The sequence below is a fragment of the Micromonospora sp. NPDC005291 genome, assembly GCF_040607415.1.
Lineage (GTDB): Bacteria > Actinomycetota > Actinomycetes > Mycobacteriales > Micromonosporaceae > Micromonospora.
On sequence record NZ_JBEXGR010000035.1, the window covers coordinates 1 to 47,133 of the forward strand.

Below are 47,133 nucleotides of genomic sequence, written 5' to 3' on the forward strand. Positions count from 1 at the left end.
TGGGGTGCACGACGCTGGTGGTGTTCGCCCTGTTCGGCCCGGTGAACTGGACGGCCGTCGCGGTGGTCGCGCCGACCCGCTCCGATCAGCGGATGCCCGCCTCGCGTAGCAGTTCTCCGGTCAGCGTCCCGGGATCGACCTGCTCGGCGGGCAGGCCCCGTGCCGCGAACCAGGCGCCGACCACCCGCACATCGCGGGCCAGGAACTCCGGCCCCTGCGGGTTCGCCACCACGTCGACCACCTGCGGCAGGTCGATCACGACCAGCCGACCCTGGTGCACGAGCAGGTTGTACGGCGACAGGTCGCCGTGCGCATAGCCGGCCCGGGCCAGCACGCGCAGCGCCTCCACCAACTGGGCCCACAGGTCGCGCAGCTCGGCCGGGCCGGGTCGCAGCTGGGCCAGGCGGGGCGCCGCCTGCCCCGACTCGGCGTCACCGACGAACTCCAGCATCAGCTCGGTGCCCCGTAGCTGCACCGGGTACGGCACGGCGATCCGGTCGTGCCCGGCGCCGATCTCCCAGAGCCGGGCCAGGGCGTCGAACTCGGCCGCGGCCCACTGCCCGGCGATCATCTGCCGGCCGAACGCCGTCCGGCCCTCCATCGCCCGGTTCTCCCGGGACCGGCGCACCCGGCGGCCCTCCAGGTAGCCGGCGTCCCGGTGGAACAGCCGGTGCTCAGGAGCGCGGTAACGCTTGACCGCCAGCAGGCAGGACCGGTCGGTGTCGGGCACCGCCCGACGGACCAGGTGGACGTCCGCCTCCTTGCCGGTCTTCAGCACACCCAGCTCGGTGTCCTTGGCGGCCAACTCGGTGATCAGCCAGTCCGGGTGTGGCTGCGGCCCGTGCACGGCGTCATCCCAGGACGACCAGCGCTCGCCGGTGTCCGGGTCAGGTTGACTGTCCGGGTCTGCGGGCGGCTCGGTGGGCCGCCCGCGCTTCAGAAACTGTGGTTCGTCGTCGTCGAAGCGGCTCTTGCCGCGGCTCCGGCGCTCCAGCGCCGGAAGGTCATGATCACGCACTGTGGTGAGGTTCCCTTGGTCGAGGCTGAGAAAGGCGGCTGGAAGCGACCTGCGGAGACGGCCATGACCGACCCCCTCTCCTCGACCGGGCACACGCCCGGGATGCACCATGCGCCGACAATGCTCGCCGCCCCACGGCAGCCGGTCAACCGATTTACCGAGCCGCCGTCCGAACAGCGGCGAGACCTGGCGAGCGACAGCCAGCCAGCCAGCGAACCCTCAGCGGGCGAGCACGGTGGCGACCGCGGCGATCAGCCCGTCCACGGTGTGGCTCGGCGCGAACCGGTCGTCCGACCAGGTGCGCCCCCGGTGCAGCCAGACGCTGGGCAACCCGACCGCGGCGGCGCCGCCGATGTCCGCCTCCGGGCTGTCGCCGACCACCCAGGCGCCGCGCAGCGGCATCCGGACCCGCTGGGCGGCGAGCGCGAAGATCCGCGGATTGGGCTTGCTGACGCCGGCCTCCTCGGAGATCACCCAGTCGGCGACGTAGCGGTCCAGGCCGGTCCTGCGGATCTTGGTGTCCTCGACGCGTACCGTGCCGTTACAGACCACCACCGGCACCCAGCCGGCGTCGTCGGCGATCCGCAACGCGCAGGCGATCAGGGGGTCGAGCCGGGTCTGTGCCACCACCCCGTCGTGCAGCTCCTCCACCAGGTCGATCGAGGGGATGCGCAGCTCGTAGCGGTCCCGGATCGCGTCGGCGAGATCCCAACGGTCGGTCAACCCGTCGGCGTCGATCGAAACCAGCCAGTCGATGTCGGTGGGGGGCGCGCCGATGCCGTCCAGGAAGCGCTCACCCCAGCGGCGGAACGGCCCGGCCCGATCCAGCAGGGTGTTGTCCAGGTCCAGCAGGAGCAGTGGCACTCGGGCACCCTACGGGACCGACGTGTCCGCCAACAGATCCGGCGGGTATCGACCTGACGACGGGGCTCAGCCGGACATCGACACCCGAGGACCGCCCTGGTCCGGCAGCCGATCGGCGAGCATCGAATGGGCCGCCCGGGTAGCCGCGAGCGCTGCCGGGTCCAGCGTCGCCACCAGCACCGCCGTGCCGTCGTCGGCGCCCCGAGCCAGCACCCGTCCCTGCGGATCGTAGATCGCCGCGCCGCCGTTGAACCGCCACGGGTCGACACCGCCGACGGCGTTGGAGAACACCACGAACATCGTGTTGTCGAGGGCTCGCGCGGCGTAGTAGAGATCCCGGCGGTGCTCAGAGCCGGCCAGGTAGCCGCTGGGGCACAGGTAACCGTGCGCGCCGTCGAGGGCGGCGGCCCGGCCGTGCTCCGGGAAACAGCCGTCGTAGCAGATGCCGAGCCCGAGCCGCCAGTCGTCGACGAGCAGCGTGGCACCCCGACCGCCGGCGCTGAACAGCTCGCGTTCGTCGCCCCACAGCTGCTGCTTGTCGTACCCGACCCGGACCGTGCCGGCCCGGTCGACCACCAGCGCGGCGATGGTCCGCCGGCCGTCCGGGTGCCGGGCGGCGGCGCCGACCAACGCGGTGACGCCGGCCTCACGCGCCGCGGCGCGCAGCGGGTCGAGCCGGGGATCCGCGACCGTCCCGTCCGGGTCGGCCGCGAAGTCGGTGCCGGTCGGGTCGGCGGCGAGGGCCGGCGGGTGGTACGCGCAGAGGAACAACTCCGGCAGGACGGCAACCCGGGCGCCCAGCTCACCAGCCTGGCGGATCAGGTCGGCGGCGGCGACCGCGTTGCCGGCGACGTCACCCGGCGTCGGCGTGGCCTGAACGGTGGCCACGGTCAGCGGGGCGCTGGGCACGGTACGGGGCAGGGTCACCGGGCGATGGTAGTCGGCGACAACCAAGCCGTACGTACGGTTTGCATGCCCCGGGGTGACCTGCAACGATCGACGCGTGCCCAGAGTAAGCCAGGACCAGCTCGACGCGCGCCGGCAGGAGATCCTCGCCGCCGCGCGGGCGTGTTTCGCCCGGCTCGGTTACGAGGGGGCGACCGTACGCCGCCTCGAGGAGGCCACCGGCCTGTCCCGCGGCGCCATCTTCCACCACTTCCGCGACAAGGACTCGCTCTTCCTGGCCGTCGCCGAGGACGACGCCGCGGCCATGGTCGAGACGGTGGCCCGCAACGGTCTCGTGCAGGTGATGCGCGACCTGCTCGCCCGCGCCGTCTCCCCGGACACCACCGGCTGGCTGGGCAGCCAACTGGAGGTCTCCCGCCGCCTGCGCACCGACCCGGCGTTCGCCAGGCGCTGGGCGGAGCGGTCCGCCGCGATCGCCGAGGCGACCCGCGACCGACTGGCCCGCCAACGCGACGCTGGCGTGCTACGCGAGGACGTACCGATCGACGTGCTGGCCCAGTTCCTGGAGTTGGCCTACGACGGCCTGGTGCTGCACCTGGCCATGGGCCGACCGGCCGGTGACCTGGGCCCGGTGCTCGACCTGGTCGAGGAGGCGGTCCGCCGCCGCTGAGCGGTCCCCCGCACACCGGTACGCCGACCGTGGCGAGGCTGCTCCACAATGGGGCCGCCGATCCCTCCGGCGACAGGAGCAGTCGATGACCGTCTACGCCGCGTCGGGCGACACCTGGGGCATCCCGGGCCCGACCTTCATCCGGTACTACCTCCTGACGGCCGCGGTGGTGGTGGCGATCGCGGTGTACCACCGGATCCGTCTCGCGGCCGGACCCGCGGCTGCCACGGCCGACCCACTCGGGCCGGAGCAGGTCGCGTACCTCAACGGTGGGCCTCAACTCGCCGTGCACGCCGCGCTCGGCGGGCTGCGCGGTAGCGGCGCGATCGGCGTGCGACCGGACCGCCGGCTGACCACCGTCGGTCCCGCGCCGACCGGGCTCACCCCGCTGGAGCAGGCCATCCTCTGGGCCGCCCACCAGCACTCGCGGGTCCGGGACCTGCCGCAGGACGAGCGCGTACGCGTCGCGCTGCACCAGACCCGCTACGGCCTTGAGCAGCGCGGGTTGCTGACGAACGACACGCAGCGCGCACGCGCCCGCTTCTGGGGCACGATCCTGATCGCCCTGCTGGGTCTCGGTGTGCTCCGGTTGGTCTCCGGCCTGTTCAGCGGTCACCCGGTCGGTTACCTGCTGCTGACCCTGGCCGCGCTCCTGTGCCCCACGCTGGTGCTGCGCCGGGCGCCCCTGCTCACCCGGGCCGGCCGGGCCGCGCTGCGCGGCCTGCGCCGCGAGCACTCCCACCTCGCGCCGGCCTCCACGCCGGCCTACGCCACCTACGGAGCGGCCGGCGCGGCGATGGGTGTGGCCCTGTACGGCACCGCCTCGCTCTGGGTGCTCGACCCGGGCTTCGCCGAGCAGGCCGAGATCCAGCGCCAGGCGGCGTCCGGCAGCGGCTGGTCGGGTGGCTCCGACGGCTCGTCGGGTGGCGGAGGCGACAGCTCCGGCGGAGACGGCGGCAGCTCCTGCGGCGGTGGAGGTGGCTGCGGCGGCGGGGGGTGCGGCGGATGACCGGGCCATCCGGGGTCGGCATCGGCTGGCGTCCGGAGATCGCCGGGTTCGTGGCCGACCTGCCCGGCTTGCGCTTCGTCGAGGTGGTGGCCGAGGCGGTGCCCGCGTCCGGGCCGCTCCCGCCGGGCCTGGCGCAGCTGCGCGAGCGCGCGGTGACGGTCGTACCGCACGGGGTACGGCTCTCCCTCGGCGGCGCCGAGCCGGTCGACCCCGCCCGGATCGCCCACCTGGCCGCGGTGGCGCAACGCGTCGACGCCCCGCTGGTCAGCGAACACATCGCGTTCGTCCGGGCCGGCGGCCTGGAGGCCGGGCACCTGCTGCCGCTGCCCCGCAGCCGGGAGGCCGTCGACGCGGTCTGCGCCAATGTGGCACGGGCCCAGGCCGAGCTGCCGGTGCCGATCGCGCTGGAACCGATCGCCGCGCTGGTCGACTGGCCCGACGACGAGTTGGACGAGGCGGACTTCCTCACCGAGATCCTCGACCGGACCGGGGCGCTGTTGCTGCTGGATGTGGCCAACGTGCACGCCAACGCCCGCAACCGGGGCACCGACCCGCTCGCGTTGCTGGACCGTCTGCCGCTGGAGCGGGTCGCGTACGCCCACGTGGCCGGCGGTGCGGAGCACGGCGGTTTCTACCACGACACCCACACCGACCCGGTGCCGGCGGCGGTGCTGGAGCTGGTGGGCGCGCTCTGCGCCCGACAGCGACCACCGGCGCTGCTGCTGGAACGCGACGGCCACTATCCACCGGCGGCCGAGCTCCGCGCCGAACTGGACGCCCTGGCCGCCGCCGCGGGCTTCCCGGCCGTGACATGACCGCCCCCTCGGCCGGAGCCCCGGTGGGCAGCACCGCCCCGAGCGACGATGCCGGCACGCCTCCATCCGGCGCTCTCGCGGGGCTCGCCGAACGCCAGGCGGAGCTGGTCGCGACGCTGGTCGCCGGAGGACCACCACCGCCGGGGTTCGCACCGGCCCAGCTGGCCGTCACCCGGGCGGCCCTGCTGCGCAAACGTGCCGGCGAGGTGGCCCGGCACTGGCCGCTGCTCGCCGCCGGCCTGGGTGCCAGGTGGTCGACGACGTTCGCCGACTGGGCCGCCCAGCGACCAACCGCAGGGTCACTGCGCGACGGTTGGGACCTGGCCCGCGCACTGCACGAACAGCGTGCGCTGCCTCCGCCGGGCGCCGAGGAGTTGGCCGTCCGGGAGGCCCGACTGCGCTACGACGGGCTTCGGGAGCCGCGTCCGCGTCGGTTGCCGGCGGTGGGCCGCGCCGGCGGCGCCGTCGCGGTGCAGATCGCCGGGCGGGTACGCCTGCTGCGCCCCGCCCCGCGTCCCCCGACGGCGTCCACCGTTGGTGGCGACGGCATCCCGGATGCGGCAGGATCGGCCTCATGGATCTCGGACTGACCGACCGCGTGTACGTCCTCACCGGCGCCTCCCGCGGTCTGGGTTACGCGACCGCGCAGTGCCTGGTCGCCGACGGGGCGCGGGTGGTGCTCTCGGCCCGGGACCCGGACGCTGTGGCCGCCGCCGCCCAGCGGCTGGGTGGCCCGGAGCGGGCCGTCGGGCTGACCGCCGACCTGACCGACCCGGAGACCCCGGGGCAGCTCGTCGCCGCGGCCCAGAAGCACTTCGGCCGGCTCGACGGCGCACTGATCTCGGTCGGCGGGCCACCGCCGGGCAACGCGGCGGCGATCACCGACGAGCAGTGGCGGCTCTCCTTCGAGACCGTCTTCCTGGGCACCATCCGCGCGGTACGCACCATCGCCGGCGCGCTGCCCGAGGGTGGCGCGATCGGGCTGGTGCTCTCCACCTCGGCCCGCGGCCCGGTGCCCGGCCTCGGCATCTCCAACGGTCTACGGCCCGGTCTGGTCGGGGCCGCCAAGGACATCGCCGACGACTACGGCCCGCGCGGGGTCCGGGTGGTCGGTCTGCTGCCCGGCCGGATCCTGACCGACCGCAACCGGGAGCTCTTCGCCGCCACCGGCGACCCGGAGCGGGCCCGCGCCGAGGCGGAGGCCGGTATTCCGCTGCGCCGCATCGGCGACCCGGCCGAGTTCGGCCGGGTGGCCGCGTTCGTGCTCTCCCCCGCCGCGAGCTACCTGACCGGTCTCACCGTGCCGGTCGACGGCGGCGCGCTGCGCGGGCTGTGACACCCGACCCGGCCCGAGATGCCCCTGCGGTGCTGCCCGAGAAGGCCGGACGTGCCCGTGCTGCTGCCGGGCATCCGCGGCCGACCCGGGCGGAGTTGGCGGCGGCCGCTGACCGGAGGATCCCCGACGTCCTCGCGCCGGGGTTGACGGTGCTCTTCGTCGGCATCAACCCGGGCCTCTGGTCGGCCGCGACGGGCTGGCACTTCGCCCGGCCCGGCAACCGGTTCTGGCCCGCACTGCACCGGGGCGGGTTCACTCCCCGACTGCTGCACCCCAGCGAACAGGACGAGCTGCCCGCCCTCGGGCTCGGCATCACCAACATGGCCGCCCGGGCCAGCGCCCGCGCGGACGAGTTGAGCACCGAGGAACTCCTCGACGGTGCCGCGATCCTGACCGACAAGGTGGCCCGGTACCGGCCGCGCTGGGTGGCGGTGGTGGGGGTGACCGCGTACCGGATCGGTTTTCGCCGGCCGAAGGCCACCTTCGGGCCGCAACCGGAGTCGCTGGCCGGCGCCCGACTGTGGGTGCTGCCCAACCCGAGCGGCCTGAACGCGCACTTCACTCCGGTCACCCTGGGCCTGGCGTTCGACGAGTTGCGGGTGGCAGCGTTCTGACCGGTGGTCAGCGACAGGCTTGTCCCGCGGCACGGGCGTATCTACCCTCATCCGCAGACCGCGACCACGGCACACCGGAGTGACCATGACGGATGTACCCGCCACGACCCAGGGTCCGGCCTACGAGACCAGCCACGCCCAGTCGTCCACTGGGCCGGTCCGTTCGCTCGTCGCCGTCCAGCTGTACACCGTGGCGGCCTACCTCGCCGCAGCCGTCATCCCCTACCTGTGGGCTCCCCGGCCGTACCCGCCGACCTGGACCTGGATCGTGCCCGGCTGGCTGCTCGGCGTGCCGGGCTTCTTCATCACCCTGCTCGGGCCGGTGCCCGGCATCCTGCTCGCGGTCGTCGGGGTCGGTGTGCTGGTGACGACACGCCGCCGCCCCCCGACCCGACTGCGTCGATGGTTGGTCGCCTCCACCGCTCTCGCCGCCGCCTACGGTCTGTTCGCCTGCACGCCGTTGGCCAGCACGATCGCGGCTTTCGTGGCCGACTGATCCGAGATCAGTCCGGTGTCGACCGCCCGGCCGCTGAGCGTCAGTTGGCAGCGGCGGGCGGCAGCACCTCGTCGGCGCGGTAGGTGCCGAGCGGCATGACCACCGGCTCGGGGCCGGTCGCGTCGACGAACGGGGTGGGCGAGTCGGCAACCGCGAACTGGGTCCGGTACAGCTCGGCGTAGAGCCCGCCGACGGCGACCAGCTCGTCGTGCCGCCCCCGTTCGACGATCCGCCCACCGTCGAGGACCAGGATCTGGTCGGCGTCGCGGACCGTGGAGAGCCGGTGTGCGATCACCAGCGCCGTCCGCCCGGTCAGCGCCACGGACAGCGCCCGTTGCACCGCCGCCTCGCTCTCCGAGTCGAGGTGTGCGGTCGCCTCGTCGAGGATCACGATCGACGGGGCCTTGAGCAGCAGCCGGGCGATCGCGATGCGCTGCTTCTCGCCGCCGGAGAACCGGTAACCACGCTCCCCCACCGTGGTGTCCAACCCGTCGGGCAGCGACCGGACCAAATCGGCGACCTGAGCGCCGGCCAGCGCGGCCCAGATCTCGTCGTCGGTGGCGTCCGGCTTGGCGTAGCGCAGGTTCTCGGCGATCGTCTCGTGGAACAGGTGCGAATCCTGGGTGACCACACCGATCTCGTCGCGCAGGGAGGCGAGCGTCGCGTCGCGCACGTCGACCCCACCGACCAGCACCTGCCCGTCGGTGACGTCGTAGATCCGGGAGATCAGCATCGACAGTGTCGACTTGCCGGCGCCGGACGGGCCGACCAGCGCGACCATCTGCCCAGGCTCCACGCTGAACGAGACTCCCTTGAGCACCGGCTCGTTGACGGTCCGGTCGAGCGTGGCGACCTCCTCCAGGGAGGCGAGGGAGACCTCGGCGGCGCTCGGGTAGCGGAATCGCACATCGCGGAAGTCGACCCGGCCGGTGCCCCGGGGCACCGCCACCGCGTCGGGCTTCTCCACGATGCCCGGCTTCAGGTCGAGCACCTCGAAGACCCGATCGAAGGAGACGAGCGCGCTCATCACGTCCACCCGGACGTTGGAGAGCGCGGTGAGCGGGCCGTACAGGCGGGTGAGCAGCAGCGCGAGCGTCACCACGGTGCCCGCGCTGACGCCGCCGGTCACCGCGAGCCAGCCACCGAGACCGTAGGTGAGCGCCTGCGCGAGCGAGGCGACCAGCAGCATCGCCACGAAGAACGTGCGGGAGTACATCGCGGACTCGATGCCGATGTCGCGGACCCGCTCGGCCCGGCCGGCGAACCGACGGGCCTCGATGTCGGGCTGACCGAAGAGCTTCACCAGCAGCGCACCGGCCACCCCGAACCGCTCGGTCATGGTCGCGTTCATCTTGGCGTCGAGGTTGTACGCCTCGCGGGTGATGTCGGCCAGCCGTCGACCGACCCGGCGGGCCGGAATGATGAAGATCGGCAACAGCACCAACGAGAGCGCGGTGATCTGCCAGGAGAGGGTGAACATCACGGCCGCGGTGAGCACCAGCTGGATGACGTTGCTGACCACACCGGACAGCGTGGAGGTGAACGCCCGCTGGGCACCGAGCACGTCGTTGTTCAGCCTGCTGACCAGGGCGCCGGTCTGGGTACGGGTGAAGAACTGCAACGGCATCCGCTGCACGTGGTCGTAGACCCGGGTGCGCAGGTTGAGGATGATGCCCTCGCCGATCCGGGCGGAATACCAGCGTTGGGCCAGCGACAGCAGTGCGTCGGCGACCGCCAGCGCGGCGATGAACAGGGCCAGCCGCACCACCAGTCGGCCCGCCTCGGTGCCGCCCCGATTGATCGCGTTGATCACGTCACCCGCGAGCACCGGGGTGGCCACGCCGATGATGGCGGCCAACACCACGGTGGCCAGGAAGACGACGATGTCGCGCCGGTAGGGCTGGGCGAAGGCCACGATGCGCCGCGCCACCCCGCGCTTGAGCCGGTGGCCGGCGACCTCGTCGCGGTTGCGCATCGACCGGAGCATGCTCCATCCGGCCATGCCACCGCCGGACATCGGGTTGGACACCGCTCACCTCCGGGTCATCGGGCAGACCGCACCGTCAGGTCAATTCTCCCGACGACTGTGACAACCTCGGTCGTAACCCGGATCTTCCCGTGCGGTCCTTACCTATTCTCCCCGGCCAGCCAGGTCACGCAGCCGGCGGGTCTGCGCCTCCCGCTCGGCGCGCTGCTGGTCGGCATGCGACCGCCCGGCCGCTCCGGCGAGCAACGCCTTGATCTCCACCACCGCGTCGCGGGCCCCGGAGAGCAGGCCAGCGGTCAGGTCCTGGACCGCGCCGTCCAGCTCGGCGGGTGGCACGACAAGGGTAGCCAGCCCGATCCGGTCCGCCTCGGCGGCGTCCAGCCGGCGGCCGGTGGCGCAGATCTCCAGCGCCCGTGCGTAGCCGACCAACTCGACGAGGCGTTTCGTGCCGGCCAGGTCGGGCACCAGACCGAGGGTCACCTCAGCCATCGACAGCTTCGCGTCCGCGGACAGCACTCGCAGGTCACAGGCGAGCGCGAGCTGGAAGCCCGCGCCGATCGCATGGCCCTGCACGGCCGCGACGGAGATGACGTCCGGCCGGTGCAGCCAGGTGAAGCCGCCCTGGAACTCCGCGATGCGCTCCGCACACTCCTGCTCGGGCAGTGTGGCCAGCTCCGCGAAGGAACCCGGGCCGGAAGCGCCAGCAACCGCGAGGTCGAGGCCGGCAGAGAACGCACGCCCCTCGCCCCGCACCACCACCACCCGCACGTCGCCGGGCAGGTCGCGGGAGAAGTCGCTCATCGCTCGCCACATCGCGGGCGTCTGAGCATTGAGCACGTCGGGCCGGCACAACGTCACCGTGGCAACCGGCCCGTCGCAGGCGAGCCGAACCCCGGTCGCCTCGGCGGTCACCGGGCGGCCCGGGGCGCGGCGCTGATGGACGACGCTGGGGGGCGGGTCACGCCTTCTTGCGGCGCCGGGCACCGCCGCGCTGACGCAGCTGCACCCCGGACTCGGTGAGCACTCGGTGGATGAACCCGTAGGAACGGCCGGTCGAGGCCGCCAACGCGCGGATGCTCTCCCCCGAGGTGTACCGCTTTACCAGGTCCTTGGCGAGCGTCTGACGCTCGGCTCCGACGATCCGGCGACCCTTCTCAGTGCTGGTGGCTGTGCCAGTGGCTGCCATGCTGTGTCCTCACGTCCCAGACTGTGCGGTTCGGATACGGTCCCACCTATTAGACCGCCTCGAACGATCATGCGCCAGATATCAACTCTTCGCCAACCGACACGCTATGCAATGTCAGCTTCCCGATAGAGTGATCCTGGCGATCGGCCGCGCGGCGACGTCCAGGCGTACCACTGCCGTGCGCTGGCTGTTGCCAACGACCCGTAGCCTTCGGTCGTGATCGACCTGCTGGGCACCGCGGCCGGAGGTGCCGTGGTCTTCGCCGCCACCGACATCGACGACATCGTCATCCTGACGCTGTTCTTCGTCGCGGCCCGCACCACCGGCCGACCCCGCACCTGGCAGATTGTCGGCGGTCAATACCTCGGCATCGGCGCGCTCGTGCTGGCCAGCGCGGTGGTCGCGGCCGGGCTTCTGGTGGTGCCGGACCCGTGGACGGGGCTACTCGGTCTGCTGCCGATCGCGCTGGGCGTACGCGCGCTGCGGAGCTCCGACGAGGACGAGGCCCCGGCGGTCGTCACCGGGATGCTCGGTGTGGCCGGGGTGACCATCGCCAACGGCGCCGACAACGTGGCCGTCTACGTACCCGTGTTCCGGGCCCTCGGCGTGGCCGACAGCGCGGTGTTCCTGCTGGTCTTCGTGCTGCTCATCGCATTGTGGTGCGCCGCCGGGGCCTGGCTGGGCGGGCGCCCCCAGGTGGTCCGGCTGGTCGAGCGCGCCGGCCACTGGCTGGTGCCGACGATCTTCATCGGCATCGGCCTGGTGATCCTGGTCAGCTCCGGCGTGCTCGGCCGGCTGGTCGACCTGCTCGGCTGAGAACGGGCCGAGCGGCCCGTCCGGACGCGATCAGGCCAGCTCGACCAGCTCGAGCAGGTCGTCGCTCCAGGCGTCCTCGTCGCCGTCGGGCAACAGGATGGCGCGGTCCGGCTTGAGCGCCAGCACCGCGCCCGGGTCGTGGGTGACCAGGACGATCGCCCCCGGGTAGTTCGCGATGGCGTCGAGCACCTGCTCCCGGCTGACCGGGTCGAGGTTGTTCGTCGGCTCGTCGAGCAGCAGCACGTTGGCGCCGGAACAGACCAGGGTGGACAGGGCCAACCGGGTCTTCTCGCCGCCGGAGAGCACCCCGGCCGGCTTGTTCACGTCGTCACCGGAGAAGAGGAACGCGCCGAGGATCTTGCGCAGGTCGGTGTCGGACTGCTCGACGGCGGCGGCGCGCATGTTCTCCAGCACGGTCCGCTCCACGTCCAGCGTCTCGTGCTCCTGGGCGTAGTAGCCCAACCGCAGGCCGTGCCCAGCGTGCACCTCGCCGGTGTCCGGGGTGAGCAGCCCGCCGAGCATCCGCAGCAGCGTCGTCTTGCCGGCACCGTTGAGCCCGAGGATGGCCACCCGGGAGCCCCGGTCCACCGCGACGTTGACGTCGGTGAAGATCTCCAGCGAGCCGTACGACTTGGACAGGCCGGTCGCGGTGAGCGGGGTCTTGCCGCACGGCGCGGGGTTGGGGAAGCGCACCTTGGCCACCCGGTCGGAGACCCGCACCTCCTCCAGGCCGGAGATGAGCTTCTCGGCCCGGCGGGCCATGTTCTGCGCGGCGACGGTCTTGGTTGCCTTGGCCCGCATCTTGTCGGCCTGCGCCATCAACGCGCCGGCCTTCTTCTCCGCGTTGGCCCGCTCCCGGCGGCGGCGCCGCTCGTCGGTCTCGCGCGCCTCCAGGTACGCCTTCCAGCCCAGGTTGTACACGTCGACCACGGACCGGGTGGCGTCGAGGAACCAGACCTTGTTGACCACCGACTGCAGCAGCGCGCCATCGTGGGAGATCACGATCAGGCCGCCCTTGTGGTTGGCGAGGAAGCCGCGGAGCCAGGTGATCGAGTCGGCGTCGAGGTGGTTCGTCGGCTCGTCGAGCAGCAGGATGCCACCGCCGTTCTCACCGGCGTCCCGGAACAGGATCCGGGCCAGCTCGATGCGTCGGCGCTGACCACCGGAGAGAGTGCCGATGGTCTGCGCGAGCGCCCGGTCCGGTAGGCCGAGGTTGGCGCAGATCCGGGCGGCCTCAGCCTCGGCGGCGTACCCGCCCAGGGCGGCGAACTGGTCCTCCAGCGCGCCGTACCGGCGGACCAGCTTCTCGTCGGTGTCCTCGGCGAGCCGGGCCTCAAGCTCCTGCATCTGGGACATCAGCACGTCCAGGCCGCGTGCGGAGAGCACCCGGTCGCGGCCGGTGACCTCCAGGTCGCCGGTACGCGGGTCCTGCGGGAGGTAGCCGATGGCGCTGCGCTGGTCGATCTGCCCGCCGTACGGCTGCCCCTCGCCGGCGAGCACCTTCAGCGTGGTGGTCTTGCCGGCACCGTTGCGGCCGACGAGGCCGATCCGATCACCGGGCTGCACGCGCAGCGTGGTGTCGGACAGCAGGATCCGGGAGCCGGCACGCAACTCCAGGCCGGTGGCAGTGATCATGTTTTCGGGCTCGCTCTCGGGGTCTGAAGGCTGACTCGGGGCACGCGAAACGGCCGGCGGGCTCAAGGGGCCCGACGGCGCGGGGCGGTTCAGCCTTCGCAGCGCAGCACCCGACAAGTGTACCGGGCGCCGCCGGACGGCCCGCCCGGATTACCAGCCAAGATCATCGGGTATCGCTAACGGCGATCCGGACCCCCTCCGGCTATCAGGCGACACAACGACATTCACATGACAATCACCGGCATACGGCGATCGGGGTCAGCATGGAACTCAACGAGCGGGCCGAACTCGACACCTCCCAGGTCAACGACCGGGGCCGAGGCGGTGGGGCGGGCGGTGGCATGGGCATCCCGCTGCCCGGCGGCGGTGGTCGCGGCGGGCTGATCGGCATCGTGGTGGCCGTGCTGGTCGCGCTGCTGGGCGGCGGGTTCGGCCTGAACGCGATGACCAACGGCGACGAGGGCGGGCAGGCCGGCGGCACCGACCTGGAGCAGCTGTGCTCGCGTGACAACGCCCAGCGCTTCGACGACGTACGTTGCCGCAACCTGCTCTTCGTCAACAGCATCCAGGGCTACTGGGAGAAGGCGTACCCGGAGCTGGGCAAGGGCAAGTACGAGCCGACCGACACCAACTACTTCCAGGCCGCCGTGAACACCGGCTGTGGCCAGGCCGACTCGGGCGTCGGCCCGTTCTACTGCCCGGCCGACCGGCAGGTGTACATCGACCTGAGCTTCTACGACGAGCTGGCCTCCCGGTTCGGCGCCAAGGGCGAGTTCGCCCAGCCCTACGTGCTCGCCCACGAGTACGGCCACCACGTCCAGAACCTGCTCGGCACGAACGAGAAGGCCGGCCAGGGCGACCAGAGTGGCCCCCGCTCCGCGTCCGTCCGGCTGGAGTTGCAGGCCGACTGCTACGCCGGTGCCTGGGCCAAGCACGCCACCGAGAGCAAGGACAAGTCCGGCCAGGAGCCGCTCTTCACGTCAATCACCCAGACCGACATCAATGAGGCGCTCAAGGCCGCCGAGGCGATCGGCGACGACAGCATCCAGGAACGCTCCGGTGGACAGGTCAACCCCGACTCCTTCACCCACGGCACCTCCGCGCAGCGCCAGCGCTGGTTCCAGCAGGGCTTCAACGGCGGCGACCCAAAGACCTGCGACACCTTCGCCACCAACCAGCTCTAAGCCCCCTCACCCCCACCCCCACCCTCACCCTCACCCCCGTCAGCGTCGATCATGGAGTTGTGGTTCCCGGTTTAGGACGGTAAGCGGTCTTCGTCCACCACCACAACTCCATGATCGACGCGCCGGTCCGAGTCAGTCGGGCCGCGAGACTTGGTAGTGACCGATGAGCCAGGCGCCATTGGCACGCCGCACGATCACGCCGAGGTGGACGGTGAGCGTCGGCCGGTCGGTGAAGCCGAAGTCGACCTCCAGATAGCCGAGGACCAGGTCGTCGGCGAGCCGCCGGGTCTCCCGAAGGTCGTACGTGGCGGTCAGGCCGAGCGGCTGGGCGGCGTAGTACGCGGCGACACCCGCACGGCCGACCGTGTACGGGTGCAGGCCCTGGAAGATCGCGTCGTCGGTGAAGCACGACGCGACGCGATCCGGCTCATGGGCGTCGACCGCGGACCGCCACCGGTCGAGGACGGTACGCAGGATCTCGGCCTCGGCGCTGGACATGATGAACTCCCTGGTCTTCGTCGGTCTCGGCCAGAGACGGCGTGGATCCCGTCGGACGAGCCCTTCCGGAGCTACCCGGAGGGGTCAACGGGATGACGGCCCATTCTCCGAGCGCCGGTCCGACCATGTCCCAGGAATCCTTGATATGGCGCGCGGTCGTCCGTCCGCCGACACTGCCCGACCGGCAGCGCCCGAGGTCAGTCGGCCCGGTCGGGCGCCGGATCACGCAACCGGATCCATACCGCCCGGGCCCCGCCCACCGCGGCGACCAGCACCGCGTGCCGAGGCTCCGGCACATCGAGCAGCCGCTCGGCACGCAGCGGCACGAGCGGGGCCAACCGCCGGTCGGTGAGCACCGTGTCGACCGCCCGCCGATCACCGCCGCAGACCACCGCCGCGAGAGCCGCCGCCTCCGGCAACAGCAGCCGTACGGCCAGCTCCGCCGCGTCCCCCATCGCCGCCTTGGCCTGGTTGTCGCGCCGACGGGCGAACCTTTGTTGCGACCATCCCCCCGCGGCGGTGCGCCCCTGCACGTACTGGCGGTCCACCTTGGACACGACGAGGTCGGGGCCCTCGGCCACGCCCACTGCCACCGCGCCCTTGCGGGCCAGCAGCAGGCCGATCCGGCGGGGCGCGACGGCGGAGGCCACGAACCCGGCGACGTCGACGCTGGCCGGCGACCCGGGTGGGGCGTGCAGTTCGGCGGTGGACCCGTCGGGGGCGGCGAGCAGTAGCCCGTACCCCTGGACGGTCGTGGTGGGCGAGCCGTGCCGGTCGGCGAAGCCCTCGACCCAGCGGCCGATACGGGCCGGGTCGACCTCGACCCACCGGCCGCCCCCGGCTGCGGGTCGACTGGTCACCGCCCGACCGTACGGCACGGCCGGCCCGGCAGGGCGGTCGGGCGGGGCCGGCACGGCCGGTCGGCGGGCGGGGACCGCTCAGCCCGGGCGGGGCCGGCACGGCCAGTCGGACGGGCGGGGATCGCTCAGCCCGGCAGCAACGCGACCACCGCCAGCGCGGCGATGAGCGCGCTGGAGACCAGGCCGGTGACCAGCCGGCCGCGCGGTCCAGTCAGCGCCCGGCCGACCATCGTGCCGCCGCCGGCGATGAACAGCTGCCAGCTCGCCGACGCCAGGAACACACCGGCCACGAAGAACGCCGCGGAGCCCGCGTCCGTGTCGGCGGTGTCCCGACGGCCGAGCACCAGCGCGGCGAAGTAGAGCACCGTCATCGGGTTCAGCAGGGTCAACCCGAGCAACGCGGCGTAGGCCCGCCCCGGAGTGCTCAGACCTCGACCGACGGGTGCCGTGGGCGTCTGCCGCGAGCGGTGGGCGCGCCAGGTCCGCCACAGGCCATGCGCGGCGAGACCCAGCAGGACCACGGCGGCGACCACCCGCAGCGGCCCGGCGACCGGCGTGATGATCCCGACCAGACCGGCACCGCCGAGCACAGCGACCGCCGCGTAGAGCCCGTCGGCCGTCGCCACCGCGAGCGCCGCGGCCGCACCGACCCGGAACGAGGTACGGGCACTGAGCCCCAGGATGAGGATCGCGATCGCGCCGACGGGGATGGCGACACCGTAGCCGGCCACCAGGCCGGCGAGGAACGCTCCGCTCACGACGACGGACGGCGAATCGAGGCCACCCCGGGCACGGTGCGCTGTCGACGCGCGGCGGTGGCCGCGCGGACAGAAACCTGTTTCGGGTACGCCTCAGTCACCCCGTCATCCTGGCCGCCGAAGCCTCACCCCCGCCACCAGATTTCCCGCGCCTCGCGCCCCGCGCCCCGCGCCCCGCGCCCCGCGCCCCGCGCCCCGCGCCCCACGCCCCACGCCCCACGCCCCACGCCCCACGCCCCACGCCCCACGCCCCAAGATCGTGCTCGATCCAGGATGTAGTGGTCTCACCGACGCGCCGATGCCACTCGATCCTGGATCGAGCACGATCTTGGGCCGGGCCGGGCCGGGCCGGGGCGCGGCGCGGCGCGGCGGGAGCTGGCGGGGTCGCGCGGTTGCGGCCAGCAACGCCCCGGGCGCGGTCGTCGGCGTCGGGTAGAGGCGCCTCCGGGGAGTGGGCGCTGTCGGCGTATGACGGGGGCCGCGTCGACAGCGAGCCGAATCCGGCACGCGCAAACCCACCCCACTCGACGCCACCGCATGTCCCGCGTTTGCCCACGTCATGATCGGGGCCGACCAGGTCTTTTCAGGCGGGCAGCCGGGGGTGGCGACCGAGGTAGCAGAGCAGGACACTGACCTCGTCAGCCTCCGGAGCGGGGTCGATCGCCGGGGCGTACACGCCGTAGGCCCGCAGTGGCTCGACGATCTGCCGGGCGACCACCAGCAGGGGGCGGGCCAGGTCGTCGCCGAGCGGGGACGGTTGGCCGGTGGCCGTGGCGATGTCCCAGGCGTGCACTGCCGCGTCGAGGGCGCACGCGACGGCACCAACGTGGGCCGGCAGCTTGCCCTGGGGCAGCGGCGTGGGCACCTCCGGGTCGTCGTCGGCGACACCTGCCCAGGCGCGGGCGGACGCGTCGAGGGCGGCGCGCAGGCCGACCAGCTTGTCACCCTCGATCCGCCCAGAGGGCGCGAACGGATCCTCCGACGGCCCCGGCCCGCCGACGATCATTGCCGCGTAGCCGATCTGGTCGCCGGTCGCGTGCTGAAGCACCTGAGTGACCGTCCACCGCTCGCACGGGGTGGGCCGCTCCCAGGCGTCGGCCGGGACACCCTCGACGGCCGTCCGGAGCGCCTTGTGCGCCTCGTCGAGCACGGTCCGCCACTGTCCCGCTGCCATCTCGCTCATCGTCCTGACCTCTCCGCCGATCCCGTCAAGTTAGCGACTCCGCCCACTTGGGGAGCGGAATATTCCGCTCCGTTGCTCTGGGTCAGGCTAGCAGACCGGAACGATCCGTTCCACTACTGATCCAGGTTTTGCTCACCACGACATCGAGCGCGGCACCCAAACGGGCGCCGCGCTCGATGTCGGTGGATCGGAGTCGGGTCAGACGTTGAAGCCGAGGGAGCGGAGCTGGTCCCGGCCCTCATCGGTGATCTTGTCCGGGCCCCACGGCGGGAGCCAGACCCAGTTGATTCGGATGTCGTTGACCAGGCCGCCGCCCGGGCCGGTGGTCAGCGCCTGCCGGGTCTGGTCCTCGATCACGTCGGTCAGTGGGCAGGCCGCCGACGTGAGCGTCATGTCCAGGGTCGCGACGTTCTCGTCGTCGACGTGCACCCCGTACACCAGGCCCAGGTCGACCACGTTGATGCCGAGCTCCGGATCGACGACGTCCTTCATCGCCTCTTCGACGTCGGCGATCATGGCCTTGGTGACGCCGCCCGCCGGGGTGACGGCGTCGCCGGCACCCGGCGTCGCGGCACCGTCGGTCGTCACGGCGTCGGTCTGCGGCGCCGCGGTGGCGTCACCGGTCTCCGGCGTCGCCGCGGTAGCGGTGTTCTCGCTCATGCCGTCCCTCCGCTTAGCTTCGTGATGCCACGAGGCACCACCGTGTCATTCGCTCGCTGACGCACGCTCACGCCTTCACCTCCGGGCTCACGCCCACACCGGCGCGTGCCGCGGCGTCCTTGAACGCCATCCACGGCAGCAGCGCGCACTTGACCCGGGCGGGGTAGCGGGCCACACCCGCGAAAGCCACCCCGTCACCGAGCACGTCCTCGTCCGGCGTGACCTGGCCACGCCCGGACATCAACTCCACGAACGCCTCGTGCACCTCGAAAGCTTCCCCGGCGCCCCGACCGCGCAGCAACTCGTGCAACACGCTCGCCGAGGCCTGGCTGATCGAGCAACCCATCCCGTCGTACGAGATGTCGTGCAGCACGTCGCCGTTCGTGGCCACCCGGACGGTGACCTCGTCACCACAGGTCGGGTTGACGTGGTGCGCTTCCGCGACCCGGTCGCCCGAGTCGTCGGCGTCACGCAGGCCACGTCCATGTGGGCGCTTGTAGTGGTCCAGGATGATCTCCTGGTAGAGCTGGTCGAGCTGCATCAGTCGAACACCTTCCGCACCTGCTCCAGACCGGCCACCAGAGCATCGATCTCCTCGGTGGTGGTGTAGAGGTAGAACGAGGCCCGGGTCGTCGCCGGGACGCCGAACCGGTTGCACACCGGCTTGGCACAGTGGTGGCCCACCCGCACCTGCACGCCGAGCGAGTCGAGCACCTGACCCACGTCGTGCGGGTGCACGTCACCCAACGCGAACGAGATGGTGCCACCCCGGCCCACCGGCACGGTCGGGCCGAAGATCCGCAGGTCCGGCACCGAGCCGAGGGCTTCCAGCGCGTACGCCGTCAGCTCCTTCTCGTGCCACTGGATGGCCCGCATCCCGATCCCGGTGAGGTAGTCCACCGCCGCTCCGAGCGCGACCGCCTCGGCGATCGGCGGGGTGCCCGCCTCGAATCGGGCCGGCGGCGCGGCGAACGTCGACCGGGCCATGGTGACCGTCTCGATCATCGAGCCGCCCCCGAAGACCGGCGGCATGGCCGCCAGCAGCTCGCCCCGGCCCCAGAGCACACCGATGCCGGTCGGGCCGCACATCTTGTGCCCGGTGAAGACGATGTAGTCGGCGTCGAGATCGACCACGTCGATGGGCAGGTGCGGCACCGACTGCGAGCAGTCCAGCAGCAGCAGCGCGCCCACCTCACGGACCCGCGCGGTGATCCGCGAGGTGGCGTTGATCGTGCCGAGGATGTTCGACATGTGCACCAGCGAAACGATCTTCGTCCGCTCGGTGACCAGGTCGTCCAGCCCGGACTCGTCGAGCCGGCCCTGATCGGTGACCGGGAACCAGCGCAGGGTCGCGCCGGTCCGCTCGCAGAGCAGCTGCCACGGGACGATGTTCGAGTGGTGCTCCATCTCGGAGATCACCACCTCGTCGCCCGGGCCCAGCCGGAACCGCGGGTCGGCGTCCGGACGCAGCGAGGCGTTGGAGAACGCGTACGCCACGATGTTGATCGCCTCGGTGGAGTTCTTGGTGAACACCACCTCGCCGGGGCTCGGCGCGTTGATGAACGCGGCGATCTTGGCCCGCGCCCCCTCGTACGCCTCGGTGGCCTCGGTGCCCAGGGTGTGCACGGAGCGCGACACGTTGGCGTTGTGCAGCGCGTAGTGCTCCCCCAGCACGTCGAGCACCTGGCGGGGTTTGTGCGAGGTGTTGGCGCTGTCAAGGTAGACCAGCGGGTGCCCGTTGATCTCCCGATCCAGGATCGGGAAGTCGGCGCGCACCCGGGCCACGTCGAAACGCGGCACGTCGTCGTACTGCGGCATCCCTGGTGGGATCGCGATGCTGGTCATCTCGGCAGCGCCTCTCTCGCTCAGGCCTGGGCCGTGCCGGCCCCGGCGGCGTACCGCTCGTAGCCCTCGGCCTCGAGCTTGTCGGCCAGCTCCGGGCCGCCCTGCTCGACGATCCGGCCGGCCACGAAGACGTGGACGAAGTCCGGCTTGATGTAGCGCAGGATCCGCGTGTAGTGGGTGATCAGCAGTACGCCGGTGTCGCCGTTGTCGCGGACCCGGTTGACGCCCTCGCTGACCACGCGCAGCGCGTCCACGTCGAGGCCGGAGTCGGTCTCGTCGAGGATCGCGATCTTCGGCTTGAGCAGCTCCAGCTGGACGATCTCGTGCCGCTTCTTCTCACCGCCGGAGAAGCCCTCGTTGACGTTGCGCTGGGCGAACGCCGGGTCCATCTGGAGGCGCTCCATGGCGCCGCGCAGCTCGCCGCCCCAGGTACGCAGCTTCGGCGCCTCGCCGTCGATGGCGGTCTTCGCGGTCCGCAGGAAGTTGGCCACCGAGACGCCGGGCACCTCGACCGGATACTGCATGGCCAGGAAGAGGCCGGCGCGAGCGCGCTCGTCGACCGTCATGGCCAGCACGTCCTCGCCGTCGAGGGTCACCGTGCCGCCGGTGATCTCGTACTTGGGATGACCGGCGATCGAGTACGCCAGGGTGGACTTGCCGGAGCCGTTCGGGCCCATGATCGCGTGGGTCTCACCGGAGCGGACGGTCAGGTCGACGCCCGACAGGATCGGCTTGAGCTCACCCTCGGGCAGCTTGACCGACACCTTCAGGTCGCGGATCTCCAGGGTGCTCATTATCGGGTCACTCCATTACTCGGCGTCAGGCTGAGGTAGATGTCGCCGTCGCGGACGTCGACGGGGTAGACGGGTACGGGTTCGGTGGCCGGCAGCCCGGTGGGCTGCCCGGTGCGCAGGTCGAAGCGCGAGCCGTGCAACCAGCACTCCAGCGTGCAGCCGTCGACCTCACCCTCGGAGAGGGCGACCGAGGCGTGCGAGCACTCGTCGTACGCGGCGTAGAAGTTGCCGTCCTCGCCGTGCACCAGGGCGATCGGAGTGCCGTCGACATCCGCGCTGATCGCGGTGCCCTTCGGCACGTCCTCGGCGGAGCAGATTCGGATCATCAGGCGCCCGCCTTGGTCAGCCGGGCCTCGATCGCGTCGCCGAGGCGCTCGCGCAGCGACTCCACCGGGATCTTGTTGATCAGCTCGGCGAAGAAGCCGCGGACCACCAGGCGACGGGCTTCGCTCTCCGGGATACCCCGGGCCATCAGGTAGAACAGCTGCTCGTCGTCGAAGCGGCCGGTCGCGCTGGCGTGGCCGGCGCCGGCGATCTCGCCGGTCTCGATCTCGAGATTGGGTACGGAGTCCGCCCGCGCGCCGTCGGTGAGCAGCAGGTTCCGGTTGATCTCGTACGAGTCGGTGCCGGTCGCCTCGGCCCGGATCAGCACGTCGCCCACCCAGACGGTGTGGGCGTCCGCGCCCTGCAGCGCGCCCCGGTAGCCGACGTAGCTGCGGCAGTCCGGAACGCTGTGGTCGACCAACTGCCGGTGCTCCAGGTGCTGGCCGGAGTCGGCGAAGTAGACGCCGTACAGCTCGGCCTCGCCACCCCGGCCGGTGTATTCCACGCTGGTGAACTGCCGGACGAGGTCACCGCCGAGGCTGACCTGGACGTGCGTCACCCGGGCGTCCCGACCCAGCTTGATCTTGAGGTGCTGTGCCTGCACCGCGTCGTCGGCCCAGTCCGCGACGGTGACCAGGGTCAGCTTCGCCCCGTCGGCCACGGAGACCTCGACGTTGTCGGCCAGGGTCACCGAGCCGACGTGCTCCAGCACCAGGGTCACCTCGGCGAACCGGCCCACCTCGACGAAGGTGTGCCCGAAGGCCACACCCTCGGCGCCCTCGCCGACCACCCGCAGGCTCACCGGCCCACCCACCACGACGTCGCTGGCCACGGTGAGCAGCAGCGCCTGGCCGGCGCCGCCGTACGCGAGCGCGCTGACCCGGTCGACCGGGGTGAGCACGCTGCCCACCCGCCGGTCGTCGGTGCTGATCCGCTCCACGGCCACGCCCTCGGGCAGGTCGGCGTACTCGTGCCGGACCGTGCCGGTGGCGGCCTGCGGCTCACCGGCGAGGCCGCGCAGCCGCTTGAGCGGGGTGAAACGCCAGTCCTCCTCCAGGCCGGTGAGGGCCGGGAAGTCGGCGACGTCGTACGAGCGCAGCGCCTGCGACTTGGTGCTGGGCGGCGCGGAAGCCTGGGTAGTCATTTCTTCCTTGGTCTGTTCTGCGACGACAGTGTCTGGTGCTCGGTCGGCGGGGCGGGCGGCGTCAGCCGACCGCGCCCTCCATCTGGAGCTCGATCAGCCGGTTGAGCTCCAGGGCGTACTCCATCGGGAGTTCCTTGGCGACCGGCTCGATGAAGCCGCGCACGATCATGGCCATCGCCTCGTCCTCGCTCAGGCCCCGGCTCATCAGGTAGAAGAGCTGGTCGTCACTGATCTTGGAGACGGTCGCCTCGTGCCCCATCGACACGTCGTCCTCACGGATGTCGACGTACGGGTAGGTGTCCGAGCGGGAGATGGTGTCGACCAGCAGCGCGTCGCACTTGACCGTGCTCCGGCTGTGGTGCGAACCCTCCAGCACCTGCACCAGACCCCGGTACGAGGTGCGGCCGCCGCCCCGGGCGATCGACTTCGACACGATGGTCGAGGAGGTGTGCGGCGCGGCGTGCACCATCTTGGCGCCGGCGTCCTGGTGCTGACCCTCGCCGGCCATCGCCACCGAGAGCACCTCGCCCTTGGCGTGCTCGCCGGTCATGTAGACCGCCGGGTACTTCATGGTGACCTTGGAGCCGATGTTGCCGTCGACCCACTCCATGGTCGCGCCCTCGTGGCAGACGGCGCGCTTGGTGACCAGGTTGTAGACGTTGTTCGACCAGTTCTGGATGGTCGTGTAGCGGCAGCGCGCGTTCTTCTTGACGATGATCTCCACGACCGCGCTGTGCAGCGAGTCGGAGGAGTAGAGCGGCGCAGTGCAGCCCTCGACGTAGTGCACGTACGCACCCTCGTCGACGATGATCAGCGTCCGCTCGAACTGGCCCATGTTCTCCGTGTTGATCCGGAAGTAGGCCTGCAGCGGGATGTCCACGCGCACGCCCTTCGGCACGTAGATGAACGAGCCGCCGGACCACACGGAGGTGTTCAGAGCGGCGAACTTGTTGTCGCCGACCGGGATCACCGTGCCGAAGTACTCCTTGAAGACATCCTCGTGCTCGCGCAGCGCGGTGTCGGTGTCCAGGAAGAGGACGCCCTGCTCCTCAAGGTCCTCACGGATCTTGTGGTAGACGACCTCGGACTCGTACTGCGCCGCGACACCGGCGACCAACCGCTGCTTCTCCGCCTCCGGGATGCCCAGCCGGTCGTAGGTGTTCTTGATGTCCTCGGGCAGGTCCTCCCAGCTGGTGGCCTGCTTCTCGGTCGAGCGCACGAAGTACTTGATGTTGTCGAAGTCGATCCCGGTGAGGTCCGCGCCCCAGGCCGGCATCGGCTTACGGCCGAACAGCCGGAGGCCCTTGAGTCGCAGGTCGAGCATCCACGCCGGCTCGTTCTTCTTGGCCGAGATGTCCCGCACCACCGCCTCGTTGATGCCGCGCTGGGCAACCGCCCCGGCGGCGTCCGGGTCGGACCAGCCGTACTCGTAGCGACCCAGGGCTGCGAGCTGCTCTTCCTGGGTCAGGGGCTGGACGATCTGCTCGGTCATCTATCTGTCCTCACAGTGGTGACGGGATTACCTGATTGGGCGCGTACCTGCTGGGCCGGGATGTGCGTGGTGCACACCCCGTCGCCGTGCGCGATGGTGGCCAGGCGCTGCACGTGGGTGCCGACCAGACGGGAGATCACCGCGGTCTCGGCCTCGCACAGCTGGGGAAACTCGCCGGCGACGTGCGCCACCGGGCAGTGGTGCTGGCAGAGCTGACCGCCGGACGCGCTCGTGGTCGCGTTGGCAGCGTAACCCTCGGCGGTGAGCGCGTCGGCGAGTGCCTCCGCACGCGCGAGGGGATCGTCGCCGGCGTCCTCCATGGCGGCCCGACAGCGGGACTCCAGGGCGGCGACCTGCTCGGTGGCGAACGCCTCGACCGCCTCCGCGCCGCCGCTGCGGGCGATCCAGCGCAACGCGGCGGTGGCCATGTTGTCGTAGTGGTGGGTGCCACAGCGGATCCGGGCCGCCTCGGTCAGCAGGAACACCTTGGCCGGACGCCCCCGACCGCGACTGCCCTGCACGGTCTGCTCACGGGCGAACACGTCACCCTCGGCGAGCATCGCGTCCAGGTGCCGACGGATCGCCGCCGGGCTGAGCCCGAGCGCCGAACCGAGCTGCGCAGCGGTGGTGGCCCCCCGCTCCAGCAGCAGCTGGGTGACCCGGTCCCGGGTGGAGACCTCGGCCGCCGCAGCGCCGCCGAGCGCGGGCGACGTGGGCACGACGGGCGCGGACGCGGACGCACCGACGGCCGGAACGGCCGTCGGCTGGTGCCCGGAGAGCGCCGCCGCGTTTTTCACAACGCCAACGTTACGTAATTACCCGGAGGGTCGCAAACCCAGGCCCCGGTGATCCGAACCACCGAGCCGATGGAGTCGGACGAACCTCGATCACTACGGTGCGTAGGATTTGCGCCGTGAACCGAATCGCCCGTCCGGTCTCCGGCACCCTGCTGCGCCGTCTCGCGCTCACCTCGATCATCGCGAACGTGGGCATCGTCGTCACCGGTGGGGCCGTCCGGTTGACCGCCTCGGGCCTCGGTTGCCCCACCTGGCCCCGGTGCACCGACGATTCATACGTCACCACTCCCGAGATGGGCGTCTACGGGGTGATCGAGTTCGGCAACCGCATGCTGACCTTCGCGGTGGGCCTCATCGCGCTGGCCACCCTGCTGGCCGTGTTGGCACACCGGCCACGCCGGCCCGGGCTGCTGGCGCTCGCTGTCGCGGTCTTCCTGGGCATCCCCGCCCAGGCGGTGCTCGGTGGCATCACCGTGCTCACCAACCTCAACCCGTGGGTGGTCGGGCTGCACTTCCTCGCCTCGATGGCCGTGATCGCCGCCGCGTACGCCCTTTGGCGACGCATCAGCGACCCGGACGGCCCGACCGTGGCCGTGGTGCCCGCGCCTCTGCGCGTGCTGGCCCGGGTCACCACCGGCGTCAGCGTCGTGGTGCTGGTCGTCGGCACCTGGGTCACCGGCAGTGGTCCGCACGCCGGCGACCACGGCGCGGCCCGCAACGGACTGGACCCGGAGTCGATCTCACAGGTGCACGCCGACAGCGTCTTCCTGCTGATCGGCCTCTCGGTGGCGCTGATCTTCGCATTCCGCGCCGTCGGAGCCGAGCGGGCCACCCGTGCCGCGATCGTCCTGGTCGCCGTGGAGCTGGGTCAGGGTCTGATCGGCTTCGTGCAGTACTTCACCCACGTGCCGGCGATCCTGGTCGGCGCGCACATGCTCGGCTCCTGCCTGGTCCTGCTGGCCACCCTGTCGGTGCAGTGGTCGACCCGCGAGCGCCGCCCCGTCACCCCCACGCTCCAGGCGACCATTCCCACCGACGCAGAGGCCGTCCCGGTCACCGCCTGACCTCACGGGGCCGCCGCGCCCCGCGCCCCGCGCCCCGCGCCCCGCGCCCCGCGCCCCGCGCCCCGCGCCCCGCGCCCCGCGCCCCGCGCCGAAGATCGTGCTCGATCCAGGATGTAGTGGTCTCACCGACGCGCCGATGCCACTCGATCCTGGATCGAGCACGATCTTGACCGCCGACCCCTTCGCCGCGACCGGCGAACTAAAGATCCGCGCAACTTCAGGGGAAAGTGTGGCCTCGTGAAGGGCTGAGACCACTACTTCAGTGAAGTTGCGCGGATCTTTAGTTCGGCGAACGACTACCGGCGGGTCCGGACACCTCTAGGCGGGTCAGCGAGCCGGCCGGACGCCTTGGCGTGCATCTTGGGGGCGGGCCCCTTGGACGGTCAGCTGCGGCGGCCCAGCAGGGTGGTGATGGCGGCGGCGAGACGGTCGGGGGCTCCGTCCGCGTACCCGATGAAGAGCGACGGCTCGGTCAGCTCCAGCTCGACCAGGACCGGCTCGCCGTCCGGGCCGGGGATCAGGTCGACCCGGGCGTAGAGCAGACGCCGCGTGCCGCCAGGCACCGCGGCGAGGGTCTTCTCGGCCACGGCCAGCTGTTCGGGTCGGGCGGTGCGGGCGGTGATCTCCCCGGACTTTAAGAGCCCGTCCGGGCCCAGGTCCGGCCCGGTCAGAATCGGGCCCTTGCGGATCGCGTGGCTGAATGCGAGCCCGTCCGGGCCGGCCATGAAGAGCAGTGCCGTCTCACCCTCGGTGTCGACGGCGCCCAGGTACGGCTGGACCATGGTCACCCGGCCGGCGTCGGAGAGCCGGCGGACGTGTGCCTCGGCCAGGTCCCGGTGCTCCGGGTCGGCCATGTCATACCGACCGGTGTCCTGACTGCCGGCGCTGACCGCGGGCTTGAGCACGTACTCGCCGGTCTCGGCGGGCAGCTGCCAGCTCTCCCCCGGCTCGACCCAGGACGTCGGCACGGTCGGCACCTCGGCGGCGCTCAGCTCGGCGAGGTAGCGCTTGTCGGTGTTCCAACGCACCACGTCGGCCGGATTGACGAGCGCTGGGACGGTGGCCGCCCAGGCGACGAACTCGTCGCGGCGCAGCGCGTAGTCCCATGGTGAGCGGAGCACGACCAGGTCGTAGGAGGACCAGTCGACGTCGGGGTCGTCCCAGATGGCGGTCTCGACGGCGACGCCACGGGCGGTGAGTGGGGCGACGACCAGCCGGTCGTCCGGGTCGAGATCGACCAGTTCGGCACAGGTGACGAGAGCGACCCGGGGTTCCCCCCGGGTCGGCTGCTGGTGGGTGGTCAATTCAGGTGTCTTATCTCAGCGGGCCATCGTGCGCCGGGCCATCGACCGCCAGAGGTCGTTGCTCGGACGCATCTGGTCCATCAGTTCACGCTCCCAGGCGTTCTCGACGGTGACTCCCGCCTTGGCGCACGCCTCCCGGGCGGTGACGGTGTCGTCGGCGAACTGGTCGCCCCACTCACCGTCGGAACCCACGAGGACGATCCGCGCGCCACGCTTGCCGACGTACTCGATGACCGCCTTCGCGCCGCCGTGTCCGGCTGCGAACGCTCTGAGGCCCGCGACCAGGCCGTGGGGCGCCTGCTCGCCGGCGGTCTGCTCGGCCGTCAGCGTCGTATCGGAACCATCTGCCATGACGCGAAGCCTAAGCAGACTTGCACCCCCTGGGGCGAGAACCCTGAACCTTTTGTGATGCCAATTACCTCCAGGTTTAAGGAACACCACAGGTTTGCTGTCCGTTTTTATCCGGACTTTTCAGCTTGAAACCCCTCGGCAAATCAGGGCCTAGGTGCCGCAGGTTGAGCCGATCCGACTCATGCTGAAAGTTACTCTGATGTGACATTAAACCCGGACAACTCATCCATGGCCGTGATTAGTCAGGAGATCATCGGCACCGGCGACGGTTCACAGACGGGCAGTGCCGGGGCGTGGCGGGTGCGCGGGTGACGGTTGGCGCGTCAGATCAACGCGTCGAGCGCGACGGCCATGAACACGATCGTCAGGTACGTCGTCGACCAGTGGAACAGCCGCATCGGCTTGACCGCCTCGCCGCGCGTCGCGCGCCGGCAGAGTCGGTGCGCCTCGACCACGAAGATGGCGCCCACCACCAGGGTCGGCACCCCGTAGATCGCGCTGAGCCCCAGCGGCCAGACAGCCAGGGAGGTGAGCACGGTGAGCCACGCGAAGATCAGGATCTCGGCGTTCACCCGACGGGTCGAGGCCACCACTGGCAGCATCGGAATACCGGCCCGCGCGTAGTCGTCCTTGTACTTCATGGCGAGGGGGTAGAAGTGCGGCATCTGCCAGAAGAAGACCACCGCGAAGAGCCCCCAGGCGGCAGGCGCCAGCGAGCCCGTCACCGCCGCCCACCCGATCAGCACCGGGGCCGCCCCGCAGGCGCCGCCCCAGAAGGTGTTCGTCGGGGTGGACCGCTTGAGCCACAGGGTGTAGACGAGGTCGTAGTAGAGGATCGCCGCGAGCGTCAGCCCGGCGGCCAGCAGGTTGGTGAACGCTGCCATCAGAGCGACCGACACCGCCGCCAGCACCAGACCGAAGATCAGAGCGCTACGGGGCGACACGGTGTGCGCCGGCAGCGGTCGACGCTTGGTACGCCTCATCAACTGGTCGATGTCCCGGTCGATGTAGCAGTTGAGCACGCTGGCCGCGCCTGCGGCGAGGGAGCCACCGATCAGCACGACGGCCATCAGCCACAGCGACGGGAGCCCGCCCTCGGCGAGCATCATCGCCGGGATGGTGGTGACCAGCAGCAGCTCGACGATCCGCGGCTTGGTGAGCGACACATACGCCGAGAGGACCGCGCGCACGTCCCGCCGCGCCACCGGACTCTCAGCCGCCCGTGCCGGCTGCTGCCCGGCTGGGTTGCTCGCGGGGCGCTCGGTGATCATGCTCACGGATTGCCACCTTCCGGCATCGGCACGGGGAGATCGGATCGGCGGCGCCCGCTCGGGTCCGCACACCGAGTCACACACTACGCGTCGTCGTTTTGGCTGCCCGGCCGACCCGACAACGGTGCGAGCCGTCACACCACCGGGTTGAACGAATCAGCCTCAGCCCCGTATTGCACAGCATGCAGAGATCCCCGGGCGCGCGTTTAGGCACGCTCGATAGGGTCATCAGTGAGGGTTCCGCCCATCTGCCGAGGAGCACAACCATCGTGGCTGCCAAACGACCCGAGCACTCCGCACTGAACTGGTCCGACCTCGATCGCCGGGCCGTCGATACCGTCCGCGTGCTGGCCATGGACGCCGTGGAGAAATCCGGCAACGGTCACCCGGGCACCGCGATGAGCCTCGCGCCCGCGGCCTACCTCCTCTTCAACCGCGTCATGCGGCACAACCCGGCCGACCCGAACTGGCCCGGTCGGGACCGGTTCGTCCTCTCCGCCGGGCACTCCAGCCTGACTCTCTACATCCAGCTGTTCCTGTCCGGTTACCCGCTGAGCCTGTCCGACCTGCAGTCGCTGCGGCAGTGGGGTTCGCTCACTCCGGGTCACCCCGAGCACGGGCACACCCCGGGCGTGGAGACCACCACCGGCCCGCTCGGGCAGGGCCTGGGCAACGCGGTCGGCATGGCCATGGCGGCCCGCCGCGAGCGCGGCCTGTTCGACCCCGAGGCAGAGCCCGGCGCGTCGGTCTTCGACCACGACATCTGGTGCATCGTCTCCGACGGCGACATCGAGGAGGGCATCAGCCACGAGGTCAGCTCCCTCGCCGGGCACCAGCAGCTGGGCAACCTCACGGTGATCTACGACGACAACGAGATCTCGATCGAGGACGACACCCGGATCGCCAAGAGCGAGGACGTGGCAGCCCGCTACGAGGCGTACGGCTGGCATGTGCAGACCGTCGACTGGCGGAGCGGCGACGCCGACCAGGGCGACTACCACGAGGATGCCGAGGCGCTGCACCGGGCGCTGTTGGCCGCCAAGGCCGAGACGGGTCGTCCCTCCTTCATCGCGCTGCGCACCATCATCGGCTGGCCCGCCCCCAACAAGCAGAACACCGGCAAGATCCACGGTTCGGCGCTCGGCGCGGACGAGGTGAAGGCCACCAAGCAGATCCTGGGCTTCGACCCGGAGCAGACCTTCCAGGTCGACGAGGAGGTGCTCGCCCACGCCCGGGGCGTGATGGGTCGCGGCTCCGACGCGGAGCAGGAGTGGACCACCGCGTTCGACGCCTGGAAGAAGGCCAACCCGGAGCGCACCGCGCTCTACGAGCGGATGGCCGGCCGGGTGCTCCCCGACGGCTGGGCCGACGCGCTGCCGGTCTTCCCCGCCGACGCCAAGGGCGTGGCCACCCGGGCCGCCTCCGGCAAGGTGCTGGAGGCCCTCGCGCCGGTGCTGCCGGAGCTGTGGGGTGGTTCGGCCGACCTGGCCGAGAGCAACAACACCACCATGAAGGGCGAGCCGTCGTTCATCCCGGCCGCGCACGCGACCAAGGACTTCCCCGGTCACGAGTACGGCCGCACGCTGCACTTCGGCATCCGTGAGCACGCCATGGGCGCGATCCTCAACGGCATCGCCCTGCACGGCGGCACCCGCCCGTACGGCGGCACGTTCCTGGTGTTCAGCGACTACATGCGCCCGTCTGTCCGGCTTGCCGCGCTGATGAAGCTTCCGGTGACCTACGTCTGGACGCACGACTCGATCGGCCTCGGCGAGGACGGCCCGACCCACCAGCCGGTGGAGCACCTGACCGCGCTGCGCGCCATCCCGGGCCTGGACGTAGTCCGCCCGGCGGACGCCAACGAGACCGCCTGGGCCTGGCGCCTGGCTCTGGAGCACACCGACCGGCCCACCGCGCTGGCGCTGAGCCGTCAGCCGCTGCCGACCCTGGACCGGGACGTGCTGGGCGGCGCGGACGGCGTGGCCAAGGGTGGCTACGTGCTGGCCGAGGCGTCCAACGGCAAGCCGCAGGTGATCATCGTTGGCACCGGTTCCGAGGTGCAGCTCTGCCTGACCGCGCGGGACCGGCTGGAGGCCGACGGCACCCCGACCCGGGTCGTCTCGATGCCCTGCCAGGAGTGGTTCTACGAGCAGGATGAGGCGTATCGGGAGTCGGTGCTGCCGCGCGGGGTAAAGGCACGGGTGAGCGTGGAGGCGGGCATCGGAATGTCGTGGCGTGGCGTCGTCGGCGACCTCGGCGAGAGCGTCAGCCTGGAGCACTACGGGGCGAGCGCCCCGCACACCGTGCTCTTCGAGCAGTTCGGCTTCACCCCCGACCGGATCGTGGCGGCGGCGCACGCCTCGCTGGCCCGGGTCGGCGACATCACCGGTTTCACGACCGGCAACTGAGGGAGCGTGGACGGCATGACGGACAAGCTGAACGAACTCACCGCCGCGGGCGTGGCGGTCTGGCTCGACGATCTTTCCCGGGTCCGACTGAGCTCCGGCGGGCTGGACCAGCTTCGCCGCGAGAAGCACGTAGCCGGAGTCACCACCAACCCGACGATCTTCGCCAAGGCGCTGAGCGACGCCGACGAGTACAACTGGCAGCTGCGTGACCTCGCCACCCGTGGGGTGGAGGTCGAGGAGTCGGTGCGCATGCTCACCACGTACGACGTGCGGTGGGCCTGCGACGTGATGCGTCCGTCGTACGACGGGAGCGCGGGTGTCGACGGTCGGGTCTCCATCGAGGTGGATCCCCGACTGGCGCACGACAGCGACAAGACCGTGGCCGAGGCCAAGGCCCTGTGGTGGCTGGTCGACCGCCCCAACCTCTTCATCAAGATTCCCGCGACCGAGGCGGGCCTCCCGGCGATCACCGCCACCCTGGCCGAGGGGATCAGCGTCAACGTGACGCTGATCTTCGGTCTGGACCGCTACTCGGCGGTGATGGAGGCGTTCCTCGCCGGCCTGGAGCAGGCCAAGGCCAACGGCCACGACCTGTCCACCATCGGCTCGGTCGCGTCGTTCTTCGTCTCCCGCGTCGACTCCGAGGTCGACAAGAGGCTGGAGAAGGTCGGCTCCGAGCAGGCCAAGGCCCTGAAGGGCAAGGCCGCGGTCGCCAACGCCCAGCTGGCGTACGAGCGCTACACCAAGGTGTTCTCCTCCGACCGCTGGAAGGCGCTCGCCGACGCGGGCGCGCACCCGCAGCGGCCGCTGTGGGCGTCCACCTCGACGAAGAACCCGGACTACCGCGACGTCATCTACGTCGAGGAGCTGATCGCCCCCGGCACGGTCAACACCATGCCGGAGGCGGTCATCCACGCGTACGCCGATCACGGCGAGACCCGCGGCGACACCATCACCGGCGCCTACGACGCGGCCCGCAAGGTCTTCGCGGACCTGGAGTCGGTCGGGGTGGACATGGACGACGTGATCGCCACTCTGGAGCGCGAGGGCGTGGAGAAGTTCGAGGCCAGCTGGCAGGAGCTGCTCGACGGCGTCCGCAAGTCGCTGAAGGCTGCGGCCAGCGGCAAGGGCGCGCCGAACAAGGCCGCCAAGGGCAACGCGAAGGCCGCCGAGAAGGCCGGTGGTAACGCATGAGCGACCTGTTGGATGGGCCGGTGGAGGCCGCTGCCGGGCTCGCCGTGTACGGCGCGGACGCGGTCGACAAGTCCGCGCCGGCCTCGACCCGCGACGCGCTGGTCAAGGCCGGCGTCCCGGGCAAGCTGGCGGCCAAGGACGCGAGCCTGTGGGGCCCGGACGCCGAGGCCGAGGCGAAGACGCGGCTCGGCTGGGTGGACACCCACCAGCGCAGCCGCGAGCTGCTGGTGCAGCTGGCCGAGCTGACCGCGGAGCTGGCCGATCTGGACCACGTGGTGCTCGCCGGTATGGGCGGTTCGTCGTTGGCCCCCGAGGTGATCACGCGGACTCTGGGTCGCCCGCTGACCGTGCTGGACACCACCGACCCGGGCCAGGTCCGGGCCGCGCTCGGTGACCGGCTGGAGCGCACCGTGGTTGTCGTGGCCAGCAAGTCCGGATCGACGGTGGAGACCGACAGCCACCGACGCGCCTACTGGCAGGCGTTCCTGGACGCCGGCATGACCGAGGCGGAGGCCGGCCGGCACTTCGTCATCGTCACCGACCCGGGTTCGCCGCTGGAGACCACCGCGACCGAGATGGGCGCGTTCACCGTGCTCGCCGACCCGAACGTGGGCGGCCGGTACTCGGCACTGACCGCGTTCGGCCTGGTGCCCTCGGCGCTGGCCGGGGTCGAGGTCGCGGAACTGCTCGACCAGGCCGACGCGCTGGCCGCGTCGCTCGCCGGGGACCGGGACAATCCGGCGCTGGCGCTGGGCGCCGCCCTGGGCGCCGCCGCCACGCTGGCCCGGGACAAGGTCGCCCTGGTCTCCGACGGCACCGGCATCGACGGGCTCGGCGACTGGGCTGAGCAGCTGATCGCCGAGTCGACCGGCAAGGCCGGGGTGGGCATCCTCCCGGTGGTCGTGGAGTCCCCGCAGAGCCCCGGCGCCTCCGGGTCGGACGTGCTGACCGTCAGCTACGGCGGCGCGCTGGCCCCCGGTGACGTGCCGGGCGGCGGCGCCGCCCCGGACGTGGCCGTCAACGGCCCGCTGGGTGCGCAGTTCCTGGCCTGGGAGTACGCCACCGCGGTGGCCGGCGTGGTGCTCGGCATCGACCCGTTCAACCAGCCGAACGTCACCGAGTCCAAGGAGAACACCAACAAGATCCTGGCCTCGGGTCTGCCGGCGGAGACGCCGTCGTTCACCGAGGGCGCGATCGAGGTGTACGCCCCGCAGGGCGCTCCCGATGACCTGGCCGGGGTGCTGCGCTGGCTGCTCGACGGGCTGGGTGACGACGGTTACCTCGCGGTGATGGCGTACCTCGACCGCTCTGCCGACGCCGACGCGGCCCGACTGCGGCCGCTGCTGGCCCAGGCGGGCGGGCGCCCGGTCACCTTCGGCTGGGGGCCACGGTTCCTGCACTCGACGGGCCAGTACCACAAGGGCGGCCCACAGGTGGGCAGCTACCTCCAGGTGACCGGCGCGGTCGCCGAGGACCTGGAGGTGCCGGGCAAGCCGTACACCTTCGGTGAGTTGCAGGCGGCGCAGGCCGCCGGCGACCGGCAGGCCCTCGCCGGTCGGGAGCGGCCGGTGCTGCGGCTGCATCTGACCGACCGTGCCGCCGGCGTCGCCCAACTGCTCGACGCGGTCGGTGAGCTGCGAGCGTGAGGATGGACGACGTGACGCAAGCCGAGCGAGGAAGCAGCGTGAGCGCCAACCGGGAGGCCTCGGTGAACCCGCTGCGCGACCCGCAGGACCGCCGGTTGCCCCGGATCCCGGAGCCGTGCGCTCTGGTGATCTTCGGGGTGACCGGCGACCTGGCCCGCAAGAAGCTGCTCCCCGCGGTCTACGACCTGGCCAACCGGGGGCTGCTGCCGCCCGGCTTCGTGGTGCTCGGCTTCGCACGCCGCGACTGGGGTGACGGTGACTTCGAGACGTTGGCCTGCGAGGCTGCCCGCAAGCACGCCCGTACCCCCTGGCGGGACGAGGTGTGGGCGCGGCTGGCCGGCAACATCAAGTTCGTCGGTGGGTCGTTCGACGACGACGCCGCCTTCGATCACCTCGCCACCACGCTGGACGAGCTGCGGCAGACCCACGGCATCACCGGCAACGCGGCGTTCTACTTCTCCATCCCCCCGGCCGCGTTCCCCGTCGTACTCAAGCAGCTGGCCCGCACCGGAATGGCCGACAACGACAAGTCCGGCGGGTGGCGTCGCGTCGTGGTGGAGAAGCCGTTCGGCAACGACCTGCCCTCGGCGAAGGCGCTCAACGACCTCGTCGACGACGTGTTCACCCGGCAGGACGTCTTCCGGATCGACCACTACCTGGGCAAGGAAACGGTCCAGAACATCCTCGCCCTGCGGTTCGCCAACAACCTGTTCGAGCCCCTGTGGAACTCCAAGTACGTCGACTCGGTGCAGATCACCATGGCCGAGGACGTCGGCATCGGCACCCGCGCCGGTTTCTACGACACCGTCGGCACCGCCCGCGACGTCCTGCAGAACCACCTCCTTCAACTTCTCGCCCTGGTGGCGATGGAGGAGCCGACCAGCTTCGACGCCGACGAGATCCGGGCCGAGAAGCTGAAGGTGCTCAAGGCGATCACCCTGCCCAAGGACGTGGCCCGGGACACCGTACGCGGCCAGTACCTGCCCGGCTGGGTGGGCGGCGAACGCGCGGTCGGCTACCTGGAGGAGCAGGACGTCCCCACCGACTCCACCACCGAGACGTACGTGGCGGTGCGGCTGGGCATCCAGAACCGCCGCTGGGCCGAGGTGCCGTTCTACATCCGGGCCGGCAAGCGACTGCCCCGGCGGGTCACCGAGGTCGCCATCATGTTCAAGAAGGCGCCGCACCTGCCGTTCAACGACGCCGACATGGAGTCGCTGGGCAACAACCAGTTGGTCATCCGGGTGCAGCCGGACGAGGGCGTGGTGCTCAAGTTCGGCTCGAAGGTGCCAGGCACGACGATGGAGGTCCGCGACATCGCGATGGACTTCCAGTACGGCGAGGCGTTCACCGAGTCCAGCCCGGAGGCGTACGAGCGACTGGTGCTGGACGTGTTGATCGGCGACCGCACGCTGTTCCCGGACGCGGCCGAGGTCGAGCAGAGCTGGCAGGTGATCGACCCGCTGGAGCACGCCTGGGCGGGCACCACGCCGGAGAAGTACCGCTCCGGCGAGTGGGGGCCCCGGGCCTCCGACGAGATGCTGGCCCGCGAGGGCCGCGCATGGCGACGCGCGTGAACGAGCGCGTGTCGCAGACCAGGAGGCTCCAGTGATCGGGCTGTGGGACACCACCGGCAACGAGGTGGTCAAGGCGCTCGCCGCTGAGCGGCGCAGCGCCGGCGGGGTGGCCAGCGGCATGGCGCTCACCCTCATCGTGGTCGTGGATGAGAAGCGGGTCCGTGAGGCGGAGGCGGCGGCGACGATAGCCGCCGCCGCCCACCCGTGCCGGCTGGTGGTGGTGGTTCGCTCCGAGATCGAGCGGGACCGCAACCGACTGGACGCGGAGATCGTGGTCGGTGGCCGGCTCGGCCCGTGCGAGGCGGTGGTCACCCGGATGTATGGGCGGCTGGCCCTGCACGCCGAGTCGGTCGTGATGCCGCTGCTCGTTCCGGACGTGCCGGTGGTCACCTGGTGGCACGGCGAGCCGCCGGCGGAGATCGCCACCGATTTCCTCGGTGTGGTCGCCGACCGGAGGATCACCGACTCGGCGCAGGCCGCCGACCCGGTGGAGGCGCTGCGGCAGCGTGCCCGGGACTACGCACCGGGCGACACGGACCTCGCGTGGACCCGGATCACCCCGTGGCGGACCCTGGTCGCCGGGGCGTTCGACACCACCGAGGAGCGGGTCACCGAGGCGACCGTCGTCGCGCCGCCCACCGACCCGACGGCGACGCTGATGGTCGGTTGGCTGGCCAGCCGGCTCGGCATCACGCCCCGCCGGGTGGACAGCACCGAGTTCCCGCGAATGCGGGAGGTGCAGCTGACCTGCGCCAACGGCGACCAGCTGACGCTGACCCGCGAGGACAGCATGGCGGTGTTCCGGCGGACCGGCCAGGACGACCGGGCCCTGCCGCTGGTCCGCCGACCGCTCGGTGACGAGCTGGCCGAGGAGCTGCGCCGCCTGGATGCCGATCAGGTGTACGCGGAGGCGTTGGGCGCGACGGTCGGGCTGCGAGGGCTGGAGCAGCGTCTCGCGCAGCGGGTGCACGTCTGGAAGGATCCGGCCACCGCGCGGCGCGCCGAGGCCGGGGTCACCGCGCACAGCGGCACGAGCGGCGAGGGCTGAGCCCGACGCCGGTGCAGGACAGCGGGGCAGGGCCAATTTCGGACCCTGCCCCGGCACCTCCGGGGCACCCCGCCCCGCCACCTCCGGGCGTACCGGCCCGGGTACGACGCGACAGCGACCGCCGTGCGGTCGGGAAACGAAGGCGCATTCCATGAGTGAGGCGAGTGTCGCCGTCCACGCCGACGCCGACCTGCTGGCGCAGGCTGTGGCAGCCCGGTTGTTGGTGAAGCTGCTCGACGCCCAGGCCGACCGGGGCGAGGCCTCGGTGGTGCTCACCGGTGGTCGGATCGCCGCGGCCGTGTACCGGGCGGTGGCGACGCTGCCGGCCCGCGACGCGGTGGACTGGTCCCGGGTCGACGTGTGGTGGGGCGACGAGCGGTTCCTGCCCGCCGGTGATCCGGAGCGCAACGAGACCCAGGCCCGCGCCGCCCTGCTGGACGTGGTGCCGCTGAACCCGGCCAGGGTGCACCCGATGCCGGCCTCCGACGGCCCGGCCGGCAACGACCCCGAGGCGGGCGCAGCCGCGTACGCGGAGGAGTTGGCCCGTGCCGCCCGGCCCGGGCACGCCACGCTGCCGCACTTCGACGTGTTGATGCTGGGCGTCGGCGAGGACGGGCACGTGGCCTCGGTCTTCCCCGAGCACCCGGTGCACTACGAGACCCGGCCGGTCAGCGCGGTGCGGGGCAGCCCCAAGCCGCCGCCGATGCGGACCACGCTCACCCTGCCGGCGATCAACACCGCCGAGGAGGTCTGGCTGGTGGCCGGTGGCGCCGACAAGGCCCGCGCGGTGGGTATGGCGTTGGCCGGCGCCGGGCCGGTGCAGTTGCCGGCCGCCGGGGTGCACGGCGTGGGCCGCACCCGCTGGCTGCTGGACCGGGCGGCGGCAGCCGACGTACCCGTCCGCCTCCGCAGCCTCCGCCAACTGAACTGAACGTAGGGGCCTCTTGTCAACGCCTGGCGTTGATGAGGGGCCTTCCTTTCACTCGCCCCTGCGGCGGCGTAGCGCGGCGAGCGCCTCGGCCAGCAGCGCCTCCCCCTCCTCGGCGGTACGGCGCTCCTTCACGTACGCCAGGTGGCTCTTGTACGGCTCGGCGCGGACCCGGCCGGGTGGGTTCTGCTCGTCCCGGCCCGCGGGCAGGCCGCAGCGGGGGCAGTCCCACAGGGGCGGCGCCTCGACGTCCGCGGCGATCCGGATGTCGATCCGGTGCTCGTTGCGGCACCAGTAGGTCACGTCCTGTCGGGGGACGGGTTGGTGCCGCCCGTCCGGGCGCATGGGCGCGGACCCGACACGGGCGCCGCGGATAACGTTGCCACTCGGCACGGCTGCTCGCTCCTGTCGTCGGAGGGGACCCGCCGTCTTCAGGGGTGGGCGGCGGGCGACGCGGTGCAGCGGAGAAAAGCCTGCGCGCGGCCCGTCGGGTGACGGACCGCGCGCAGATTGTACGACTTGATGAGCTGCTCAGGTGCCGCTGTTCATCTGGAGGCGCAGCCAGAGCCCGAGCCCGACGATGGCAGCGAACCAGACGACGCTCACCAGAACGGTGTATCGGTCCAGGTTTTTCTCCGCCACCGAGGAGCCTGCGAGGCTGGAGCTGACGCCACCGCCGAACATGCTCGACAGACCGCCGCCCTTGCCACGGTGCAGCAGGATAAGCATGGTGAGCAGAATGCTCGTGATGACCAGCAACACGATCAACGTGTATGCGAACCAGATCGGCATGGCTGGGGTCAGTCCTCTCGTAGCGATCCTCGCCCGGTCTGATCGGGCACGGTGGCACCGACCGGCGGACGGGCGGTGTCAAGGATACCGAGCGATCAGCGAGCGATGTGCTCCGGGAACCGGCAGATCTGGGCGAACTCCTCCGCGTCCAGGCTGGCGCCCCCCACGAGGCCCCCGTCCACGTCCGGCTGGGCCATGATCGAGGCGACGTTGGACGCCTTGACCGAGCCGCCGTAGAGGACCCGGACCTGGTCGGCGGTGTCCTGGTCGAAGCGTTCCGCCAGTCGCCGACGGACCGCCCCGCAGACCTCCTGGGCGTCCTCCGGCGTCGCGGTCTTGCCGGTGCCGATCGCCCAGACCGGCTCGTACGCGATCACGACCTGCCGCACCTGCTCGGGCGTGAGCCCGGCGAGGCCGCCGTCGAGCTGGTCGGCACAGTGCGCCACGTGGGTGCCCTGCTCGCGCACGTCCAGCCCCTCCCCCACACAGAGGATCGGGGTCAGGCCGTGCGTCAGCGCCGCCTTCACCTTGGCGTTGACCAGCGCGTCGTCCTCGTGGTGGTAGGCCCGCCGCTCGGAGTGCCCGATCACCACGTACGTGCAGCCGAGCTTGGCGAGCATCGCGCCGGAGATGTCCCCGGTGTACGCGCCGGACGCGTGCGGGGAGAGGTCCTGCCCGCCGTAGCCGATCAGCAGCTTGTCCCCGTCCACCGCGGTCTGCACGGTGCGCAGGTCGGTGAAGGGCGGCAACACGACCGTCTCCACCTCGGTGAGGTGCTTCTCGGTGAGGCTCGCGGCCAGCTTCTGCACCAGCAGGTTGGCCTCGAGGTGGTTGAGGTTCATCTTCCAGTTGCCAGCCATCAACGGCCGGCGGGTGGTGCTCGCCATTCAGTTCTCCAGGGCTGCGATGCCGGGGAGGGCCTTGCCCTCGAGGTATTCCAGGGAGGCGCCGCCACCCGTGGAGATGTGCCCGAAGGACGACTCGTCCAGCCCCAGGGCACGGACCGCCGCCGCCGAGTCGCCGCCGCCGACGACGCTGAACGCGTCGGCCTTGGTGATCGCCTCGGCGATCCCCCGGGTTCCAGCCGCGAAGGCCGGCATCTCGAACACGCCCATCGGGCCGTTCCAGAAGATCGTCTTCGCCTGGGACAGCGCGGCGGCGAAGCCCGCCACCGTCTCCGGGCCGATGTCCAGACCGAGCCGGTGGCTCGGGATGCCGTCGACGCGGACCGTGTCGTGCGTGGCGTCCGGGGCGAACGCGTCCGCGACCACCACGTCGACCGGGAGCATGATCTTGCCGCCGGACCGCTCCAGCAGGTTGCCGCAGGTCTCGACCATGTCCTTCTCCAGCAGCGAGGTGCCCACCTCCAGGCCCTGAGCCTTGAGGAAGGTGAAGCACATCCCGCCACCGATGAGCAGCCGATCGACCGTGGGCAGCAGCGCCTCGATCACGGCCAGCTTGTCGGACACCTTCGACCCACCGAGCACCACCACATACGGCCGCTCGGGGTTACCGGTGAGCTTGGAGAGCACCTCGACCTCACGCAGCACCAGTCGGCCCGCGACGTGCGGCAGCCGAGCCGGCACGTCGTAGACGCTGGCGTGCTTGCGGTGCACGGCGCCGAACGCGTCGTCCACGTACGCGTCGCCGAACGCGGCGAGCTGGTCGGCGAAGGCACCCCGCTCGGCCTCGTCCTTGCTGGTCTCACCCGCGTTGAAGCGCAGGTTCTCCAACAGGGCGACCTGGCCGTCGGCCAGGCCAGCGACGGTGGAGCGGGCGGAATCACCGACGGTGTCGGTGGCGAAGTGCACCGGCGCGCCGAGCAGCTCACCGAGCCGCCCGGCGACCGGGCCGAGGCTGAACTGCGGGTCCGGTGCGCCCTTCGGGCGGCCCAGGTGCGAGCAGACGACCACCTTCGCGCCGGCCTCCACCAGCGCACCGATGGTCGGCAGCACCGCGCGGATGCGCCCGTCGTCGCTGATGGCGCCGGTCTGCTTGTCGAGCGGGACGTTCAGGTCGGCGCGCACCAGCACGCGCCGACCTGCCACCCCCTCGGCGAGCAGGTCGTCGAGGGTCCGGATGCTCACAGCGAGGAACCGACCAACTTGACCAGATCGACCAGGCGGTTGGAGTAGCCCCACTCGTTGTCGTACCAGCCGACGACCTTGACCTGGTTGCCGACCACCTTGGTCAGCGGCGCGTCGAAGATGCACGACGCCGGGTCGGTGACGATGTCGCTGGAGACGATCGGGTCCTCGTTGTAGACCAGGATGCCCTTGAGCGGGCCGTCCGCGGCGGCCTTCAGCGCGGCGTTGACCTCGTCCACGGTGGTCTCGCGACCCACGTTGACGGTCAGGTCGGTGACCGAGCCGGTCGGGATCGGCACCCGCAGGGCGTACCCGTCGAGCTTGCCCTTGAGCTCCGGCAGCACCAGGCCGATGGCCTTGGCGGCACCGGTCGAGGTCGGCACGATGTTCAGCGCGGCGGCCCGGGCCCGACGCAGATCCGAGTGCGGCGCGTCCTGGAGGTTCTGGTCCTGGGTGTACGCATGGATCGTCGTCATCAGACCGTGCTGGATGCCGAACGTGTCGTGCAGGACCTTCGCCATCGGCGCGAGGCAGTTGGTGGTGCACGAAGCGTTGGAGATGATGGTGTGCTTCGCCGGGTCGTAGGTGTCCTGGTTGACACCCATGACGACGGTGACGTCCTCGTTCTTCGCCGGGGCGGAGATGATGACCTTCTTGGCCCCGCCGGCGACGTGCGCCTTGGCCTTGGTGGCGTCGGTGAAGAAGCCGGTCGACTCGATGACGACGTCGGCGCCGACCTCGCCCCACGGCAGCTTCGACGGGTCCTTCTCGGCGTACGCCTTGATGGTCTTGCCACCGACGGTGATCTCGTCGGCGGTGGCCTTGACCTCGTACGGCAGGCGACCCAGGATGCTGTCGTACTTGAGCAGGTGGGCGAGCGTGGCGTTGTCGGTCAGGTCGTTCACCGCCACGACCTCGATGTCGGCGTCGGACGCCAGCACTGCCCGGAAGAAGTTACGGCCGATCCGGCCGAAGCCGTTGATGCCAACCCGGATGGTCACAGGTCACTCCTCGCGTTCTGGTCCGCCGGCTTCAGACAACGGGCCGGCGGAGTGGTGTGCGCCGACCGTTGGAGCCGGCCGTTGACGGTTGATCTCGGCCACCCCGCCGCGGTCTGAGGACCTGACCGCCCGAGGCGGTGGCACGACGAGGTGTGCCTGTGTCGGCCCCCTTGCCGTACGCAGCGACCTTATCCGAGCGTGCGAGGCCACGCTGCGCCGGGTCGTGCACCCGGGCGCACCGTGCGGCCCTGCCGTCCTATCAGACCACGAGCATGTCGGGCGTGACGGCTGCTTCGGTATCCGGGATGCCGAGGTCTCGGGCCCGCTTGTCGGCCAGCGCCAGCAGCCGCCGGATACGCCCGGCGATGGCGTCCTTGGTCAGCGGCGGGTCGGCCAGCGCGCCCAGCTCCTCCAGCGACGCCTGCCGGTGCTCCAGGCGCAGCCGTCCGGCGTCGGTCAGGTGGTTGGGGGCCTCGTCGGCGAGGATCTCCAGTGCACGGGTGACGCGGGCGGCGGCGGCCACCGCGGCGCGCGCCGAGCGACGCAGGTTGGCGTCGTCGAAGTTGGCGAGCCGGTTGGCGGTGGCCCGCACCTCGCGGCGTACCCGACGCTCCTCCCAGGCCAGCACGCTGGAGTGCGCGCCGATCCGGGTGAGCAGCGCGGCGATCGCGTCGCCGTCCTTGACCACCACCCGGTCCACCCCGCGTACCTCGCGGTTCTTGGCGGTGATGCCGATGCGGCGGGCCGCGCCGACCAGCGCCAACGCCGACTCCGGCCCCGGGCAGGTGATCTCCAGGGCGCTGGAGCGGCCGGGCTCGGTGAGCGAGCCGTGCGCCATGAACGCGCCCCGCCACGCGGAGACCGCGCAGCAGACGTTCGCCGCGACCACGTGCGGGGGCAGCCCGCGCACCGGTCGACCCCGCACGTCGAGCAGGCCGGTCTGCCGGGCGAGGGCCTCGCCGTCCTTGACCACCCGCACGATGAAATGGCTGCCCTTGCGCAGCCCACCGGAGGCCAGCACGTGGATCTCGCTGGGGTAGCCGTAGACCTCCGCGACCTCCCGGCGCAGCCGTCGGGCCACCGCCCCGGTGTCCAGTTCAGCCTCCACCACCACGCGGCCGGAAACGATGTGCAGCCCGCCGGCGAAGCGCAGCAGTGCGGCCATCTCCGCCCGCCGACAGCAGGGCTTGGGCACGTCGACCCGACTCAGCTCGTCCTTGACCGCGGCCGTCATCGCCATTGTGCGTCCCCTCACGGACCTGTTCCGGCGTGTCGCCGGAGATTACGTACGTGTCTAACGATCGGCGCCCAGGACAGGCACCAGCGCGGCGCCCAGGGCAGCCGGATCATGGCGGGGAGTGCCGTCGATGACGGCGACGGGGGCGAGGACCAGGCGGGCACCCAGCGATTCTGCCGCACGTTCGACCGGTTCGGGGTCACCCACCGCCTTGGCATCAGTGAGCACGAGATCCACCTTGAGCTCGGGCAGATACCAGCGCAGAGCCGCGAGATGATCGGCGACGGAGAGCCCGAGGGTCTCCTTCTCCGCGGCGAGGTTCAGCGTGACCAGCCTCCGGGCCGAGCTGGACACGATCGCGTCGGCCAACTGCGGCACCAGCAGGTGCGGTAGCACGCTGGTGTACCAGCTGCCCGGGCCAAAGATCAACCAGTCCGCCGCCCTGATCGCCTCGACGGCCTCGGCGCAGGCCGGTGGGGCGGCCGGGGTGAGACGCAGCGACTCGACCCGCCCGGTGGTGACCGCCACCTGGTGCTGGCCGCGCACGGTGCGCACCTCGTCGGGGGCGGCCGGGTCGGCGCCGCGTACCCGCGCCTCGATGCTGACCGGCTGGCGGGACATCGGCAACACCCGGCCGACCGTGCCGAGCATCGCGCCGGCGTGCTCCAGCGCGGCCACCGGGTCGCCGAGCAACTCCATGAGACCGCAGAGCACCAGGTTGCCCACCGCGTGCCCGGCCAGCCCGTCGGTGCCGGCCGGGGCCCCTTCGGTGCCCCGCGGGCCAGCACCACGCTGGTCGAGGTCGTCGGTCGTCGCCGGGCCCGGGTCGGTCGCGCCGGATAGGGGTACGCCCACCGGCACGGCGGCGAAGCGGTGCTGGAACAGCCCGGCGCTACGCCGAGTGGCCGGATGGTCCCCGGCCAGCGCCACCAGGGCCTGGCGCAGATCGCCCGGGGGCAGGCCACCCCGCTCTGCGCGCAGACGGCCGCTGGAGCCGCCGTCGTCACCCACGGTGACCACCGCGGTGATGTCAAGGTCGAGTTCGGGGGCACAGTGACGCAGCGCGCGCAACGAGGCGGACAGCCCGTGCCCGCCGCCGAACGCCACCACCCGCCGGGCCGTCATTCCCGCCCCAGGTCGCGGTGCTGGGCGTTGGCCGCCAGCCCGGAGTGGCGCAGTCGCGCGGCCAACTCCTCGGCGATGGCCACACTGCGGTGCTTGCCGCCGGTACAGCCCACGGCGACCGTGAGGTACCGCTTGCCCTCCCGCTCGAAGCCGGCGGTGGTGGCGTTGACCAGGTCGGCGTACGAGGCGACGAACGCGTCCGCGCCCTCCTGGCCCAGCACGTACGCGCTGACCGCCTCCTCCCGCCCGGTGTGCTCGCGCAGCTCCGGCACCCAGTACGGATTGGGCAGGAACCGGGCGTCCAGCACGAAGTCGGCGTCGGGCGGCAGCCCGTACTTGAAGCCGAACGACAACACGGTGACCCGCAGCCGCCGGGCGTCCTCACCGCCGAACAGCTCCTCGATACGCCGACGGAGCTGGTTGACGTTCAGGTGGCTGGTGTCGATGATCACGTCAGCCTGGTCGCGCGCCTCCTCCAGCAACCCGCGCTCCACGGCGATGCCGTCGGCCAGCCGCCCGTCGCCCTGCAACGGGTGCGAACGGCGAACGCTCTCGAACCGCCGGATCAACACCTCGTCGTCCGCGTCGACGAAGACCACCCGGGGCGAGAACCCGCGCTCCTTCAGCTCCCGGATCGCCCCGGCCAGGTCGGTGGAGAAGGCCCGCGACCGCACGTCCAACACCATCGCGGTACGCCGAGCCGCGCCGCCCGCCTTGAACGCCAGCTCGGCCATGTCCAGCATCAGCGCCTGCGGCAGGTTGTCGACCACGTAGTAGCCGACGTTCTCCAACGCCCGGGCAACCGTGCTGCGGCCACCCCCCGAGACGCCGGTGACCACCACGAGTGTGGTCTCCGACTCGGCCGCCGACTGCCCGTCAACGGCCACCGGGTCGTCGATCCGGTCACCGGCTGTGCGCGCCTCGCTCACCCGTACCCCCAAGCTGTGGCGCCGCGCGGCCGCCCTCGGCCGCGATTGGTCAATCAGCGACTCTATCCCGCCGCCGGGTCGAGGCCGGGCACCCGCCACGGGTCGTCGGACGACCGATGACGCGCGGTCGCCCTCCCGACAGCCCTCGCCCTTGATAAAGATCAATATGGTGGTCGGGGTGACGGCCCACCGCGGCCTGGCGAACCGGTCCAGCCAGTCAGGCGCGCTCACCTCGGGTGCGCCGGGCGGGCGCTGTCGGGGTCGGATCGTAGACTCCGCGGATGGCTTCTCCCACCGACCTGCGTACCGAGGACGCGCTGCCGGTGCTGCGCCGGGTGTTCGGCTACGACGCCTTCCGCGGTTTCCAGCAGGACGTGATCGACCACGTGGTCGCCGGCGGCGACGCGCTGGTGTTGATGCCCACCGGTGGCGGCAAGTCCCTGTGCTACCAGATCCCGGCCCTGGTCCGCGACGGGGTCGCGGTCGTCGTGTCCCCGCTGATCGCGCTCATGCAGGACCAGGTGGACGCACTCACCGCGGTCGGCGTACGCGCCGGGTTCCTCAACTCGACCCAGACCCTGGACGCCCGACGCCGGGTCGAGGCGGCCTTCGTCGCCGGCGAACTGGACCTGCTCTACCTTGCCCCCGAGGCGCTCGGCACCCGCTCCACCCTCGCCCTGCTGGACCGGGGGCGCATCTCGCTGTTCGCGATCGACGAGGCGCACTGCGTGAGCCAGTGGGGGCACGACTTCCGCCCCGACTACCTGGCGCTGTCGATGCTGCACGAGCGGTGGCCCCAGGTTCCCCGGATCGCGCTGACCGCCACCGCGACCAGCGCCACCCGCACCGAGATCGCCTCCCGGCTCAAGCTCGACGACGCCCGCCACTTCGTGGCCAGCTTCGACCGGCCCAACATCCAGTACCGGATCGTGCCCAAGCGGGAGCCCCGCAAGCAACTACTGGCCCTGCTACGCGACGAGCACCCCGGCGACGCCGGGATCGTCTACTGCCTGTCCCGGGCCTCGGTCGACAAGACGGCGGAGTTCCTCACCGCCAACGGGGTCGCCGCCCTGCCGTACCACGCCGGGCTGGACGCGGCCACCCGCGCCGCCAACCAGCAGCGCTTCCTGCGGGAGGACGGCCTGGTCATGGTGGCCACCATCGCCTTCGGCATGGGCATCGACAAACCCGACGTCCGGTTCGTCGCCCACCTCGACCTGCCCAAGTCGGTCGAGGGCTACTACCAGGAGACCGGCCGCGCCGGGCGGGACGGCCTGCCCTCCACCGCCTGGCTGGCGTACGGGTTGCAGGACGTGGTCCAGCAACGCAAGATGATCGAGACGTCCGACGGCGACCTCGCGCACCGGCGCAACCTCGCCGCGCACCTGGACGCGATGCTCGCCCTCTGCGAGACGGTGCGCTGCCGGCGGGTCCAGCTGCTCGAATACTTCGGCGATACGACGACGTCCGCGTGCGGCAACTGCGACACCTGCCTCACCCCGCCGGAAACCTGGGACGGCACGGTCGCGGCCCAGAAGTTGCTCTCCGCCGTCTTCCGGCTCGACCGTGAACGCAACCAGCGGTTCGGTGCCGGGCAGTGCATCGACATCCTGCTCGGTAAGCAGACCGACAAGATCAGCCAGTACGGTCACGACTCGCTGACCGTCTTCGGCATCGGCTCCGAGCTCAGTGAACCGGAGTGGCGGGGCGTGGTCCGGCAGCTGCTCGCCGAAGGGCTGCTCGCCGTGGAGGGCGACTACGGCACGCTCGCCCTCACCGAGGCGAGCGCCGAGGTTCTGGGTCGCCGCCGCACGGTGACGATGCGCCGCGAGACGGAGAAGCCGGCATCGACCCGCTCGTCGAAGCCGCGCGGTTCGGCCACCGTGGTCGCCGAGCTGACCCCGGCCGCCACGTCGCTCTTCGAGCGGCTGCGCGGCTGGCGGGCGGCCACCGCCAAGGAGCAGGGCGTCCCGGCCTACGTGATCTTCCACGACGCCACGCTGCGGCAGATCGCCAGCGACGCGCCGGGCACGCTGGCCGACCTGTCCCGCGTCAGCGGAGTCGGCGAGAACAAGCTCGCCAAGTACGGCGAGCAGATCCTGGCCGTCCTCGCGACCGACTGATGGCATGCCGAAGGGCCGGGCCCCTGGTGGGGGTCCGGCCCTTCGGTCGTGTTGTTGTGTGCGGGTCAGCTGGTGGCGTAGCCGCGGGTGGCGATCCAGTCGGCGAGGTGCTCGGTGGTGACTTCGTAGGAGGCGGTGTTCGGGTTGGCGGAGTCGG

47 protein-coding genes and 2 pseudogenes are annotated in these 47,133 nt (G+C 71.5%); 17 read left to right on the plus strand and 32 right to left on the minus strand.

Annotated features, from left to right (window positions below; all coding sequences use genetic code 11):
• Positions 1-85 precede the first annotated feature (85 nt).
• From ABZT18_RS30080 to ABZT18_RS30090, 3 genes are all read right to left on the minus strand, one after another.
• Entirely contained in the window at positions 86-1,018 is a 933-nt protein-coding gene (locus ABZT18_RS30080; RefSeq protein WP_354997270.1) for an RIO1 family regulatory kinase/ATPase, read from the minus strand.
• 219 nt (positions 1,019-1,237) lie between these two features.
• Positions 1,238-1,882, minus strand: coding sequence for an HAD-IA family hydrolase (locus ABZT18_RS30085; protein WP_354997269.1), 645 nt, complete (start codon positions 1,880-1,882; stop codon positions 1,238-1,240).
• A 66-nt stretch (positions 1,883-1,948) separates the two neighbouring features.
• A complete protein-coding gene (locus ABZT18_RS30090; protein ID WP_354997268.1) occupies positions 1,949-2,809 on the minus strand; it encodes a carbon-nitrogen hydrolase family protein in 861 nt (286 codons plus the stop codon).
• Positions 2,810-2,885: 76 nt separating this feature from the next.
• Between ABZT18_RS30090 and ABZT18_RS30095 the strand changes: the two genes are divergently transcribed.
• On the plus strand, positions 2,886-3,458 hold the full coding sequence (locus ABZT18_RS30095) for a TetR/AcrR family transcriptional regulator (protein ID WP_184176807.1): 573 nt from the start codon (positions 2,886-2,888) through the stop codon (positions 3,456-3,458).
• On the opposite strand, the pseudogene ABZT18_RS30100 reads toward ABZT18_RS30095, so the two are convergent.
• Positions 3,387-3,545 (minus strand): annotated as a pseudogene (locus ABZT18_RS30100) (hypothetical protein); the annotation flags it as partial. The gene ABZT18_RS30095 and the pseudogene ABZT18_RS30100 sit on opposite strands and share 72 nt — an antisense overlap.
• Between ABZT18_RS30100 and ABZT18_RS30105 the strand changes: the two are divergent.
• The 6 genes from ABZT18_RS30105 (at position 3,544) to ABZT18_RS30130 (ending at position 7,728) form a co-directional block, all read left to right on the plus strand.
• Positions 3,544-4,467, plus strand: coding sequence for a TIGR04222 domain-containing membrane protein (locus ABZT18_RS30105; protein ID WP_354997267.1), 924 nt, complete (start codon positions 3,544-3,546; stop codon positions 4,465-4,467). The pseudogene ABZT18_RS30100 and the gene ABZT18_RS30105 overlap by 2 nt on opposite strands.
• A complete protein-coding gene (locus ABZT18_RS30110) occupies positions 4,464-5,282 on the plus strand; it encodes a DUF692 domain-containing protein (protein WP_354997266.1) in 819 nt (272 codons plus the stop codon). The genes ABZT18_RS30105 and ABZT18_RS30110 overlap by 4 nt, the downstream gene beginning before the upstream one ends.
• A complete protein-coding gene (locus tag ABZT18_RS30115; RefSeq protein WP_354997265.1) occupies positions 5,279-5,872 on the plus strand; it encodes a hypothetical protein in 594 nt (197 codons plus the stop codon). Before ABZT18_RS30110 ends, ABZT18_RS30115 begins: the two co-directional genes overlap by 4 nt.
• A complete protein-coding gene (locus ABZT18_RS30120; protein WP_354997264.1) occupies positions 5,857-6,618 on the plus strand; it encodes an SDR family oxidoreductase in 762 nt (253 codons plus the stop codon). Before ABZT18_RS30115 ends, ABZT18_RS30120 begins: the two co-directional genes overlap by 16 nt.
• Before the next feature lie 29 nt (positions 6,619-6,647).
• Entirely contained in the window at positions 6,648-7,232 is a 585-nt protein-coding gene (mug, locus tag ABZT18_RS30125) for a G/U mismatch-specific DNA glycosylase (RefSeq protein ID WP_354997263.1), read from the plus strand.
• A gap of 85 nt (positions 7,233-7,317) precedes the next feature.
• Complete coding sequence (locus tag ABZT18_RS30130) at positions 7,318-7,728, plus strand: hypothetical protein (RefSeq protein WP_354997262.1); 411 nt, start codon at positions 7,318-7,320, stop codon at positions 7,726-7,728.
• Between the two features lie 40 nt (positions 7,729-7,768).
• Here the strand turns inward: ABZT18_RS30130 and ABZT18_RS30135 are convergent, their stop codons facing one another.
• The 3 genes from ABZT18_RS30135 to ABZT18_RS30145 all read right to left on the minus strand — a co-directional run bounded on the left by ABZT18_RS30135 (position 7,769) and on the right by ABZT18_RS30145 (position 10,901).
• Positions 7,769-9,745 (minus strand): ABC transporter ATP-binding protein, encoded by a 1,977-nt coding sequence (locus ABZT18_RS30135; protein WP_354997310.1) that lies wholly within the window; start codon positions 9,743-9,745, stop codon positions 7,769-7,771.
• 114 nt (positions 9,746-9,859) lie between these two features.
• Entirely contained in the window at positions 9,860-10,627 is a 768-nt protein-coding gene (locus ABZT18_RS30140; RefSeq protein ID WP_354997261.1) for an enoyl-CoA hydratase/isomerase family protein, read from the minus strand.
• A gap of 46 nt (positions 10,628-10,673) precedes the next feature.
• Complete coding sequence (locus ABZT18_RS30145) at positions 10,674-10,901, minus strand: helix-turn-helix domain-containing protein (protein ID WP_007462679.1); 228 nt, start codon at positions 10,899-10,901, stop codon at positions 10,674-10,676.
• Between the two features lie 216 nt (positions 10,902-11,117).
• Between ABZT18_RS30145 and ABZT18_RS30150 the strand changes: the two genes are divergently transcribed.
• Positions 11,118-11,717, plus strand: coding sequence for a cadmium resistance transporter (locus ABZT18_RS30150; RefSeq protein WP_355253056.1), 600 nt, complete (start codon positions 11,118-11,120; stop codon positions 11,715-11,717).
• Positions 11,718-11,747: 30 nt separating this feature from the next.
• Here the strand turns inward: ABZT18_RS30150 and ABZT18_RS30155 are convergent, their stop codons facing one another.
• A complete protein-coding gene (locus ABZT18_RS30155; RefSeq protein WP_354997259.1) occupies positions 11,748-13,352 on the minus strand; it encodes an ABC-F family ATP-binding cassette domain-containing protein in 1,605 nt (534 codons plus the stop codon).
• Between the two features lie 263 nt (positions 13,353-13,615).
• On the opposite strand from ABZT18_RS30155, the gene ABZT18_RS30160 reads away from it, so the two are divergent.
• Positions 13,616-14,536, plus strand: a complete 921-nt coding sequence (locus ABZT18_RS30160) for a neutral zinc metallopeptidase (protein ID WP_355253059.1) — start codon at positions 13,616-13,618, stop codon at positions 14,534-14,536.
• 132 nt (positions 14,537-14,668) lie between these two features.
• Here ABZT18_RS30160 and ABZT18_RS30165 read toward each other — a convergent pair whose 3' ends face one another.
• The 12 genes from ABZT18_RS30165 to ABZT18_RS30220 all read right to left on the minus strand — a co-directional run bounded on the left by ABZT18_RS30165 (position 14,669) and on the right by ABZT18_RS30220 (position 24,813).
• A complete protein-coding gene (locus ABZT18_RS30165; protein ID WP_354997257.1) occupies positions 14,669-15,034 on the minus strand; it encodes an SgcJ/EcaC family oxidoreductase in 366 nt (121 codons plus the stop codon).
• Positions 15,035-15,231: 197 nt separating this feature from the next.
• Positions 15,232-15,894 carry an acVLRF1 family peptidyl-tRNA hydrolase gene (locus ABZT18_RS30170; protein WP_355253062.1) on the minus strand — a complete coding sequence of 221 codons (663 nt, stop codon included), beginning with the start codon at positions 15,892-15,894 and terminating at the stop codon, positions 15,232-15,234.
• Between the two features lie 125 nt (positions 15,895-16,019).
• The gene (locus ABZT18_RS30175) at positions 16,020-16,652 is read right to left on the minus strand and encodes a LysE family transporter (RefSeq protein WP_355253065.1); all 633 of its coding nucleotides are present in this window, start codon (positions 16,650-16,652) and stop codon (positions 16,020-16,022) included.
• Between the two features lie 583 nt (positions 16,653-17,235).
• Positions 17,236-17,835, minus strand: coding sequence for a TIGR03086 family metal-binding protein (locus ABZT18_RS30180; protein ID WP_354997254.1), 600 nt, complete (start codon positions 17,833-17,835; stop codon positions 17,236-17,238).
• A 198-nt stretch (positions 17,836-18,033) separates the two neighbouring features.
• Entirely contained in the window at positions 18,034-18,495 is a 462-nt protein-coding gene (locus ABZT18_RS30185) for a metal-sulfur cluster assembly factor (RefSeq protein WP_354997253.1), read from the minus strand.
• A 67-nt stretch (positions 18,496-18,562) separates the two neighbouring features.
• Positions 18,563-19,036 (minus strand): Fe-S cluster assembly sulfur transfer protein SufU, encoded by a 474-nt coding sequence (gene sufU, locus ABZT18_RS30190; RefSeq protein WP_354997252.1) that lies wholly within the window; start codon positions 19,034-19,036, stop codon positions 18,563-18,565.
• Entirely contained in the window at positions 19,036-20,340 is a 1,305-nt protein-coding gene (locus tag ABZT18_RS30195) for a cysteine desulfurase (RefSeq protein ID WP_354997251.1), read from the minus strand. Before ABZT18_RS30195 ends, sufU begins: the two co-directional genes overlap by 1 nt.
• A gap of 20 nt (positions 20,341-20,360) precedes the next feature.
• On the minus strand, positions 20,361-21,134 hold the full coding sequence (gene sufC / locus ABZT18_RS30200) for a Fe-S cluster assembly ATPase SufC (RefSeq protein WP_354997250.1): 774 nt from the start codon (positions 21,132-21,134) through the stop codon (positions 20,361-20,363).
• Positions 21,134-21,460, minus strand: coding sequence for a non-heme iron oxygenase ferredoxin subunit (locus tag ABZT18_RS30205; RefSeq protein ID WP_354997249.1), 327 nt, complete (start codon positions 21,458-21,460; stop codon positions 21,134-21,136). Before ABZT18_RS30205 ends, sufC begins: the two co-directional genes overlap by 1 nt.
• Positions 21,460-22,602, minus strand: coding sequence for a Fe-S cluster assembly protein SufD (gene sufD / locus ABZT18_RS30210; RefSeq protein ID WP_354997248.1), 1,143 nt, complete (start codon positions 22,600-22,602; stop codon positions 21,460-21,462). The genes ABZT18_RS30205 and sufD overlap by 1 nt, the downstream gene beginning before the upstream one ends.
• 61 nt (positions 22,603-22,663) lie before the next feature.
• On the minus strand, positions 22,664-24,094 hold the full coding sequence (gene sufB / locus ABZT18_RS30215; protein ID WP_354997247.1) for a Fe-S cluster assembly protein SufB: 1,431 nt from the start codon (positions 24,092-24,094) through the stop codon (positions 22,664-22,666).
• The gene (locus tag ABZT18_RS30220; RefSeq protein ID WP_354997309.1) at positions 24,091-24,813 is read right to left on the minus strand and encodes an ArsR family transcriptional regulator; all 723 of its coding nucleotides are present in this window, start codon (positions 24,811-24,813) and stop codon (positions 24,091-24,093) included. Before ABZT18_RS30220 ends, sufB begins: the two co-directional genes overlap by 4 nt.
• A 176-nt stretch (positions 24,814-24,989) precedes the next feature.
• On the opposite strand from ABZT18_RS30220, the gene ABZT18_RS30225 reads away from it, so the two are divergent.
• Positions 24,990-25,955 carry a COX15/CtaA family protein gene (locus ABZT18_RS30225; protein WP_354997246.1) on the plus strand — a complete coding sequence of 322 codons (966 nt, stop codon included), beginning with the start codon at positions 24,990-24,992 and terminating at the stop codon, positions 25,953-25,955.
• A 383-nt stretch (positions 25,956-26,338) separates the two neighbouring features.
• Here ABZT18_RS30225 and ABZT18_RS30230 read toward each other — a convergent pair whose 3' ends face one another.
• The 3 genes from ABZT18_RS30230 to ABZT18_RS30240 all read right to left on the minus strand — a co-directional run bounded on the left by ABZT18_RS30230 (position 26,339) and on the right by ABZT18_RS30240 (position 28,887).
• Complete coding sequence (locus ABZT18_RS30230) at positions 26,339-27,259, minus strand: hypothetical protein (protein ID WP_354994703.1); 921 nt, start codon at positions 27,257-27,259, stop codon at positions 26,339-26,341.
• Between the two features lie 15 nt (positions 27,260-27,274).
• Positions 27,275-27,610 (minus strand): hypothetical protein, encoded by a 336-nt coding sequence (locus ABZT18_RS30235; RefSeq protein WP_354994704.1) that lies wholly within the window; start codon positions 27,608-27,610, stop codon positions 27,275-27,277.
• Positions 27,611-27,933: 323 nt separating this feature from the next.
• Positions 27,934-28,887 (minus strand): heme o synthase, encoded by a 954-nt coding sequence (locus ABZT18_RS30240; protein WP_354994705.1) that lies wholly within the window; start codon positions 28,885-28,887, stop codon positions 27,934-27,936.
• Positions 28,888-29,150: 263 nt separating this feature from the next.
• Here ABZT18_RS30240 and tkt point away from each other — a divergent pair, with 263 nt between their 5' ends.
• The 6 genes from tkt (at position 29,151) to pgl (ending at position 37,685) form a co-directional block, all read left to right on the plus strand.
• Positions 29,151-31,289 (plus strand): transketolase, encoded by a 2,139-nt coding sequence (gene tkt / locus ABZT18_RS30245; protein WP_354994706.1) that lies wholly within the window; start codon positions 29,151-29,153, stop codon positions 31,287-31,289.
• Positions 31,290-31,304: 15 nt separating this feature from the next.
• Entirely contained in the window at positions 31,305-32,483 is a 1,179-nt protein-coding gene (tal, locus tag ABZT18_RS30250) for a transaldolase (RefSeq protein WP_354994707.1), read from the plus strand.
• Complete coding sequence (locus ABZT18_RS30255; RefSeq protein ID WP_354994708.1) at positions 32,480-34,129, plus strand: glucose-6-phosphate isomerase; 1,650 nt, start codon at positions 32,480-32,482, stop codon at positions 34,127-34,129. Before tal ends, ABZT18_RS30255 begins: the two co-directional genes overlap by 4 nt.
• A gap of 62 nt (positions 34,130-34,191) precedes the next feature.
• Entirely contained in the window at positions 34,192-35,706 is a 1,515-nt protein-coding gene (zwf, locus tag ABZT18_RS30260; protein WP_354994967.1) for a glucose-6-phosphate dehydrogenase, read from the plus strand.
• 31 nt (positions 35,707-35,737) lie between these two features.
• Positions 35,738-36,754 carry a glucose-6-phosphate dehydrogenase assembly protein OpcA gene (locus tag ABZT18_RS30265; RefSeq protein WP_354994709.1) on the plus strand — a complete coding sequence of 339 codons (1,017 nt, stop codon included), beginning with the start codon at positions 35,738-35,740 and terminating at the stop codon, positions 36,752-36,754.
• A 151-nt stretch (positions 36,755-36,905) separates the two neighbouring features.
• Positions 36,906-37,685, plus strand: a complete 780-nt coding sequence (gene pgl / locus ABZT18_RS30270) for a 6-phosphogluconolactonase (protein WP_355253069.1) — start codon at positions 36,906-36,908, stop codon at positions 37,683-37,685.
• 48 nt (positions 37,686-37,733) lie between these two features.
• Here the strand turns inward: pgl and ABZT18_RS30275 are convergent, their stop codons facing one another.
• The 8 genes from ABZT18_RS30275 to rapZ form a co-directional block, all read right to left on the minus strand.
• Positions 37,734-38,075: an RNA polymerase-binding protein RbpA gene (locus tag ABZT18_RS30275; protein ID WP_355253072.1), complete on the minus strand. Its 342-nt coding sequence runs from the start codon at positions 38,073-38,075 to the stop codon at positions 37,734-37,736.
• Positions 38,076-38,213: 138 nt separating this feature from the next.
• A complete protein-coding gene (gene secG, locus ABZT18_RS30280; protein WP_354994712.1) occupies positions 38,214-38,474 on the minus strand; it encodes a preprotein translocase subunit SecG in 261 nt (86 codons plus the stop codon).
• A 95-nt stretch (positions 38,475-38,569) separates the two neighbouring features.
• Entirely contained in the window at positions 38,570-39,361 is a 792-nt protein-coding gene (gene tpiA / locus ABZT18_RS30285; protein WP_355253075.1) for a triose-phosphate isomerase, read from the minus strand.
• On the minus strand, positions 39,362-40,561 hold the full coding sequence (locus ABZT18_RS30290; protein ID WP_354994714.1) for a phosphoglycerate kinase: 1,200 nt from the start codon (positions 40,559-40,561) through the stop codon (positions 39,362-39,364).
• Positions 40,558-41,562 carry a type I glyceraldehyde-3-phosphate dehydrogenase gene (gene gap / locus ABZT18_RS30295; RefSeq protein ID WP_355253078.1) on the minus strand — a complete coding sequence of 335 codons (1,005 nt, stop codon included), beginning with the start codon at positions 41,560-41,562 and terminating at the stop codon, positions 40,558-40,560. Before gap ends, ABZT18_RS30290 begins: the two co-directional genes overlap by 4 nt.
• Before the next feature lie 259 nt (positions 41,563-41,821).
• Complete coding sequence (gene whiA / locus ABZT18_RS30300) at positions 41,822-42,802, minus strand: DNA-binding protein WhiA (protein WP_210785006.1); 981 nt, start codon at positions 42,800-42,802, stop codon at positions 41,822-41,824.
• A 54-nt stretch (positions 42,803-42,856) separates the two neighbouring features.
• Positions 42,857-43,924 carry a 2-phospho-L-lactate transferase CofD family protein gene (locus ABZT18_RS30305; RefSeq protein WP_355253081.1) on the minus strand — a complete coding sequence of 356 codons (1,068 nt, stop codon included), beginning with the start codon at positions 43,922-43,924 and terminating at the stop codon, positions 42,857-42,859.
• Positions 43,921-44,823 carry an RNase adapter RapZ gene (gene rapZ / locus ABZT18_RS30310; protein WP_354994968.1) on the minus strand — a complete coding sequence of 301 codons (903 nt, stop codon included), beginning with the start codon at positions 44,821-44,823 and terminating at the stop codon, positions 43,921-43,923. Before rapZ ends, ABZT18_RS30305 begins: the two co-directional genes overlap by 4 nt.
• Before the next feature lie 311 nt (positions 44,824-45,134).
• On the opposite strand from rapZ, the gene recQ reads away from it, so the two are divergent.
• Positions 45,135-46,976, plus strand: a complete 1,842-nt coding sequence (gene recQ, locus ABZT18_RS30315; protein ID WP_355253084.1) for a DNA helicase RecQ — start codon at positions 45,135-45,137, stop codon at positions 46,974-46,976.
• Between the two features lie 65 nt (positions 46,977-47,041).
• On the opposite strand, the pseudogene ABZT18_RS30320 reads toward recQ, so the two are convergent.
• Positions 47,042-47,133 (minus strand): annotated as a pseudogene (locus ABZT18_RS30320) (phytochelatin synthase); the annotation flags it as partial.

Bases quoted from the DNA above. Each gene is read 5' to 3' on its own strand.
- ABZT18_RS30105 (WP_354997267.1), top strand. From the start codon at position 3,544: ATGACCGTCTACGCCGCGTCGGGCGACACCTGGGGCATCCCGGGCCCG.
- ABZT18_RS30110 (WP_354997266.1), top strand. From the start codon at position 4,464: ATGACCGGGCCATCCGGGGTCGGCATCGGCTGGCGTCCGGAGATCGCC.
- ABZT18_RS30115 (WP_354997265.1), top strand. From the start codon at position 5,279: ATGACCGCCCCCTCGGCCGGAGCCCCGGTGGGCAGCACCGCCCCGAGC.
- ABZT18_RS30120 (WP_354997264.1), top strand. From the start codon at position 5,857: ATGGATCTCGGACTGACCGACCGCGTGTACGTCCTCACCGGCGCCTCC.
- ABZT18_RS30130 (WP_354997262.1), top strand. From the start codon at position 7,318: ATGACGGATGTACCCGCCACGACCCAGGGTCCGGCCTACGAGACCAGC.
- ABZT18_RS30135 (WP_354997310.1), bottom strand. From the start codon at position 9,745: ATGTCCGGCGGTGGCATGGCCGGATGGAGCATGCTCCGGTCGATGCGC.
- ABZT18_RS30145 (WP_007462679.1), bottom strand. From the start codon at position 10,901: ATGGCAGCCACTGGCACAGCCACCAGCACTGAGAAGGGTCGCCGGATC.
- ABZT18_RS30155 (WP_354997259.1), bottom strand. From the start codon at position 13,352: ATGATCACTGCCACCGGCCTGGAGTTGCGTGCCGGCTCCCGGATCCTG.
- ABZT18_RS30160 (WP_355253059.1), top strand. From the start codon at position 13,616: ATGGAACTCAACGAGCGGGCCGAACTCGACACCTCCCAGGTCAACGAC.
- ABZT18_RS30165 (WP_354997257.1), bottom strand. From the start codon at position 15,034: ATGTCCAGCGCCGAGGCCGAGATCCTGCGTACCGTCCTCGACCGGTGG.
- ABZT18_RS30180 (WP_354997254.1), bottom strand. From the start codon at position 17,835: ATGAGCGAGATGGCAGCGGGACAGTGGCGGACCGTGCTCGACGAGGCG.
- ABZT18_RS30185 (WP_354997253.1), bottom strand. From the start codon at position 18,495: ATGAGCGAGAACACCGCTACCGCGGCGACGCCGGAGACCGGTGACGCC.
- sufU (WP_354997252.1), bottom strand. From the start codon at position 19,036: ATGCAGCTCGACCAGCTCTACCAGGAGATCATCCTGGACCACTACAAG.
- ABZT18_RS30195 (WP_354997251.1), bottom strand. From the start codon at position 20,340: ATGACCAGCATCGCGATCCCACCAGGGATGCCGCAGTACGACGACGTG.
- sufC (WP_354997250.1), bottom strand. From the start codon at position 21,134: ATGAGCACCCTGGAGATCCGCGACCTGAAGGTGTCGGTCAAGCTGCCC.
- ABZT18_RS30205 (WP_354997249.1), bottom strand. From the start codon at position 21,460: ATGATCCGAATCTGCTCCGCCGAGGACGTGCCGAAGGGCACCGCGATC.
- sufD (WP_354997248.1), bottom strand. From the start codon at position 22,602: ATGACTACCCAGGCTTCCGCGCCGCCCAGCACCAAGTCGCAGGCGCTG.
- sufB (WP_354997247.1), bottom strand. From the start codon at position 24,094: ATGACCGAGCAGATCGTCCAGCCCCTGACCCAGGAAGAGCAGCTCGCA.
- ABZT18_RS30235 (WP_354994704.1), bottom strand. From the start codon at position 27,610: ATGGCAGATGGTTCCGATACGACGCTGACGGCCGAGCAGACCGCCGGC.
- tal (WP_354994707.1), top strand. From the start codon at position 31,305: ATGACGGACAAGCTGAACGAACTCACCGCCGCGGGCGTGGCGGTCTGG.
- ABZT18_RS30255 (WP_354994708.1), top strand. From the start codon at position 32,480: ATGAGCGACCTGTTGGATGGGCCGGTGGAGGCCGCTGCCGGGCTCGCC.
- pgl (WP_355253069.1), top strand. From the start codon at position 36,906: ATGAGTGAGGCGAGTGTCGCCGTCCACGCCGACGCCGACCTGCTGGCG.
- secG (WP_354994712.1), bottom strand. From the start codon at position 38,474: ATGCCGATCTGGTTCGCATACACGTTGATCGTGTTGCTGGTCATCACG.
- tpiA (WP_355253075.1), bottom strand. From the start codon at position 39,361: ATGGCGAGCACCACCCGCCGGCCGTTGATGGCTGGCAACTGGAAGATG.
- whiA (WP_210785006.1), bottom strand. From the start codon at position 42,802: ATGGCGATGACGGCCGCGGTCAAGGACGAGCTGAGTCGGGTCGACGTG.
- ABZT18_RS30305 (WP_355253081.1), bottom strand. From the start codon at position 43,924: ATGACGGCCCGGCGGGTGGTGGCGTTCGGCGGCGGGCACGGGCTGTCC.
- recQ (WP_355253084.1), top strand. From the start codon at position 45,135: ATGGCTTCTCCCACCGACCTGCGTACCGAGGACGCGCTGCCGGTGCTG.